Raw genomic sequence first — 55,607 nt, 5'->3', positions numbered from 1 at the left:
CGCGGGCGCCGTCCTGGCCGCGATAGTGCATGTGATAACCGCGTTCAAACGCCATGGGCAGGTCGATGCCGGTGGTCTTGAGCAGCGCCTTGGACCACGGCCCCAACGCCACCACCAACTGATCGGCGGCCAGGGCTTCCGAGCCTTGGGCCCCTAGCACCGTCCAGCCCTGGGCGTCGCGCCGGATGCCCGTGGCCGTCATTGCCTTGACCGTGCCGCCCGCTTGCCGGAACAGGTCGGCGTATGCGCTGACCACGGCCTGCGGATCGTCAACGGAATACGAACCCTGGATCCACAGCGCACGGTGAAAGATGGGTGACAGCGCGGGTTCCAACGCGGCCAGTTCAACCGGGTCCAGTGTTTGCGTGGGCACCTGGTATTGCGCGAACGTCGTGCGCGCCAACGCGCCGGCGTTCCAGGCGGCCGGGCTGCGGTACAGGAACACCCAGCCGGTGTCGCGCAAACGATGGCGGGCGCCGGCGCCATCCAGCAGCCTCAGGTGTTCGGGGGCGGACAGCCGGATGAGTTCGTCCAGCGCGCGCGTGGTTTCCTTGAACACGGACGGCCGCGCGTTCAGCAAGAAGCGTGAGGCCCAGCCCAGGTTCCGCGCCAGATAGGACGCGCGATACCGGAACTGCACGGTGTTGTTCTTCATCAGCCGGGGCAGCTGGCCCCACAGGCCGGGGTGGTTGAACGGCATCAGCGAACTGCGCGCCAGCACGCCCGCGTTGCCCATCGATGTTTCCATGCCGGGCGCCAGCCGATCGACCAGCGTCACGCGCAAGCCGCGTCGCACCAGCTCCAGCGCGCAGCACACGCCGACGATGCCGGCGCCCAGGACGATGACGTGCTTACCCATGTGTTCTTCTTCGTAGCCCGAATGACGGGCGATTGTAGGGCAGCGGCCGCGGGCGCGTGTAGCAAAATCGCGGGTCGCCTGTCAGGCGCGCATCGCCCTGTGGCAAGGGCTCGAATCAAGCGCTTGGCGGCGCTTGCCCCAGTATCCGCCCGGCCGCCACCACGCCCCACCAGGACGCTTCCTCGAAGACGGAATACCCGGACAAGTCGGCGTGCGCGAACAGCACGGGGCCGTCCACCTCGCGCAGCGCGGCCAGCCCGGCGTTGGACAGGCTGCCGCATAGCGGCGAGGCCATGGCATGGCCGCGCACGGTGATGTCCAGCCGGCGCGCATGCCGCCAGAATTCCCGGCCGTAGGCGGCGATCAGGTCGGCGGCGGCTTCTTCGCGTAGGGCTTCGGGGCTGGCCGTGCTGAGCCACCGCCGCGCCGCGTTCGGTGTCTGCGCGCTTAAGGCGTGATAGGCCGTGAAGACGGATCGCGGCGAACGCGCCACGCGCAGCAGCTGGTGCGTGGACACCACATAACCCAGCGCGCGGCCTTGATAGACGACGTTGTCCCAGGACAGCGGCTCGCCCGGCGCTTCCCGCGGATAGCCTTCCAGCAGAAAATTGGACACCAGCCAGGGCGCATGCGATGACGCATGCACGGCGGGGTCATAGCCATAGGCGCGGATGTCGGGCAACAGCCGTTGCGCCACAAACAAAGGCATGGCGCAGACGGTGCGCCGACTTTGCAACGTGTAGGCGCCCGGCGTGGGGTCCGTGGCCAAGCAGGTGGTGAGCGGGCCGGCGGGCGTGTCAACGATGCGCACCGCCGTACCCGCCATGAGCCAGCGCGCGTGCCCCAGCTTGCTGTCGATGGCCTGGCGCATGCGGTCGGCCAGCACGCCCAGCCCGCCCGGCCACGTCAGCACCGCGCCTTCACCGGCGTTGGCGGCGTGGCCGTCGCGGCTGGCAAAGTAGTGCAGGCCGGCCCAGGCCGACACCACGTCGTAGCCCGCGCCGTAGTCGTCGCGGCAGCAGTAGTTCAGGTACCAGTGCAAGGCGGGCGACGTGTAGCCTTCGCGCTCCAGCCATTGCTTGAAAGTGATCTGATCCAGCGCGCGCCACGCCGGGTCTTGCGAGGACAGCACCAGCGGGATGCTGAACACGCGCCGCCCGTCATTGCCCAGCTGCGTGTGCAGGCGTTCGACCAGCGCCAGGAAGCGATGGTGCTGCGCCACGTCGGCGTCGGGCAGGCCCGTCATGGGCAGCAGCCCGTCTTCCCAGTGCCCGTTGCGCAGCAGGCGTTCTTGCGGCGAATGCACCAGGGTGGATTCGTCATACACCGGCCGGACATCGCCCGCGCCGTGTTCGATGATGCCGAAGTCGGCCAGCATCTGGCGCACATGGGTGGATGCCATCGAGGGCAGCGGCAGGTAATGCGCGCCCAGCGGATAGTGCAGTTCGTCCTGCCGCCCGGCAGCGGCGTTGCCGCCGAATTCCGGCCCCTGCACCACGACAAAGTCGGTGAACCCTTCGCGCGCCAGCTTCCACGCACACGACAGGCCGGCCACGCCCGCGCCCAGAATGACGGCCTGGTGCCGATGGTGCGCGGTGGCGGCGGGCAGAATGGCGCCGTCGCGCAAGGCGTGGCCCGCCTGCATGCCGGGGTAGGCCACGTTTGCCGGGGTCTCGACGATGCGCTGGCGGTAGTAGCCGGCGGTGCCCGCCACCGCCGCCGTGGCCGCGCCCAGAAGAAAGCTGCGACGGCGCATCAGCGGATGACCTTGCGCCAGTCCTCGTCGAAATAGCGCACCAGCGATTGCTCGTTCAAGCGGTTGGGCGGCATCTCCAGCGCGGGCATGTCGGCCGGGAAGTGGAACAGTTCTCGCGTGGTGGCCGGGTCCAGGTAGCGCGTGGGCACGGTGATCTTGTCGGGCGGCGTGTAGTCGCGCCGCTTGCTGGCCAGGATGAAACCCCAATCGCCAAACGACGGCACGTAGGTGTGGTACGGCCAGGTGTTCAAGCCGGCTTCCTTCAGCGTGGCGTTCACGCTCCAGAACGAACGCGGCGCGAAGTAGGGCGAGGTGGACTGGATCACCATGTAGCCGTTTTCCGCCAGGTGGCGCGCCATCAGGTGATAGACGGGCACGGAATACAGGCGGCCCAGGCCGAAGTTGGACGGGTCGGGAAAGTCCACCACGATGAAGTCGTAGACCTCGGCGTGCGTTTCCAGCCAGCGGCCGGCATCGTCATTGATGACGGTGACGCGCGGATCGTTCAGCGCGCCCTGGTTCAACGCGACCAGGGGATCGGACCGCGAAAACAACCCGGTCATCGCCGGGTCCAGGTCCACCAGCGTGATGTGTTGGATATGCTTGTACTTAAGGATTTCGCGCACCGCCAAGCCATCGCCGCCGCCCAGCACCAGGACGTTGCGCGCCCAGGGCAGCGTTTGCAGCCCCGGATGCACCAGCGATTCGTGATACCGATGTTCATCACGCGACGAGAATTGCAGGTTGTTGTTGATGTACAGGCGCAGGTCGTCATGCCAGCGCGTGACCACCAGGCGCTGGTACGGCGTGGTTTCGGCGTGCACCACGTCATCGCCGTACAAGCCCTTTTCGGCCCAGGCCGTCATCGCGGTGGAATAGATGAAGCCCAGCGCCAGAAAGCCGATCACGACGCAGGCGCGGATGGCTTTTTCGCCGGGGCGGCGCACTTCGGCGCGAAACAGCCACGTGGTCCACAAGGCCACGCTGGCGTTCAGGATGCCGAACAGGAAACTGGTGCGCAGCAGGCCTAGCTTGGGCGCCAGCAGCAGCGGAAAGATCAGCGACACCGCCAGCGCGCCCAGATAATCGAACGTCAACACGCGGCTGACGATTTCGCGGAATTCGGCCTTGCGCTGGTTGAACACGCGCATCACCAGCGGGATCTCCATCCCCACCATCAAGCCGATGACGAAGACGCCCACGTACAGCGCCGCGCGAAAAGGCGCGGACAGCCACGCAAACACCAGGAACAGCACGGCGGCCGATACGCCGCCCAGCAACGCCACCAGCAGTTCGACGTCGATAAAGCGATTCAAAACGTCTTCGTCTCTTACATATTTTGACAACCACGAACCGATGCCCATGGCGAACAAATAGCAGCCGATAACGGAGGAGAACTGAAGGATCGAATCGCCCAGTAAATAGCTGGCCAGCGCGCTGCTGATGAGCTCATAGCCCAAGCCGCAGGAAGCAACGATCAATACCGATAGGATGAGAACGCGGTCGCGCATTGGGGTGTCCGGGGCGAAAAATGCGTTCGCAGTATATCGAACGCCGCGTATATACTGCGCGCAATTAGGAGGGGGGCAATGGGAGAAGCGATGCATCCGGCGGTGACCTATCTGATCTATATCGTCTCGGCGCTGGTCATGCTGGGCGTTTTCACGGCGGTCTATACCGCCGTGACCCGCTACAAGGAATTCGACCTGATCCGGGAAGGCAATATCGCCGCCGTGCTGTCCTATGGCGGTGCGTTGGTGGGCTTCAGCTTCACCTTGTGTTCCAGCATTGCCGTGCATGCCAGCTTCGTGATGTTCCTGGTGTGGGGCGTGGCCGCCATGCTGGTGCAGATCGTCGTTTACGTCGTGGTCAACAAGGCCATTGCCGGCATGAACGAGGCCATCGAACAAAACAATATCGCCATGGGCGGCCTGATCGGTTCGATCTCGCTGGCCGCCGGTATCGTGAACGCAGCCTGCCTGACCTGAAGGCCGGCGCGCAATCCCACCTGACACGGGAGGACCTATGAGTCTCGGTTCCTTTATTCGCAAGCAGTTCATCGACATCCTGCAATGGAACGAAGATCGCGACGGCGTGCTCGCCTGGCGCCATCCGATGCAGGATTTCGAAATTCAGTACGGCGCCAGCCTGACGGTGCGTGAATCGCAGATGGCCGTGTTCGTCAATGAAGGCAAGGTGGCCGATGTGTTCGGCCCCGGCATGTACAAGCTGACGACGCAGACGCTGCCGATCCTGACGTACCTGAAGAACTGGGACAAGCTGTTCGAGTCGCCCTTCAAGTCGGACGTGATCTTTTTCAGCACGCGCCTGCAATTGGGCCGGCGCTGGGGCACGGCCCAGCCGGTGACGCTGCGTGACAGCGAGTTCGGCATGGTGCGGCTGCGCGCGTTTGGCGTGTATTCGTACCAGATCTCGGACCCGGCCAAGTTCTATCGCGAAATCAGCGGCACGCGCGACGAATACACGGTGGACGACCTGGAATTGCAGCTGCGCAATATGGTGGTGGCTGCCATGACGACGGCGCTGGGCGGCTCCAAGGTGCCGTTCCTGGATATTGCCGGCAACCAGGGCTTGATGTCGCAAAGCATCAGCGAGGCGCTGGCGCCGGTGTTCGATCGCTATGGCGTCAAGCTGGACAACTTCACGGTTGAAAACGTGTCGCTGCCCGAAGAGCTGCAAAAGGCGCTGGACACGCGTATTTCCATGGGCATGGCGGGCGACCTGGGCAAGTTCACCCAGTACCAGACGGCCACGTCCATTCCGCTGGCCGCGCAGAACGAAGGCGGCATCGCCGGCATCGGCGCGGGCCTGGCGGCCGGTGCCGCGCTGGGGCAGACAATGGCGGCGGGGCTGGGCGTGGGGCAGCCCGGACAGCCCGCGCAACCCGCGCAACCCGCGCAACCCGCACAGCCGGCTCAGCCTGCGCCCGCAGCCGCCGGCGCCGACCCGGTCGCGCGCTTGCAACAGCTGAAAGACCTGCTGGATAAAGGGCTGATCACCGCCGCCGATTACGACACGGCCAAGGCCGAAGTGCTGAAGAAACTTACCAGCTAAGGTCCCATGCAGCAGGTTCTGTGTCCGCAGTGCGGCGCCCCGGTCAAGTTCACGTCCACCGCTTCCGTCATGGCAGTCTGCGGCGCATGCCGCAGCACCTTGCTCAAAGATGCCGACTCGGTCAAGCGCATCGGCGAAATGGCCGACGTGCTGGAAGACTATTCGCCACTGTGCCTGGGCGCGGCGGGCAGCGTGGACGGCAAGCGTTTCGACGTGATCGGCCGTATCCAGCTGCGCTACGACGACGGCTTCTGGAACGAGTGGTACGTGTGGTTCGACGATGGCGCCGACGGCTGGCTGTCGGACGCGTCGGGCCAGTACGCGCTGACCCGGCGGCGCGGCGTCAAGTCGGTGCAGGGCATGCCCGCGTTTGCCGACATCTCGCCGGGCGATGAGCTCAAGCTGGATGGGCAGCGGTTCATTGCCGCGGACGTGCGCCGCGCGCGCGCCGGCGGCGCGCAGGGCGAATTGCCCTTCGTGCCCGGCGATGGCTGGGACGCCAAGGTGGCCGATTTCCGCAGCCTGGACGCGTTCCTTACGCTGGATTTTTCCGACGGCCCCGAGCCCCAGCTGTACATCGGCAAGGCCTTTGACCTGTCCGCCATGCAGGCGGCCACGTTGCGCAGCAACGAACAGGTGGAAGAGACGGCCGGCCGTTATCGCGGCCAGATCAAGGCGCTGGACTGCCCCAACTGCGGGGCGCCGATCAGCTTCGTGGCGGCCATGGCAACGACTGTGGTGTGCCCGTCTTGCGCGGCAACCGTCGACTGTTCCGGGCCCACCGCCGAAGTCATCGAGAAGGCGCGCAAGGTCAAGTCCATCAAGACCACCTTGTCGCTGGGCGCGGTGGCCAAGATCGACGGCGCCAGCTACACGCTGATCGGCCTGATGAAATGCGCCGACCGCGATCCCGAAGAGCCGTCGGACTGGATCGAATACCTGCTGTTCAATCCGGCCAAGGGCTTTATCTGGCTGGTGGAAACGGACGAAGGCTGGGAACGCGTGCAGGTGTGCGACACCTGGCCCAGCCCGAATAACGCCACCAGCGTGCGCTGGCGTTCGAAGCTGTACCAGAAACTGTACGACTACACCTCGCAAGTCGAGATGCCGCTGGGTGCGTTCAACTGGCGTGTCAAGGCGGGCGACACCACGCACATCACCGACTACAAGGCGGGCACGCTCAAGCTGACGCGTGAACGGAGCGAATCGGAATTGGGCTGGTCGGCATCGTCGCCCGTGGCGCCCGCGCAATTGGCTCAGTGGTTCGACGACCCCAAGCTGGCCGCGCAGAAAGCCCGGCCGATGGGCGGCAAGAAGGGCAGCTATGGCAAATGGGCCTGGATCGCGACCATCGGCATGGTGTTCCTGAATTTGAGCAATATCCTGGGCGGCCGCTTTGTCCCGATCCTGATCGGGCTGGCATTCTTGTGGTTACCCGCCAAGATGGCGGACAAGCTTTCCGAAGGGGACGACTAGGACCATGGGCAAGTTCCTGTATGGCGTGTACGCCTTGGTGGTGGTGCTGGCGGCGACGGGATTCAATTCCCCCGGCGTGCGCATGGTGGGCGGCGGGGGCGGCGGCAGCAGCAGTTGGGGCAGCAGTTCATCCGGTAGCTCGGGCTGGTCGTCGGGCGGGTCGCACAAGTGACCGTGCATGATCCTGCGGGCCTTCATGTGCTGGCCGACTTTCGCGGGGTGCCGGCCCATCGCCTGACCGACGCCGTGGCCCTGGAAGCGCAGCTGATCGCGGCGGCGCGAGCCGCGGGCGCGCACGTGTTAAGCGCGCATTTTCATCTTTTTGGCGAAGGTTCGGGCGTGACCGGCGTCGTCATGCTGAGCGAATCGCATATCAGCATCCATTCCTGGCCCGAGCACGAGTTCGCCGCGCTGGACATCTTCATGTGCGGCGCGGCGCAGCCCGAACTGGCGCTGGCCAGTCTGCGCGACGCGCTGGCGCCCGCCTCGGTTCACGTCACGACGGTCGCGCGCGGCTGATCCCGCTTTTTTCCTGGGTTTGATCGGGCGCAGACCGCGCGTGATGGCAAATTGACGGGCGTTATATACCTCTATATATTTCGTTTCCGGTGGGGCCCTGTTTTCGACCCCCTTTCAAGGAAGACCATGTCTTGCAAACGTCCGATGCTGGCGCTGACGCTGGCGATTTCCGCGCTGTGGGGCGCAGGCGCCCAGGCCGCCGATCTGGTCGTGTCCGCCGCGGCCAGCCTGACCAACGCGTTCAAGGATGTGGCGCAGGGCTATGAAAAGCAGCACCCCGGCACCCATGTCGTGCTGAACTTCGGCGCGTCCGATGTGCTGTTGCAGCAGATTGTGAAAGGCGCGCCCGCCGATGTGTTTGCGTCGGCGGACCAGAAGGCGATGGACAAGGCGGTAGAGGAAAAGGCCGTGCGGCGCGATTCGCGCGCGGACTTCGCCGCCAACCAGATCGTGCTGATCGTGCCGGCCGACAGCAAGGCCAACATCACATCCCTGAACGACCTGACGCGCGCGGACATCAAGCGCATCGCCTACGGCAACCCGGCTTCGGTGCCGGTGGGGCGCTACACGCAGGGCGCACTGGAAGCAGCCGGCTTGTGGACCGCCGTGCAGGCCAAGAGCGTGCTGGCGCAGAACGTGCGCCAAAGCCTGGACTATGTCTCGCGCGGCGAGGTCGATGCCGGCTTCGTGTTCGCCACCGACGCCGCCATCATGCCCGACAAGGTCAAGGTGGCGCTGCGCGTGAAGTCGCAAACCCCGGTCACCTATCCCATTGCCGTGACCGCGCGCCAGGCCGCCGCCCAGGAAGCCCAGCGCTTTGTGGCTTATGTGCTGTCGCCCGCCGGCCAGGCCATCCTGGCGCGCTACGGCTTTCAACAGCCCTGAACCGGGTTGACGGCGGCCACCGATGACTGATCCCGTCTGGGTCCCGCTGCTGCTGTCGCTGAAGGTGGCGGGCTGGGCCACGCTGCTGGCCACGCTGGCCGGCACCGCCGCGGCCTATGGCCTGTCGCGCTGGCGCTGGCCCGGTGGCGATGTGCTGGACGCGCTGCTGACCCTGCCGCTGGTGCTGCCGCCTACCGTGCTGGGCTATTACCTGCTGGTCTTGCTGGGTCGTCGCGGCATCATCGGCGAAACGCTGGCCAAGTGGAATATCGAACTGGTCTTCACCTGGCAGGGCGCGGTGATCGCCGCGTCCATCGTGGCGTTTCCGCTGGTGTTCAAGTCGGCGCGGGCAGCGTTCGACAACGTGGACGCGCAGCTTGAAAACGCGGCCCGGGTGTTGGGCGTGGGCGAAATCGGCGTGTTTTTCCGCGTGACGCTTCCCCTGGCGGCGCGCAGCATCCTGGCGGGCGTGCTGCTGGCTTTCGCCCGCGCCCTGGGCGAATTCGGCGCCACGCTGATGATCGCGGGCAATCTGCCGGGCCGTACCCAGACGCTGTCGGTGGCCATCTACGAAGCGGTGCAGGCGGGCGATGATCGTACCGCCAACCTGTTGGTGCTGGTCACGTCCATCACCTGCGTGGTGGTGCTGGTGGTGGCGGGCAAGCTGGTGCCCAAGGGCGCCCGCGCCCGCGACGGAGGCGGCCGATGAGCGTCAGCATCCACGTGCAAAAACGCATGGTGTCGGGCGACCGGCACTTTGAACTGGACGCCGCGTTTACGTCGTCGTCCAAGCGCATTGCCTTGTTCGGGCCCTCGGGCGCGGGCAAGAGCCTGACGCTGCGCGCCGTGGCGGGTCTGCTGCGTCCGGACGCCGGGCGCATCCAGATCAATGGCCGCGTGCTGTTCGATGCGCAGGCGGGCGTGTGCCTGCCTGCCCGGTCACGGCGGGTGGCCTATCTGTTTCAGGACTACGCGCTTTTTCCGCATCTGACGGTGGCGCAAAATATCGCGTTCGGGCTGCGACGCGGCTGGCGCAACCCGCCCCGGCGCGAAGTGCTGCCCGAGGCGCGGCGCTGGGTGGATGCGTTCGAACTGGGCGCCATCGTGGGCAGCTATCCCGGCGAAATTTCCGGCGGGCAAAAGCAGCGCGTGGCGCTGGCCCGGGCGCTGATGCTGCAACCGGACATCCTGCTGCTGGACGAACCCTTTTCAGCGCTGGATTCGCAACTGCGCGGCCGCATGCGCCAGGAATTGAACGCCTTGCAGCGTCAGTTGGATGTGCCGATGCTGCTGATCACGCACGACCCGGCCGATGTGGACGCGCTGGCCGACGAGGTCTTCGAAGTGCGCGAGGGCAGGGTGGGGCGCCGCCGGGATGACGTGGGCGTGTAGGGAAAACGCAGGGAAAGGGCAGGGAAAGCGGACCGCTTCAGTCCAGCACGCCCAGGATCACGCTGGAAGCCTTGAAGATGGCCACGGCCGGCGCGCCTGTTTCCAGCCCGAGCTCTTGCGCGCTGTCGTTCGTCACGATGGCCACCAGCGTGGCGCCGCCTTCCATGCCAATCAGTATTTCGCTGTTGACCGCACCGGCGCGGATGGCCGTGATGTGGCCTTGCAGCTGGTTGCGGGCCGACAGCCGCAAGCCGGGTCCCGGTGCGCCCACGATGACGGTCGATGCCTTCACAAGCGCAATCGCTTCCTTGCCAGGCGCCAGGCCAAGTTCGGCGGTGCTGTCGCGCGTGATGGTGGCGGTGATGAGGTGGCCGCCCGCGATGCGCAGTTGCACTTCATCGTTCACGGCGCCGGTGCGGATATCGGTCACGGTGCCCAGGAACTTGTTGCGTGCGCTGGTCTTCAGCATGAAGCGCCTCATCAGATCGATGTCGCCGCTGGCATCCAGGCCGGCGCGCGTCAGGTTGTCCATGAACTTCTGGTGTTCGGCCTCTAGTGCGCGAAACGTCATGATCAGGCGGCGTGCGCGGTCGGTCAGTTGCGTGCCGCCGCCGCCTTTGCCGCCCGCCGCCCGCAGCACCAGGGGTTCGCCCGCCAGGTTGTTCATGGCGTCGATGGCGTCCCAGGCGCCCTTGTAGCTCATGCCCACGGCGCGCGCGGCGGCCGTGATCGAGCCCGTGGCGTCAATTTGCGCCAGCAGGTCTATGCGGTTTTTCCCGCCCCAGGTCTGGGCGCCGGAACGAAACCAGATCGAGCCGTCAAGTTCCAACATGGGTAGCGGTACGGGTCAAGGACAAGGTCAAAAACGAGCCAAGAGTGTAATGGACGAGGTCCAGGATAGGTGGCGCGACCTGGGGATCCATAAGCCGCGGCAGGGCAGAAGGCGCCACGGGATGCGAATGAGATTCTGTTGAAAGTTTACGGGCTTCGCGGCACTATGGCGTGGCCCAGTGCTCTTGGAGACATCGACATGAAAGCGATTCAAGCGGTGAAATGGTTGGCGGCGGGTTCCATGACTGGCTTGCTCGCGGCTTGCGCCTCGGGCCCCACGATCAAAGGCGATTACGATCATCAAGCCAACTTCGCGCAGTACCAGACCTTCGGTTTCATGAGCCCCCTGGGCACCGACAAAGCCGGCTACAGCAGCTTGCTGACCGAGCGCCTGAAGGCCGCCACGCGCGGCCAGATGGAAATGCGCGGTTATACCTACACCCCGTCCAATCCCGACCTTCTGGTCAACTTCAGCGCCAAGCTCCAGCAAAAAACCCAAGTCACGCCCGCGGCTCCGCCCATGGGCCCGTACTATGGCTACCGCTCCGGCTTTTACGGCGGCTGGCCCGGCTACGGCTGGGGCGACGACGTGTACCAGTACACCGAAGGCACGCTGAACATCGACCTGGTGGACTCGCGCCGCAAGCAGCTGGTGTGGGAAGGCGTGGCCGTGGGCGAGGTGCAGAGCCCCGACAGCGTCAACACCCCGCAGAGCGTGGACAAGGCCGTGGCGCAGATCTTCGCCAAGTACCCGTTCCGCGCCGGCGTGGCCGCGCCGCAGTTGCCGGACAAAAGCAAACCCTGACCCGAGGTAGCCGCATGACCGCTCGTCGCAACGCCCCATCCCAAGACACCGGCGATACGCCACCCTATGAAACCGTCGCGTTGGTGTTGCAAGGGGGCGGTGCGTTGGGGTCCTATCAGGCCGGGGTCTACCAGGGCTTGCACGAAGCGGGCATCCGGCCCAACTGGATATCGGGCATTTCCATCGGGTCGATCAACGCGGCCATCATCGCGGGCTCTCGCGAAGATGAACGGGTGGATCGCCTGCGCGGTTTCTGGGAAGCCATCTGCCGGCCCGCCGGCTTTGCCTCGGTGCCGTGGGGTGACACGCTGGCGGGCATGTTCGAAGGCATCCCCTTCGGCTTCGGGTCGCCCGCCATGAACGGCCAGCTGTCTGCCTTCCAGGCGCTGTTCTCCGGCCAGCCCGGGTTTTTCAAACCGCGTTTTCCGCCGCCTTACTGGGCCAGCGGCCGGGGCGCGGCCTCTACCAGTTTCTACGACACCACGCCCCTGGCGGCCACGCTGCGCCAGTTCGTGGATTTTGACGTGCTGAACAGTGGCGCGGTGCGCGCCAGCTTCGGCGTGGTCAACGTGCAGTCGGGCAACTTTGCTTATTTCGACAGCCTGAAAGACACCCTGCGGCCCGAGCACATCATGGCCTCCGGCGCCTTGCCGCCGGGCTTTCCGTCGGTGGAAATCGATGGCGAACATTATTGGGATGGCGGCGTGGTGTCCAACACGCCACTGGCCCAGGTGCTGACCACCGACAACATGCGCGATACGCTGGCCTTCCAGGTAGACCTGTGGCCCGCGCGCGGGCCGCTGCCGACGTCGCTGGAAGAAGTGGCCGAACGGCAGAAAGACATCCAGTATTCAAGCCGCACGCGCCTGGTCACCGACCAGCTGCGGCGCGTGCTCAAGCTGCGCCACGGCTTGCAGCGCCTGCTTGAACGCATGCCGGAGGCCGAGCGCAATGCCCCCGAACTGGCCGACATCCGCAAGTTGTCGCATACGCCCGCCACCAACATCATCAACCTAATCTACGAATCCAAGCACCGGGAACGCTATTCCAAGGACTATGAATTCGGCACCGAGGCCATGCGCGAACACTGGGAATCCGGCTTGTCCGATATCCGTCAGACACTCGCCAAGCCCGGCATTCTGGCGCGCCCGACAGAAAATAGTTGCTTCGTGACGCACGATATCCACCGCAACGGCAAGCATCCTTCATGAGCATTTGCATAGGACTGGTCTGATATTCAGGCCTAACGCGTATCAAGAGCGCGTCATCAGGCCGTAACGCCGGTAGTCTCCCAGAACAAACAGCAACCCAGTTCCGGGAGCCGGCCGCGCCGCCGTTGGCAAGGCCGCCCCGGTGGAGACATGTGATGACTGCTTTCGATGCTCTTGCCCCCCTTGGTCCGCAACCGCCGGATGCCGCCCGACTGCCCCATGCAGACGAGGCGACGTTCTTAAGCGGCGATCGGCTCGACGGTTGGTGGAGCCTGCTTTACCGGGGGTGGACGTTGTTGGCACCCAGCGGCGTGCGTATCGACCTGACCGAAATCGAACGTGCCTGCTTTTTGTGCCTGCTGCGAAATCCCAACCGCGAGCTGCTGCGCGAAGAGTTGATGGCAACGCGTGCCAGCACCAATCTGCGCACGTTGAATGTGGCAATCTGCCGACTGCGCAGCAAAGTGCTGCGCGCGGGAATCCGGTTGCCGCTGCATACCGTGCACGGCGTGGGCTATGTATTCCTGGGCAATCTCCGAGAGCTTTCCACCCTCTGAGGCTGTTGCGGAATGTCTCTCCCGCGCATCGTTTGAGCCGTTGAAAATACGTGTAATCCCCAATAACTGAGTTACATTATTGGGCTATTCACGTGCCATGACTGACGTTAGGCATTATCTGATCGCTTTGTTGGTTCGGTTCACTACGCTACGCGGGGGTTTCAATGCGGTTTTCGCCTAAACGTGTTTCAGGTCTGGCAGTTTCCGGTGGCATCCTCGCGCTGATATTGGCAGGGTGCGGCGAGAAGCCCCAGATGAACCCGGGCATGCCCCAAGTCAGCGTCATCACCGTACAGCCGGAGCGCGCGCCCATTGTCTCGGAACTGCCCGGCCGCGTGGACGCCGTGCGCGATGCCCAGATCCGCTCCCGCGTGACCGGCATCGTGCAGAAAATCACCTTCGAGCAGGGTGGCGACGTCAAGGAAAACCAGCTGCTGTTCAAGATCGATCCGGCGCCGTACAAGGCGGCCTACGATCAGGCGACGGCGCAGTTGAAGCAGGCGCAGGCGAACCTGTTCAGCGCCAAGCTGCTGGCCGACCGCTACGCGCCGCTGGTCAAGGCCAACGCCGTCAGCAAGCAGGAATACGACAACGCCGTGGCCTCGTTCCGCCAGGCCGACGCCGCGGTCGCCGCCGCCAAGGCCGCGCAGGACAACGCCAAGATCAACCTGGGTTACACCGACGTCACCTCGCCCATCACGGGCCGCATCGGCAAGCCGCTGGTGACCGAGGGCGCGCTGGTGGAATCCACGTCTGCCACGCAGATGGCCACTGTGCAGCAGCTGGACCCGGTCTACGTGGACTTCACTCAGTCCACCGCCGAACTGGCTGCGCTGCGCCGGGCATTTGCCAGCGGCCAGTTGCAGCAGGTGGGTAAAGACACCGCGCGCGCCACGGTCGTGCTGGAAGACGGCTCGGAATACCAGCACGCCGGCAAGCTGCTGTTCACCGGCATCACCGTGGACCCGTCCACGGGCCAGGTGAACCTGCGCGCCGAAGTGCCCAACCCCGACGGCATCCTGTTGCCCGGCATGTATGTGCGGGTGCGGCTGGAGCAGGGCGTGGACGACAAGGCGCTGGTGGTGCCGCAGCAGGCGCTGCAACGCACCGCCGACGGCTCGCAAAGCCTGATGCTGGTCAAGGACAACAAGATTCAGCAGTTGCCCGTCACGACCGGCGGCGCCATCAAGAACAACTGGCTGATCACCAGCGGCCTGAAGGCCGGCGACGTGGTCGTGGTTGAAGGCTTCCAGAAAATCCGTCCGGGGGCGCCGGTGCAAGTCAGCCAATGGACCAAGAACGGGGCCGCCGCCAAAGACGGCCAGGCGCCGGCGCAACCCGGCGCCAAGCCGGCCGCACCGGCGGATCCGTCCAAGCCCGCCGAGCCCGCAACGCAGGACAAGGCCGCAGGCCAGAAATCTTAAGCGGCACGCGGCGCACAGGCGCCGCGTTCCCCTTTGGTGAGCATCGCTTTCAGAGTCAGCCCACATGCCGCAATTTTTCATTGATCGACCAATTTTTGCCTGGGTAGTTGCCCTGTTCATCTTGCTGGCCGGGGTGTTGGCCATCCCGAACATGCCGGTGGCGCAGTACCCGGACGTGGCCCCGCCGGCCATCACGATTACCGCTACCTATCCGGGCGCGTCCGCCAAGGAAGTGGCGGAATCGGTCACCAGCATCATCGAAGACAAGCTCAATGGCGCCAAGGGCCTGATCTACTACGAGTCGGTCAGCGATTCCTACGGCACCGCCACCATCACGGCCACCTTCGCCCCGGGCACCAACCCCGACCTGGCGCAGGTTGACGTGCAAAACCGCGTGTCGAACGTGATCGCGCAGTTGCCGTCGGCCGTGCAGCAGCAGGGCCTGCAATACGAGCAGACCAGTACCGGCTTTCTGATGATCGTGACGCTGTCGTCCAACGACGGCTCGCTGGATCAGACGGCGCTGGCCGACTACATCACCCGCAACGTGCAAAACCCGGTGTCGCGGGTGGCCGGCGTGGGCCAGTTCCAGCTGTTCGCCGCGCCGCGCGCCATGCGCATCTGGGTGGATCCCAACAAGCTGGTGGGCTTCAACCTGAGCATGAACGACGTCAACCAGGCGATTGCCGCGCAGAACGTGCTGATCTCCGGGGGCAGCATCGGGTCGCCGCCCAACCCGGAATCGCAACGCATTACAGCCACCGTCACGGCCAACGGGCAGCTGAGCACGGTTGAAGGTTTTGGCAAGATCGTGCTGCGCGCCAACACCGATGGCTCCAAGGTGCTGTTGCGTGACGTCGCGCGCGTGGAAGTGGGCGCCGACAACTACCAGTTTGGTGCCCGCCTGAACGGCAAGCCCACGGCGGCCTTCGCCATCGTGCTGTCGCCGGACGCCAACGCGCTGGCCACCGCCCAGGGCGTGCGCCAGCAGATGGAAGAATTGTCCAAGTACTTCCCGGGCAACATCCAGTACGCCATTCCCTACGACACGGCGCCCTACGTCAAGGTGTCGATCGAGCAGGTGCTGCACACCCTGGTCGAGGCCATGGTGCTGGTGTTCCTGGTGATGTACCTGTTCCTGCAGAACGTGCGCTACACGCTGATTCCGGCACTGGTCGTTCCCGTGGCCATGCTGGGCTCGTTCGCGGTGATGCTGGGGCTGGGCTTTTCCATCAACGTATTGACCATGTTCGCGATGGTGCTTGCCATCGGGATTCTGGTGGACGACGCCATCGTGGTGGTCGAAAACGTTGAACGGATCATGGCCACCGAAGGCCTGCCGCCCAAGGAAGCCACCAAGAAGGCCATGCCGCAGATCAGCGGCGCCATCATCGGCATCACGCTGGTGCTGGTCACGGTGTTCCTGCCGCTGGCCTTCATGAGCGGGTCGGTGGGCGTGATCTACCGGCAGTTCTCGGTGGCCATGGCCGTGTCGATCTTCTTCTCGGCCTTGCTGGCGCTGACCTTCACGCCCGCCTTGTGCGCCACCATTCTCAAGCCGGTGCCCAAGGGCCACCACAACGAGAAGAAGGGCTTTTTCGGCTGGTTCAACCGCAAGTTCGACGCCACCACGCACGGCTATCAGAACTGGGTGTCGCGCATCCTGCACAAGGGCGGCCGCATGATGCTGGCCTTCCTGGTGCTGGTGTTGCTGCTGGGCTGGTTGTACCTGCGCCTGCCGTCCTCGTTCCTGCCGGAAGAAGACCAGGGCTACGTGATCAGCAACATCGAGCTGCCCACCGGCGCCAGCGCCAACCGCACGATCGAAGTGATCGAACAGGTCGAGGAATATTTCCGCAATGTCCCGGCCGTTGAAAACATCATCACCGTGCAGGGCTACAGCTTTAACGGTAACGGCCTGAACGCCGCTATCGCGTTCACCACCTTGAAAGACTTCAAGGACCGCAAGGACAAGCAGGATTCCGCGGGCGCCATCGCGTTCAATGCCTTCCAGAAGCAGTTGATGGGCATCCACGATGCGCAGGTGTTCACGTTGGTGCCGCCGGCCATTTCGTCGTTGGGTAACGCCACCGGCTTCGACCTGCGCTTGCAGGATCGTGGGTCGGGTGGGTCCGAGGCCTTGGCCGCGGCCACCGGCCAGTTGATGGGCATGGCGATGAAGAGCCCCGTGCTGTCGCAGGTGCGCATCACCGGCCTGGCGGCCGGTACGCAGCTGACGCTGAACGTTGACCGCGACAAGGCCGCGGCCTTGGGCGTGGACTTCAACGAAGCGGCGTCGTTGATCTCGACGGCGGTGGGCTCGGCTTACCTCAGCAAGTTCCCCAACATGGGCCGGATGCAGAACATCTGGGTCCAGGCGGATGCGCCGTATCGCATGCAGCTGTCCGACGTGTTGCAACTGAACGCGCGCAACGCCCAGGGCGGCATGGTGCCGTTGTCCACCTTCGTGTCGGCCGAGTGGGTGCAAGGGCCGGTGCAGGTGGTGCGCTACAACAGCTACGAATCCATGCGTATCGGCGGCAGCGCCGCGCCGGGTTACACCACCGGCCAGGCCATGGAAGAAATGCAGAACCTGGTCGCGCAGCTGCCGCAAGGCTTTGGCTACGAATGGACCGGCTTGTCTTACCAGGAACGGCAAGCGGGCAACCAGGCGCCGATCCTGATGGGCCTGTCGCTGTTGATCGTGTTCCTGGTGCTGGCCGCGCTGTATGAAAGCTGGGCCATCCCGCTGTCGGTCATGCTGGTGGTGCCGCTGGGCATGCTGGGCGCCGTGGCGCTGGTCAGCGCGCTGGGCATGTCCAACGACGTGTACTTCCAGGTGGGCATGGTGACCGTGATCGGCTTGGCGGCCAAGAACGCCATTCTGATCGTGGAGTTCGCCAAGGACCAGTACGCGCGGGGCATGGGGCTGTATGAATCCGCCGTGGAAGCGGCCCGATTGCGGTTCCGGCCCATTCTGATGACGTCGCTGGCGTTCATTCTGGGCGTGGTGCCGCTGGCCATGGCCACCGGCGCGGGCGCTGCCAGCCAGCGCGCGGTCGGCCTGGGCGTGCTGGGCGGCATGTTGGCCGCCACGCCGTTCGCCGTGATCTTCGTGCCGACCTTCTTCGTGGTGGTGCTGGGTCTGTTCAAGACCCGCCCGCGCCTGTTGGGCGCCGAACTGAAGGCTTGGGAAGAAGAACAGGCCGCCAAGAAGGCAGCCGGCGACCCGCCCGACGCAGATGCGGGATACACCCCCGTTCAACCCAATGGTGGCCCGGAGGGCAAGGCATGAAAGCCCTGATGATCAAGCAATCCGCCCTGTCCGCGTTTGTGGCGGTGGCGTTGGCCGGCTGCTCGCTGGCGCCCGACTACAAACGTCCCGATGCCCCGGTCACGGGCGCCTGGCCCGACCAGCCCAAGGTGCAATACGGCGGCTACAACAACCCCACGTCCCTGGGTACGCAGCCGGCGTCGGCCGTTGTGCCCGAAGCCGGCATCCCGGCCGCCGACCTGGGCTGGCGCGAATTCTTCCGCGACCCCCGCCTGCAAAGCCTGATTTCGCTGGCGCTGGTGAACAACCGCGACCTGCGCGTGGCCGTGCAGCGCGTGGAAGAAGCGCGTGCCCAATACGGCGTTCAACGCGGGGCGCAATGGCCCAGCATCGGCGCCGGCATCCAGGGCCAGCGCCAGCATCTGCCCGCCAACATGCGCGCGGGTGGCCCGGATTCCAGCTCGATTTCCAGTTCGTACCAGGCGGGTATCGGCCTGACGACTTTCGAAATCGATCTGTTCGGGCGTTTGCGCAACCTGTCCGAAGCGGCGTATCAGCAGTACCTGTCGACCGAGCAGGCGCAGAAAACCGTACAGATCACGCTGGTCGGCTCCGTGGCGCAGTCGTATTTCAACTATCGAGCGGCCGAAGTCCAGCTGGATTTGACGCAGCGCACGCTGGCCTCGCGCCAGGAATCCTATGACCTGGTCAAGCGCCGTTTCGACGGCGGCGTGGCTTCGGAACTGGATCTGAATCAGTCCAAGTCCTTGCTGGACACGGCTTCGTCCGACCTGGCGCAACTGGCGCGTGCCCGTGCTCAAGCCTTGAACGCCCTGGTGCTGCTGGTGGGCGCGCCGCTGCCCGATGACCTGCCGCCGGCCGCGCCGTTCGGGCGCGACCAGTTGCTGGCCACCGTGCCGTCCGGCCTGCCGTCTGACCTGCTGGAACGCCGCCCCGACATCCTGGCCGCCGAAAACCAGCTGCTATCCGCCAACGCCAACATCGGCGCGGCGCGCGCGGCGTTCTTCCCGACCATTTCGTTGACGGGGCTGTTGGGCGTTGCCAGCCCGTCGCTGGGCGATCTGTTCAAGGGCGGGCAAGGCTACTGGAGCTTCTCGCCGTCCATCACCACGCCGCTGTTCTCGGGCGGCAGCATCCGCGAAGGGCTGAACCTGGCCAAGGCGCGCGACAATATCGCCGTGGCTCAGTACGAGCAGACCATCCAGCAGGCGTTCCGGGAAGTGTCCGACGCGCTGGCGGGCGAAGCTACGTACGGTGCACAGCTTGACGCGCAGCGCGCATTGCAGGAATCGTCCTCGCGCACGCTTGAACTGTCGAATTTGCGCTATACCAATGGCATCGACAGCTACCTGCAAGTGCAGACCGCGCAGGTGGATTTCTTCAACGCCCAGCTGTCGCTGGTGCAAACCGGGTTGGCCGCGCTGATCAACCGCGTGGAGCTCTACAAGGCGTTGGGCGGCGGCTGGGAAGAAACCACGAAAGAACCGACCAAAGTGACGACGACCGCTCAATGATAGAACTTGGTGTAAATATCGATCACGTTGCCACGTTGCGGCAACAACGCCATACGGTGTACCCGGACCCGGTGGCCGCCGCGCTGCGCGCCGAAGATGCCGGCGCCGACCTCATCACGCTGCATCTGCGTGAAGACCGGCGCCATATCCAGGACGCGGACGTCTACGCCATTCGTCCGCAGCTGCGCACGCGCATGAACCTGGAATGCGCGATTACCGCTGAAATGCTGGAAATTGCCTGCGCCGTCAAACCCAACGACGTCTGCCTGGTCCCTGAAAAACGCACCGAACTGACCACCGAAGGCGGCCTGGAAGTGGCCGGCGCGATGGGCGCGGTGACGGACGCGGTGCGCTTGCTGGCCGAGGCGGGCATCCGGGTGTCCCTGTTCATCGACGCAGACCCGGCGCAGATCGCGGCGGCGGCCAAGGCCGGCGCCACGGTGATCGAACTGCACACCGGCGCCTATGCCGAAGCCGAAGGCGATGCGCGCGCGGCGGAATTGCAACGCATCCGCGTGGCGGTCACCGAAGGCTTGCGCCATGGCCTGCGCGTGAACGCCGGCCACGGCCTGCACCTGGGCAACGTCGCCCCGGTGGCGGCCATCGATGGCATTTCCGAACTGAACATCGGCCACGCCATCGTGGCGCAGGCGGTGTTCGATGGCTGGGAAAAAGCGGTGCGCGATATGAAGGCGGTGATGGTGCAGGCCCGCCTTCAGGCCCTGCGCGGCCTGTGATCGCAGGCCGGATCGCACAATCCCGCGTGACGCTTACCCAACCGCTGTTTTCGCCGTTTTTGGTTGACGCCCATGTCTGAATCCCCCCAAGCCCCGTTGCCCGCAGGCGCCATTGCCGGCATCGGCATGGACTTGTTGCGCATCGACCGCATCGAACGCGCGCTGGAACGGCATGGCGACCGCTTCGCGGAGAAAATCCTGGGCGCCGAGGAATTACTGAAATTCCACGCGCGCCGCGCCCGCGACCCGGTGCGCGGCATCCGCTTTCTGGCCACCCGCTTTGCCGCCAAGGAAGCGTTTTCCAAGGCGATCGGGCTGGGCATGCGCATGCCCATGACCTGGCGGCGGGTGCAGACCTTGAACGCGCCGGGCGGGCGCCCGGTGCTGGTCATCGCCCCTGAATTGCTGGACTGGTATGGCCAGCGCTTCGGCGCGGCGCACGTGTCCATCACCGACGAATCCGACATGGCCGCCGCCTACGTGGTGGTCGAACGCAAGCCGTAGGCGCAAGCCCGGCCCCGGCTTGCGCCGTGGCCCCGCGCCCGCCGCTTGCCACACAGATATAAGGACAGCCTCATGGCCAAGAAAAAATCCAAGGTGGTCCTGCCTCCCGGCCCCGTGATGGTCGACGTGGCGGGCACCTCGCTTACCAAAGAAGAAAAGACGCGTCTGCGCCACCCGCTGGTGGGCGGCGTGATTCTGTTCGCGCGCAACTTCGAAAGCCGCAAGCAGCTGACCCGCCTGACGCGCCAGATCCACAAGGCCCGCAAGGAACCACTGCTGATCCTGGTGGATCACGAGGGCGGCCGGGTGCAGCGTTTCCGCGAAGACGGCTTTACCGCCTTGCCCGCCATGCGCGACCTGGGCACGCTGTGGGACCGCGACCCCTTGCAGGCCATGCGCCTGGCCACCGAAGCCGGCTATGTGCTGGCCGCCGAGCTGCGCGCCTGCGGCGTGGACATGAGCTTCACCCCCGTGCTGGACCTGGACTACGGCGTCAGCAAGGTGATCGGCAACCGCGCCTTCCATTCGGACCCGCGCGTGGTCACGATGCTGTCGCGGGCCCTGATCCAGGGCCTGTCGCTGGCCGGCATGTCCGCCTGCGGCAAGCATTTCCCCGGCCATGGGTATGTGCAAGCCGATTCGCACCACGAGATCCCCGTGGACCCCCGCAAGCTGGACGACATCCTGAACGACGACGCCGCCCCGTACGCGTGGCTGGGCGACGCTGTGCTGCCGTCCGTGATGCCCGCCCACGTGATCTACCCCAAGGTTGACAAGCATCCGGCCGGATTTTCCAAAAAGTGGGTGCAGGACATCCTGCGCAAGCGCCTGGGCTATGACGGCGTGGTGTTCTCGGACGACCTGACGATGGAAGGCGCCTCGGTGGCAGGTGATATCCTGGCCCGTGCCAACGCCGCGCTCAACGCTGGTTGCGACATGGTGTTGGTGTGCAACCGCCCGGACCTGGCCGACGACCTGCTGTCGCGCCTGACGTTCGAGCATGCGCCCGAATCGGTCGAACGCATCCGCCGCCTGATGCCGCGTTTCGATGCGCCCGACTGGGATACCTTGCAGGCCGAAAGCCGTTATCAGAATGCCCGACGACTTCAATCTCAAATCGTTCCTGGCTGACCTGCCGCACTTGCCGGGTGTCTATCGACACCTGGATGCGGCCGGTGAAGTCATGTATGTCGGCAAGGCGCGCGACCTGAAAAAACGCGTCTCGTCGTATTTCCAGAAGAACCTGTCCAGCCCGCGCATCGCCCAGATGGTGGCGAAGGTGGCGCGGCTGGAGGTCACGGTGACGCGCTCGGAAGCCGAAGCGCTGATCCTGGAAAACAACCTCATCAAGAGCCTGAAGCCGCGTTACAACATCCTCTTTCGCGACGACAAGTCCTACCCGTACCTGCTGATCACCGGCCACGAATGGCCGCGCATTGCCTACTACCGGGGCGCGACGAACAAGCGCGGCCAGTACTTCGGCCCGTTTCCCAACGCCTGGGCGGTGCGCGAAACGATCCAGATCCTGCAAAAGGTGTTCCGCCTGCGCACCTGCGAAGACACCGTCTTCGCCAACCGGTCGCGGCCCTGTCTGCTGCATCAGATCGGGCGCTGTTCGGCGCCATGCGTGGGCGCGATCGAAGCCGAGGAATACCAGCGCGACGTGCAGCGCGCCGTGCGTTTTCTGAACGGCGAAGCGAAAGACGTCATGGGCGAAATCGAAACCCGCATGCAGCAGGCGGCGGGCGAATTGCGCTTTGAAGAAGCCGCCGCCTTGCGCGACCAGATGGGATCGCTGGCGCGCGTGTTGCACCAGCAGACCATGGAGAACACCAGCGGCGAAGACACCGACATCATCGCGGTGGCGGTGGCGGGCGGCAAGGTCTGCGTGAACCTGGCGATGGTGCGCGGCGGCCGCCACCTGGGCGACAAGCCGTTCTTTCCGACGCACGCCGAAGGCGAGGCGGCGCCGCAGGTGCTGGAGGCCTTCATCGCCCAGCACTACACCGACAACGCCATGCCGCCCGTGCTGGTGTGTTCGCACGCCTTGCCCGACCCGGAACTCATCAACCTGCTGATCGAGCAGGCCGGTGGGCGCCCGTCGCGGTTGTTGACTCGGCCCCAGGGGGCGCGCCGGTCCTGGCTGGAACAGGCGGGCAAGAATGCCGAGATGGCCCTGGCGCGCGCGCTGACCGAATCCGGCGCCCGCGCCGGCCGCACACTGGCGCTGGCCGAGGCGCTGGACCTGGACACGGACGAGGCCGCGCTGGATGCGCTGCGCATTGAATGTTTCGACATCAGCCATACGGCGGGTGAGGCCACCCAGGCGTCCTGCGTGGTGTTCGAACACCACGACATGCAGCCGTCGCTGTACCGCCGTTACAACATTGCCGGCATCACCCCGGGTGACGATTACGCGGCGATGCGCCAGGTGCTGACGCGCCGGTTCGCCAAGGTGGCCGACGGCGAGGCCCCGATGCCGGGGCTGGTGCTGATTGACGGTGGCAAGGGCCAGGTCGAAGTGGCACGCAAGGTGTTCGCGGAATTGGGGCTGGATATCCAGACGCTGGTGGGCGTGGCCAAGGGGGAAGGGCGCAAGGTCGGCCTGGAAACCCTGGTGTTTGCCGACGAGCGGCCCCCCGTGGCGCTGGGCGGCGAATCCGCCGCGCTGATGCTGATCGCCCAGGTGCGAGACGAGGCGCACCGCTTTGCCATTACCGGCATGCGCGCGCGCCGCGCCAAGACGCGCAACGTGTCGCGCCTGGAAGAGATCGAGGGCGTGGGCGCCCGGCGGCGGCAGCGGCTGCTGGCCCGGTTTGGCGGGTTTTCGGGGGTGGCGTCGGCCAGCATCGAGGACCTGGCGTCGGTGGACGGTATTTCGCAGGACCTGGCGGAACGCATCTACGAGGCGTTGCGTGGGTAGCCACGGCCAACCCACGGCCATTGCGCGCCGCCGATACAGCCAGCGTCACCCGGCTGATGTAGCATACGGACACTATGCCAATTAACGTACCCATTATCCTGACATGGCTGCGCATCGCCATGATTCCGCTGGTGGTCGGGCTGTTCTACCTGCCCGAGAGCTGGATGTCGGTTCCCACCCGCGACTCTTTTGCGGCGTGGGCGTTCATCATCGCGGCACTGACCGATTGGTTTGACGGCTGGCTGGCTCGGCGTTGGAACCAGACGTCGGCGTTCGGCGCCTTCCTGGACCCCGTCGCGGACAAGTTGATGGTATGCGCCGCGCTGATCGTGCTGCTGGACCTGAGCCGAGTCGACGCCTTTATCTCGTTGATCATCATCGGCCGCGAAATCACCATTTCGGCTCTGCGTGAATGGATGGCAAAAATTGGCGCCAGCGCCAGCGTCGCGGTGCACCGGCTGGGTAAATTCAAGACGGCTGCGCAGATGGTGGCCATTCCGTGCCTGCTGTACAACCAGCCCATCTACGGCATGAACACCAAGCTGCTGGGCGACGTGCTGATCATCGTCGCGGCGGTGCTGACGGTCTGGTCGATGTTGTATTACCTGCAACGCGCCTGGCCCGCCATCCGCGAAAAGGCGCTGTAGGGCGTTGTGCATGGCGGATTTGCCGGATCCGCCGTATCGCCCGTATGTGCTGTATGCGTCCGGTCCACCGGGCAGTATCCTGAATTTCAAATCGGCGGCCCGGCTCGCGACAGGACGGCCGCCGACATAATCAAAGAGCGATGGCCGGCATGATCCGGCCCGGCCCAGCCGCCGCATTCGCCATGAACACGACGTCCGGGTTCCCCGGCCGTTGCCGGAGACAACCCGCGCATGGCTTCGCCGCCTGCGCCACGCGCCGCTGCCGCGGCTTTTTGCAATGACCACCGCCGCCCATATCCTTCCATCAGACGCCGACGTTCGTCGGCGCGACTGGAAAACCATCCTGCTGATCGGCGTTGCGCACGCCGCCTCGCACTTTTTCCAACTGGTATTGCCGCTGCTTAACGTGTCGCTGGCCACGGCCTTCGGCCTGGACTTCGCGCGCGTCGGCGCGCTGGTGGCCACGTTCTACGTCGTGTCGGGCGTGGGGCAGGCGTCGTCCGGCTTCGTCGTGGACCGCATCGGCGCACGGCCCGTGCTGTGGTTCGGCTTGGCGTGCTTCGTGCTTTCGGGCGTGTTGATCGGTTCGGCTAATGGCTACCCGATGTTGATGGCGGCGGCTATTGTCGGCGGCATCGGCAATTCCGTTTTTCACCCCGCCGATTACTCCATCATCAACCACCGCATCACGGCGTCGCGCCTGGGCCACGCGTTTTCGGCGCATGGGCTGACCGGCAACCTGGGCTGGGCGCTGACCCCGGTTTTCATGACCACGATCATCCTGCTGGCCGACTGGCGCGTGGCGGCCTACAGCGCCGCCGGGTTGGTGGCGGTGGTGTTGCTGTTGACGGTGCTGGGCGGCCACTTGCTGGGCGGCCCCTTGCCGCCGAGCGCCGACGCCATGGGCGACGACACGGGCACTAGCAACACGACGACGGCCCCGGCCAAGGCCGCGGCAACGCAGGCGCCCAAACCGCAGGAAGGCGTGCTGGCCACCTTGGCCACGTTGCTGTCCAAGCCGGCGCTGTGGGGCGCGTTCCTGTTCTTCGCCTGCACATCGATTGCTCTGTCGTCGGTGCAGAACTACACGATTCCGTTGCTGGACCAGTTGTATGGCTTGTCCAACGTGGTGGCCAGTTCGGCCTTGTCCGGGTACATGGTGGCCTCGGCCGTGGGCATGGCGGCGGGCGGTTTCCTGGTGTCGGCCAACCCGCGCACCGAGCGCACCGTCATGGTTGCGCTGCTGTTGGCGGGCTTGACGCTGGTGGTGCTGGCGCTGGGCTGGGTGCCGGCCGCGCTGGCCGCGCCGGTAGTGGGCCTGGCCGGCTTCTGCTCGGGCGTGGCCGCGCCGTCCCGCGACATGCTGATCCGCCGCGTCACGCCCAAGGGCTCGACCGGTTCGGTCTATGGGCTGGTGTATTCGGGCATGGACGTCGGGTCGGCGCTGGGTCCGCTGGCCTTCGGCATTTTGCTGGATGCCGGTTTCCGCCAGGGCCCGTGGGTGGGCGCCGGCGTGGCGTTCACGGCGGCGGCGCTGCTGGCGCAATGGATCGCGGTGCAGGCGCGCCGCGCCGATCCCGTCATGACGGCGGGCGCGGTCGCCCGGTCCTGACGCGGCCGCCGCGCCGTTTTCAGGCCGTTCTTTCGCGCAGCCGCGTGGGGCTGCCGGCATCGCCGCGCGGCTTGCCCGGCCCTAGCAGCAGCAAGCCGATCAGCCCGATCCCCACGCACACGGCTACGTAGTACACGGGCACCATCAAGTCGCCCGTGCGTTGAATCAACGCGGTGTTGATGAAAGGCGCCAGCCCGCCGAACAGCATCACGGCCAGGTTGTACGACAGGGATACGCCCGTGGACCGCAGGTTCACCGGCAGGATCTCGGTCATCAGCGCGGGCGTTGGCCCCCACATCACGCCCATGCACGCCGCCGCCGCCAACTGCGCTTGCAGCAGGGTGGCGAAGGACGGCGCTTGCAGCACGCGCGCCATCATGATCCAGGTCACCACCCCAAAGGCGAACGTGGCCGGCAGCATCAGGGCGCGGCGCGACAAACGGTCCGACAGCGCGCCGGACAGCGGGCACAGCACCAGCAGCAACACCGCCGCCAAGGCGCTGCTCAGTTGCGCGTCGCCCATCGTCAGTCCCAGTTCCGTGACGGCAAACAGGGGCAGGTACAACAGCATCACGTAGTTGGACGCCGTGCCGGTGACCACAATGCAAAACGACCCGGTCAGTTCACGCGGATAGCGCGAAAACAGCGTGCGCAGCGTGGTCTGCGCAGGCTTGACGCGCTGGTCCTGAAATTGGCGGAACTCGGGCGTTTCATCTACCTGCGTACGAAGGTAATAGCCAATGGGCCCGATCAGGATGCCGAACAGGAACGGCACGCGCCAACCCCAGCTTTCCAGGTCGGCGGTCGACAGGTTGGAGGACAGCAGATACACCACGCCCGCGCCGGCCGAGAACGCCAGCGCCTGCGAGCACATCTGGAAACTGCCGTACAGGCCGCGTCGGTTGGGCGGCGCAAACTCCACCAGCATGGCGCTGGCGCTGGCATATTCGCCGCCCACGGAAAAGCCCTGGATCAAGCGCGCCACCAGCATCAGCACGCTGGCCGCCATGCCGATGGACGCGTAGGTGGGCAGCACGCCGATCATGGCCGTGCCGCCCGCCATCATCAGGATCATCAGCGACAGCGCGCGGCGGCGTCCGTGGCGGTCGGCGTACATGCCCAGCACCAGCCCGCCAATGGGCCGCACGGCAAAGGCCACGCCAAAGGTGGCCAGCCCCAGCAGCAGCGACGTCGCGTTGTCGCCCGTGGGGAAGTACAGCCGTGATATCACGGCGGCAAACATGCCGTAGATGGCGAAGTCGAACCACTCGAAGGCGTTGCCCAGCACCGAGGCAATGACCACGCGGCGGCGCATGGCGGCGGAAACTTGATAAGCGGGGGAAGACGGAGGCGTCATCACGGACTCCTGCAAGCGCCGTACAGGCGTAAGGGAACACGGGCGCGCCGCAGCGGCGCGTCCGTGAATTCAACAGCTGGGAAAAGGGCGGATCAGCCCAGGCGGTCGCGCACGATCTCAACGAAGACGGCCGCGCCCGTGGGCAGGATGTCGTCGTCGAAGTCGTATTCCGGGTGATGGCAGAAGTGGCCGTCCTGCCCAACGAAGAAGTAGGCGCCCGGGCATTCTTGCAGCAGATACGCGAAATCTTCCCCCGCCATCAGCGGGGTGATGCGGTCGTCCACCAGGTCGGCGCCGACCACGCGCGTTGCGGCGGCCGCGACGGTGGCCGCCGGGCCGGGCGCATTGATGGTCGGGGGGCAACCCATGCCGAATTCGACGTCGATGTGCGTGGCGTTGGCAACCCCAAGGCCCTCGCACATTTCGCGCACCCGGCGCAGCGCCGTTTCGCGCGCGGCAAGGCTCATGGTGCGGATCGTGCCGCGCAGCTCGATCATGTCGGGGATGACGTTGGGCGCGGTGCCGCCGTTCATCATGCCCACGCTGACCACGCCCGATTCCAGCGGGTCCAGCGCCCGGCTGACGACGGTTTGCAGCATGCCCACCAACTGGCAGGCGATGACGACCGGGTCATTGCCCTGTTGCGGCATGCCGCCATGGCAGCCCACGCCATGCACGCGGATGACAAAACCGTCACAGGCGGCCAGCAATGCGCCTTCGCGCACAGCCACGCGGCCCTTGCCGATCATGGGGTTGTTGTGCAGGCCGTAGATTTCGTCGCACGGAAAGCGCTTAAAGAGTCCATCGGCCATCATTGCCACGCCGCCGGCCAGGGTTTCCTCGGCGGGCTGGAAGATGAAGTTGATGGTGCCGGCAAAGTCCCGGTTCTGCGACAGGTGCTGCGCCACGGCCAGCAGCGTGGCGGTGTGCCCGTCATGCCCGCAGCCGTGGAACGTGCCTTCATGGGTGGAACGGTAGGGCAGCGTGGTTTTTTCCTGCATGGGCAGCGCGTCCATGTCGGCGCGCAGGCCGATGCGGCGCTTGCCCGGGCGTGCGCCCTGCAATACGGCCACTACGCCCGTGCCACCGATGCCGGCATGCACGTCCAGGCCCCATTGCCGCAGTTTGGCCGCGACGAGCTCGGCGGTGCGGTGCTCCTGGAAACTCAACTCGGGGTGCGCATGCAGGTCCTGCCTCCATTGCGCGTACTCGGGTTGACGCTCGACAAACCAATCTCGCACTTGCATTGCCGCCTCCTTGGGGGAGTGAAATGTCTAAGGTTCGGATGTGGCGGCGGGCCGGGCGGCCCGCCTGATGCCGTGCGAACCATAATCGATATCGGTGGCGGGCAGTGTGTGTGTAACCAAGCGTGAGAATTTGCGGGCGACCGCGCGCGGCATGCGGCGCGGCGCGTCCGCGTTATTGGCGAACGGTGCGCACGTCGGCCGGCGGCGCGGCCTCGAAGTTGCTGCGCCAGGGGTTGATGTCCAGCCCGCCACGGCGCGTGTAGCGCGCGTACACGGTCAGCTGTTCGGGGGCGCAGGCCTGCATGATGTCGCTGAAGATGCGCTCGACGCAGTGTTCGTGAAATTCCGCGTGCTGGCGGAAAGACACCACGTAGCGCAGCAGCGATTCCCGGTCGATGGGCGCGCCCCGGTAGCGGATCTGCACGCTGGCCCAATCGGGCTGGCCCGTCACGGGGCAGTTGGACTTCAACAGCCGCGAGGCCAGCGTTTCCTCGACCACGTCGCCCGGCCGCGTACGCAGCACTTGCGGCGCCGGCTCGTAGGTGTCGATCTCGATATCCAGCTTGTCGATATAGATGCCGTCCATCTCGCCCATCTGCAACTCGGAGAATCGCTGCGGCAGGAAGAAGTCCAGGCCCACGGGAGCGCCGGCGGCGGCGCTCAGGTCGCGTTCCAGACGCCCGCGCAGCGCGGCGGAATTGACCAGCCGGGTCTGGTTGAACGAATTCAGATAAAGCTTGAATGACTTGGATTCGATGATGTTCGGGCTGTCGGCCGGCACCGAAAACGTAGCCATTGCCACGCGCGGCTTGCCCTTGGCGTCCAGCCAGGACAGCTCGTAGGCGTTCCACAGGTCAACGCCCCTAAAGGGCAGGTTGCCGGCGGTCAGGTTCAGCGCCGCGCGGTTGTGCGAGCGCGCGATGGGAAACAGCAGCGAAGGATCGTATTGCGAGGCGTAGGCCACGCTTTGGCCCAGGGGGCCGTGCGACAGGGTCATGGCAATTCAGGAATAACGGGGGAATAGCGGCATTGTAGGCGCTTCAAAAAGGGCCATTTTTCCGCATTGTGAAATGTAAGTCCCGTGATGTGAAAGTTCCTGCTGCTGCGCAACCAAAGCGCATTTCATAGATGACAAAAGCGTTTCGTGATGTGAAATGCCGCTTTCAACCTATTGATTTTATAGGCAAATATTTTTTGTCTTCTATAAGACACGAGCCCACCTTGCTTTGCAGCAGAGGCATAGACTTTGTCCAACGATTCACGCAATGCAGAACGCGAATCTTTGAAGCCTTCTTATCACTGACCAGGAGCATCACCATGAGCACTCGCGAAACCGAAATCCGCAATTTGCAGAAAGACTGGGCCGAGAACACCCGCTGGCAGGGCATCAAGCGCGACTACAGCGCCGAGGATGTCATCCGCCTGCGCGGCTCGATCAGCGTGCAGCACACGCTGGCCGAACGTGGCGCCACCCGTCTTTGGGAACTGCTGCATAGCGAACCCTTCGTGAATTCGCTGGGCGCCCTGACCGGCAACCAGGCCATGCAACAGGTCAAGGCCGGCCTGAAGGCCATCTACCTGTCGGGCTGGCAAGTGGCCGGCGACGCCAACCTGGCCGGCGAGATGTATCCCGACCAGTCGCTGTACCCCGCCAACTCGGTGCCGCAAGTGGTTCGCCGCATCAACAATTCGTTGGCGCGCTGCGACCAGATCCAATGGATGGAAGGCAAGAACCCGGGCGACGAAGGCTACATCGATTACTTTGCGCCCATCGTGGCCGATGCCGAAGCGGGCTTTGGCGGCGTGCTTAACGCCTTTGAACTGATGAAGGCGATGATCGACGCCGGCGCGTCGGGCGTGCACTTCGAAGACCAATTGGCGTCCGTGAAGAAGTGCGGCCACATGGGCGGCAAGGTGCTGGTGCCCACCCGCGAAGCCGTGGCCAAGCTGGTGTCGGCACGCCTGGCGGCCGACACGATGGGCACGCCCACCGTGCTGCTGGCCCGCACCGACGCCGATGCCGCCGACCTGGTGACCAGCGACGTGGACGAAAACGACCGCCCGTTCATCACCGGCGAGCGCACCGTGGAAGGCTTCTTCCGCACCAAGGCCGGCATCGATCAAGCCATTTCGCGTGGCCTGGCCTACGCGCCGTATGCCGACCTGATCTGGTGCGAAACGTCCACGCCCAACCTGGAATACGCCCGCAAATTCGCGGACGCCATCCATCGCCAATTCCCGGGCAAGCTGCTGGCGTACAACTGCTCGCCCTCGTTCAACTGGAAGAAGAACCTGGACGACGGCACCATCGCCAAGTTCCAGCGTGAGCTGGGCGCCATGGGCTACAAGTTCCAGTTCATCACGCTGGCCGGCTTCCATGCGCTGAACTACGGCATGTTCGAACTGGCCCACGGCTACGCCCGCCGCCAGATGAGCGCCTTTGTGGAATTGCAGCAGAAGGAATTCGCGGCCGCCGAAATGGGCTTCACCGCCGTGAAGCACCAGCGCGAAGTGGGCACCGGCTACTTCGACGCCGTGACGCAGACGATCGAAAACGGCCAGTCCTCGACCACGGCGCTGACGGGCTCTACGGAAGAAGCCCAGTTCGAACACGGCAAGGAACAGAAGGTGGCTTGACCGCTTGACCGCTTGAACGCAGGGTGCGTCACCCGCGCAACTGTGAGCGGGTGACGCACGGATAGATTGCTTTGCAGTTGTAGGTGCTGTTGTAGGGTGGATTCAGGGTGCCTTCGGGCACCCCTTTTTTTTCCTGGACGCAGCGCCAGCGCCTTCTTGTTATTAAGCGGCCACCGCCTCGTCGGTCAACGACGCCATGTCGATGACGAAGCGGTACTTCACGTCGTTCCGGGCCAACCGCTCATAGGCCTCGTTCACGGCCTGGATCGGCACGATCTCGACATCGCTGACAATGCCGTGTTCCGCGCAGAAGTCCATCATCTCTTGCGTTTCTTCCATGCCGCCGATGGCCGAGCCCGCGATCGACTTGCGGCCCAGGATGAGGTTCGCGCCGGGGATCGGGTCCAGCGGCGTCAGGGCGCCCACCAGCGCCATCGTGCCGTTCAGCGTCAACAACGCCAGGTACGGATTCACGTCGTGGCTGACGGGCACGGTGTTCAACAGGAAATCGAATGTGCCCGCGTGCGCGGCCATCGCCTCTGCGTCGCGCGACACCAGCACCTCGTCGGCGCCCAGGCGCCGGGCGTCGCGGCCCTTGTCGGCAGACGTCGTGATCATCACCACATGCGCGCCCATCGCATGGGCAAACTTCACGCCCATGTGGCCCAGCCCGCCCAGGCCGATCACGCCCACCTTCTGGCCGGGGCCTACCTTCCAGTGGCGCAGCGGCGAATACGTGGTGATGCCGGCGCACAGCAGCGGAGCAACGGCTTTCAAGTCCAGCTTGTCAGACACCTTCACCACAAAGTGTTCCTTGACGACAATGCGGTCGGAATAGCCGCCGAACGTCAACTGATCGCTGCCGCGTTCCTTGTCGTTATAGGTCAGCGTGGCGCCTTCTTCGCAGTACTGCTCCAGGTTCAGGCGGCAGGCCTTGCAATGCAGGCAGGAATCCACCATGCAACCCACGCCCGCGTAATCGCCCGCCTTGAACTTGGTGACGTTCTTGCCTACTTGGGCAACGCGGCCCACGATCTCGTGGCCGGGCACCATCGGGAACACGGAGTTGCCCCAGTCGCCGCGCGCCTGATGCAAGTCGGAATGGCAGATACCGCTGTAAAGAATGTCGATCAGCACGTCGTCATCGCCCGGCTCGCGGCGTGTGAAGCTGAACGGAACGAGCGGGGTGTCGGTGCTGTAAGCGGCGTAGCCACAGGCTGGGATCATGGTGAACTCGAATCAATTTGTTAAGCAGACGTTCACAATATTCCTGGGAATAAGGCCGATCAAGCTAGAATTTCCGCATGTTTTGTTGAAGGAATTTGCACAATCATGCAAGCGGATAATCTGTCGCACCTGGCGGCGTTCGCCGCCGTCGCCCGGCATTGCAGCTTTCGCCGCGCGGGCGAAGAACTGGGCCTGTCCACCTCCGCCGTCAGCTACGCCATCCGCAACCTGGAAGAAAGGCTGCGCGTGAACCTGTTCAACCGCACGACGCGCAGCGTGGCGCTGACCGACGCCGGCCAGCGCCTGGCCCAACGCCTGCTTCCCGCGCTTGCCGACCTGGGCGACGCGCTGGAAGAAATGAACCACTTTCGGGGTTCGGCGTCCGGCACGTTGCGGATCAACACGTCGCGGGCGGCCTCCCACATGCTGTTGATGCCGTTCGCCGCGCGCTTCCTGGCCGCCTATCCAGACATTCAGCTTGAAATCGCGGAGGACGACAGCTTTGTCGACATCGTGGCATCGGGCTTTGACGCGGGCGTGCGCTTACTGGAGGCCGTGCCGGAAGACATGGTGGCCGTGCAGATCGGCCCGGCCTTGCGCGCTGCGGTGGTCGCCTCGCCCGCCTACCTGGCTGGGCGCGAATTGCCCCGCCATCCGCACGACCTGTTGAACCACGCGTGCGTGCGCTACCGCTTTCCCAGCGGGCGCTACTACAAATGGGAATTCGGAAAGGATGGGGAGGCGATCGAAGTGGACGTGTCCGGCCGCATTGCGCTTAGCGACGTGCACGCGGAAGTGCGCGCGGCGGCGGACGGCATCGGCATCGGCTGCGTGCCGGAATACTACGTGCGCGACCTGCTGCAAGCCGGCCAGCTGGTGCGCATGCTGGATGACTGGTGCCCGGCAATTCCCGGCTTCATGCTGTATTACCCACGGCAACGTCGCGTATCGTCGGCATTGCGCGCCTTTATTGATATGGCCAGACAGGCGGGGCCGGGCTAAGGCCGGGCGCCTTCCAGCAGTGCCTGCACCAGCCGGTTCTCTTCATCCGCCTGCCGGCACACGAACGAAATCTGACGGTACGGGGCGTGTTTGCCCAGCGGCAGCACGCGCACGGGATGCACGTCCAGCAGGTTGCGCCCGGGCTCGGGCAGCACGCACACGCCCAAACCCGCCGACACCAATGCGGTCAATGCCGCCAGCGATTGCATTTCGATGCGGCAGCGCGCGTGCGGCGCGTGCTGCGCCACATAGCGCGCGGCCAGGCGTCCGCCGATGGTGGTCTTGTCGAAGCGGATCCATTCGTAGCGCTGGAACAATTCGGCCACGCGGGTTTCCATGGAATCGGGGGGGGCGATCAGTACCAGCGTTTCCCGAAACAGCGGCGTCCAGGCCAGGCGGCTGGACCCGCCCGTTTCCGGCTGTGTGATGATCGCGGCGTCGATTTCGCCTTTTTTCAGTTTCTCGGTCAATTCGGTGGCGCGCCCACGCACCAGCCGCACGTCCAGCAGCGGATAGCGTTCGCGCAGTTTGCGCAGCAGCGGCGGCAGCAGCGTGACTTGCAGGGGTTCGATAGTGCCCAGCCGCACGCGCCCTTCCACGGCGGGCGTGCTGCGGCGGCGCAGTTCGTCCAGCCGGGCCAGCGCGTCCTGTAGCACCGCGTCCACTTCGGCGGCAAAGGCGTTCGGCCTGACCTGCAACGCCGACCGGTCGAACAGCGGCTGGCCGAAGTATTCCTCCATCTGCTTCATCTGCAAGCTGACGGCGCTGGGCGACAAGTTCATGTCCGCCGCGCCCGCCGCGAAGCTGCCGCCGCGCAGGACGGCGTTGAGCGTACGGAAAGATTCGATCTTCATCAGAAATCCTCACGTAGTGTTTTAAGAATCCTCGCTTTATATCATCAGTGGGCGGTCCTAGTATGCGAAACGACCACAACGAAAAGCGGCTGCGGGACGGGCGTGCCACGCCCGCCGGAACAGACCGACACCGAGGAGACCTACGATGAACCTGACTTTGCACACGCTGCGCGCCGCCATACCCGCGTTGGCCATGAGCCTGACGCTGGCTGTTGCCGCGGGCGCGCCCGCGACCGCCATGGCGCAGTCCGCCTCCATACCGCCCACCATCACGATGGTGGTGCCGTTTCCGCCCGGCGGCAGCAATGACGTGTTCGCCCGCGTGCTGGCCGAAAAGCTGGGGGCGCGGCTGTCGAACACGGTCATTGTTGAAAACCGCCCCGGCGCGGGCGGGGCCATTGGCGCGGAATACGTCGCGCGCGCACCCAAGGACGGCACGGTGCTGATGCTGTCTTCGTCCACGCTGACCACCAACGCGGCCGTGCAAACCAACTTGAAATACGACGTCGTGCGCAGCTTTGCGCCCGTGGCCATGCTGGCGCGCAGCCCGATGGCCTTGGTGGTGGGCAAGGATTCCCCCTACCAATCCATGGCCGACCTGTTGGCTGCCGGCCGCAAAGAGCCGGGCAAGCTGACCTATGGCAGCGCCGGGCTGGGCTCGGTCAACCAGATGGCCAGCGAAATCCTGGCCGGGGGCGAGAAGACGGCGTTCACGCATGTGCCCTACAAGGGCATGTCGCACGCGCTGAACGACCTGGCAGGCGGCCGCGTCGATTTCGTGATCGGCAGCTTCGCGTCCACGGCATCGCTGCTCAAGGGCGGCAAGCTGCGCGTGCTGGCCGTCACGTCGCCCAAGCGGTCGCAGTTCTATCCCGACCTGCCCACCATCGGTGAAGGCCAGCCCGGCTACTCGGTGGAATTGTGGTGGGGCGTGCTGGCCCCGGCCGGCACCCCCGCGCCACTGGTCGACAAGCTGAACGCCGAGATCCGCGCCATCGTCAACGACGACAAGATGCGCGCCATGTTCGCCGAGGAAAGCGCCGTGCCGGCGGCGCTGACCGTGCCGCAGTTTGCCGATCTGGTGCAGGCCGACGCCGCCAAGTGGAAGCAGGTGGCGCGCGACCGGAACATATCCATCCAATAAGCACGACCCCGATTCAACGTCCGTCACAAGAGCGCAAGCATGAGAAGCAAACTGTTCGTTCCAGGTTCCCGTCCCGAGTTATTCGCCAAGGCATTGAGCGGCCCCGCGGACGCGTTGTCGTTCGACCTGGAGGACGCCGTGGCGCCGTCGCGCAAGGCCGAGGCGCGCGAGCATCTGGCCCGCATGCTGGCCGACCCGCGGACGGCCGCGTCGGGCAAGACGCTGATCGTGCGCGTGAACGCCTTGGACAGCGGGCACTTTCATGCGGACGTGCAGGCAGTGGTGCGGCCCGGCTTGCATCTGGTGAACCTGCCCAAGGCGGAAAGCGAGGCCGACGTGGTGGCGGCGGCCAGCGCCATCGAACAGGCGCGCGCCGCCAATGGCGTGACCGAGCCGGTGGGCTTGCTGCTGAACATTGAATCGCCGCGTGCCTTGCGGCTGGCGGCCACCCTGGCGGCCGCGCATCCGTCGGTGGCCGGCTTGCAGCTGGGGCTGGGCGACCTGTTCGAACCCGCCGGCATCAGCCGCCGCCAGAACGTCGCTGTGCAGCAGGCGATGTTTGCGCTGCGCATGGCGGCGGCCGAGGCCGGCGTGTTTGCCTATGACTCGGCCTTTGCCAATATCGAAGACGAAGCGGGCTTTCGCGCCGAAGCCGAGCTGGCGCGCAGCCTGGGCTATCTGGGCAAAAGCTGCATCCATCCCCGGCAAGTGCCGCTGGTCAACGCGGCCTTCCGCCCCTCGGATGAAGAAATCGCCCACGCTACGCGCGTGGTGCAAGCCGCCCGCGAGGCAACCGAGAAGGGCGTCGCCGCGTTTGTGGTGGATGGCCGAATGATCGACGGCCCATTCCTGCGCCGCGCCGAGGCGATACTGCGTTCGGCCCAGGCCTTGGGGCTGGACGGCACGGAGCAACAGCAATGATGGCGACCGAACACACTTCTACCGGTGGCCCGCTGGCGGGCGTACGCGTGTTGGACTTAAGCGCCTATATCGCCGGGCCGTATGGCTGCACGCTGCTGGCGGATCAGGGCGCGGATGTCATCAAGGTGGAACCGCCCACCGGCGACAACCTGCGCAAGTATCCGTCCACGCTGGACAGCGAAAGCCGCGCCTTCCTGGGCGTGAACCGGGGCAAGCGCGGGCTGGTGCTGGATCTGAAGCAACCCGAGGCGTTGGCCGTGCTGCACGACCTGGCGCGCCAGGCCGACGTGCTGGTGCACAACTTCCGGCCCAGCGTGCCGGCGCGCCTGGGCATTGCCTACGAGCAGCTGGCCGAGGTGAACCCCAGGCTGATCTATTGCGCCGTCACCGGCTATGGCGAAACGGGGCCGCTCAAGGACAAGGCGGGCTACGACCAGGTGCTGCAAACCATGACGGGCATGTGCGCGTTGCAGGGCAAGGCGGAAGGCCCGCCCGAGATCCTGTACGGCTCGGTGGTGGACTACTACGCGTCGTCCATGGTGGCCGCGGGCGTGGCATCGGCGCTGTATGAACGCGAACGCAGCGGTCGCGGGCAGTTCGTGGGCGTGTCCTTGCTGCGCAGCGCGCTGGCGCTGCAATCGGCGCGGCTGGTCTGGGCCGAGGGCGAACCGCGCGAGATCGGGCGCGACATGCGTTCGGGCGGCATCACCGGCCTGCACCCCACGGGCGGCGGCTATCTGTATATCTCTGCCAACACGCCGCACTTCTGGCAGGCGCTGTGCGAGAAGACGGGGCTGGCGGACCTGGCTGCGAACCCGCGTTACGACTCGGTGCGCAAGCGTGCCGAACATCGCGACGAGATTGTGCCGCGCCTGCACGAAGCGCTGCGCGCGCGCAGCGCCCTGGAGTGGGAAGCGTGGTTTGGCGAAGAGGTGCCTTGCGCCGCCGCGCGTGGCGTTGAAGACATGTTCGATTTTCCGCAGGTACAGGCCGAGAACATGATTTCCACATTTGCGCACCCGGTCGTCGGGAGCTACCGGGGCTTCGCGCAGGCGATCAAGTTCGGCCGCAGCCAAGCGGACACGCCGCGCGCCGCGCCCGCGTTTGCCGAACACAGCGAAGAGGTGCTGGCCGAAGCGGGAATCTCCGCCGAGCTGGTGGCCGACCTGAAAAAGCGCGGCGCATTGCGATAGCTAAGATGCCCGAAATCCCGCCTTGATCCAGATCAAGGTGCCGGCCTGCGCCGCTGGTTACCATCGGCGCATGCGAGCAAAATCGATTTTCGCCGTCCCGGTGTCCCTGTCCGACGCCGACCGCCAGCAACGCCGCCACGCCTTGGTGCGCCTGTCGCTGGCGTGGCTCGCCATGATGCAGGTCATGATGTTTGCGTGGCCCGGTTACCTGCGGCATGACAGCATGCCCGCCGACGCACTGCAAACGCTGGACTGGGCCATCGTGCTGATGAATTGGGCCAGCTTCGCCCTGACCATCCCCGTGGTGCTGTATTCGGCCTGGCCCATCTGGCGCCATGCCGGCGACAACCTGCGCCATGGCCGCGCGGGCATGGACGTGCCCGTTGCGCTGGGCATCGTGGCCGCGTTCGTTCCCAGCGTCCACGCCACCTGGACCGGGCGCGGCGAAGTCTATTTCGATTCGGTCACGATGTTCGTGGCGTTTCTGCTGACCGCGCGCTACCTGGAACTGTGCGCCCGCCAGTCCTTTGGCGATGCGGCGGGTGGCCTGCGGCATCAGCGCGTGGAAACCCAACGGCTGGAATTGGGCGCGCGCGCCGATCGGCTGGCATCGCGCTTCGTGTTGGCGCAGGTGGTGCTGGCGCTGGCCGCCGCCATCGGCTGGGCGGCCATCGACCCCGCCCACAGCCTGCCCGTGATGGTGGCGCTGCTGGTCATGAGCTGCCCCTGCGCCATGTCGATGGCGGTGCCCACCGCGATGGCGTCCGCGCATTCGGCATTGGCCGCGCACCCCTCCATGTCCGACGCCGCGCTGGACGCGCTGCTGCGCCGGGCACGCGAGAAAGCCCGCCAGAACCTGTACGGCTCGTTGATCTGGCATTTGCTGATGACGCCGCTGGCGTTGCTGGGCTGGGTGCAACCCTGGCTGGCCGCCATCACGATGCTGGTGTCGTCGCTGGCCGTGGCCTATAACTCGTGGCGCCTGTGCCGCCGCGACTGGTCGGTTGGCAGCGCACCGGTCGGCGCGCTGGAAGCCGCGCCATGACCATCCTCTATCTGCTGCTGCCCTTGTCGTTGCTTTTCGTGCTGGCCATCGGCGTATCGCTATGGTGGGCCGTGTTCAACGGCCAGTACGACGATACCGACAACGCCGGCACGGCGATCCTGCGCGACGACGACAGCGGGCGCGGCTCGCGCGGCTAAGCGCAAACCCCGCCAACCCATTCCCGACACCACGGTTTTCCGGCGCCTGAGCGCCCGCGCGCGCCGCCATTGACGCCGCGCTTGAAGCCGCGCGCCTGAGTCCGTTGCGGCATTGCCGCGTTCCCCGTCTGGCCGTTGTGTGCTTGATCCATATCAACGCCGACTTGTGTGCCTAGTCCCATCATTCAAGCCTGGAGCTATTTGTTACTTTAGGGGAAGGGTGATGAACGATTGCCCCGCAATCGCAAGCAAGGCCGATACCTTCAACTACAAGATCGTGAGGCAGTTCGCGCTCATGACGGTGGTTTGGGGCATAGTCGGCATGGCTGTGGGCGTATTTATCGCCGCGCAGCTGATTTGGCCGCAGTTGAATTTCGACACCGCATGGCTCAGCTACGGCCGCCTGCGCCCGCTGCACACCAACGCGGTGATCTTCGCCTTTGGCGGCAGCGCACTGTTCACGACGTCGTACTACGTTGTCCAGCGCACCTGTCAGGCGCGCTTGTTCTGCGACAAGCTGGCCGCCTTCACGTTCTGGGGCTGGCAGATCGTCATCGTCGCCGCCGCGATCACCTTGCCGATGGGGTTCACCAGCAGCAAGGAATACGCCGAACTGGAATGGCCCATCGACATCCTGATCACCTTGGTCTGGGTGGCCTACGCCATCGTGTTCTTCGGCACCATCATCAAGCGCCGGTCCAAGCACATCTACGTGGCCAACTGGTTCTTCGGCTCGTACATCCTGACCATCGCCATCCTGCATATCTTCAACAACATCGAAATGCCGGTGTCGATGTGGAAGTCGTACTCGGCGTACGCCGGCGTGCAGGACGCCATGGTGCAGTGGTGGTACGGCCATAACGCGGTGGGCTTTTTCCTGACCACCAGCTTCCTGGGCATGATGTATTACTTCGTGCCCAAGCAGGCCGGCCGCCCGATCTATTCCTATCGCCTGTCCATCGTCCACTTCTGGGCGCTGGCGTTCACGTACATGTGGGCGGGTCCGCACCACTTGCTGTACACGTCGCTGCCTGACTGGACGCAATCGCTGGGCATGACGTTTTCGCTGATCCTGCTGGCGCCGTCATGGGGCGGGATGATCAACGGCATCATGACGCTGCAAGGCGCCTGGTACAAGCTGCGCACCGACCCGATCCTGAAGTTCATGGTCACCGCGCTGTCGTTCTACGGCATGTCCACGTTTGAAGGGTCGATGATGTCGATCCGCACCGTCAACGCGCTGTCGCACTACACGGACTGGACCATCGGCCACGTGCACTCGGGCGCGCTGGGCTGGGTGGCGATGATTTCCTTCGGCTCGCTCTACTACCTGATCCCGCGCCTGTACGGCCGCGAAAAGATGTACAGCGTGAAAGCCATCGAACTGCACTTCTGGATCGCCACCATCGGCGTGGTGCTGTACATCGCCGCGATGTGGATCGCCGGAGTGCAGCAGGGCCTGATGTGGCGCGACACGGCCTCCGACGGCACGCTGGTCTACAGCTTTGTCGAAGAGCTGAAGACGCGGGTTCCGTACTACCTGATCCGCTTGCTGGGTGGCACGTTGTTCCTGTCGGGGGTGTTCGTGATGGCCTGGAACGTGTGGAAGACGGTGCGCGGCGCGCAGCCGGTCAACCCCGCCATTCCGCTTGACGACCCCCATGCCGCTCGCCCGTCGGTCGCCGCTCCCGCCGCGCCCGCCGTGCCGGCCACTGTTTGACGAGGACATCATGGCCAACAAAAAAACTGGCTTCTTTTCTCACCAGACGCTTGAGAAGAACATCGGCTGGATGATCATCGCCAGCATCCTGGTGGTGTCCTTCGCGGGCCTGGTGCAGATCATTCCGCTGTTCTTTCAGCACAGCACGACGCAGCCGGTGGCGGGCGTTGAACCCTACAGCCCGCTGCGCCTGATGGGCCGCGACGTGTACATCCGTGAAGGCTGCGTGGGCTGCCACTCGCAACAAGTGCGCGTGCTGGCCGCCGAGGTGCAGCGCTACGGTTCGTATTCGACGGCCGCCGAATCGGTCTTCGATCACCCGTTCCTGTGGGGCTCCAAGCGTACCGGCCCCGACCTGGCGCGCGTGGGCGAACGCTACTCCGATGACTGGCACCGCATCCACTTGCGCGACCCGCGCAAGGTGGTGCCGGAATCGAACATGCCCGCGTATCCGTGGCTGCAAAAGACAGTGATCACGGGCCAGAACGTATCCGAACGCATGCTTGCCCTGCGTAAGCTGGGGGTGCCTTACACGGACGAGCAGATCGCCGGCGCGCCCAAGGCCATCGAGGGCAAGACGGAAGAAGACGCGCTGGTCGATTACCTGCAAAGCCTGGGCGTGGGCGTGCGCCGCGCCAAGCAGGCCGAAGAGGCCAAGGCGGCCGAAGCGGCCAGGAAGGCGGCCGCGCCCGCTGCGCAGCTAGCCGTGCAACCTTCCGCGCCGTCCGCCGTACAACCCGCCGCGCAAGCGGCCACGGGAGGCTGATCGTGGTGGCCTATCTGAGCGCAATCATTACCGCCATTTCCATGGCGACCTTTTTCGGCATCGTCTGGTGGGCCTGCTCGCGCGGGCGCCAGAGCGCCAACCGCGAATCGGCCCTGTTGCCGTTCGCACTGCCCGATGAATTCGGACAGGCACAACAAGATGGAGCGAATCGGTCATGAGCGATTTCGTCAATGGCTTCTGGGGCATTTTCATTTCGGTCGTTGCCGTGGGCGGCGTGGTCTGGTGCGTGTGGCTGCTGTACACGCAGCGCCGCTGGCTGGGCGCCAAGCCGGCCGCCGGGCAGGTGGAAGACACCGGCCACGTCTGGGACGGCGACCTGACCGAGCTGAACAATCCCGTTCCCACGTGGTGGACGTGGATGTACCTGCTGGCGTGCCTGTTCGCGCTGGGCTATCTGTTCTTCATGCCGGGCCTGGGTTCGTACAAGGGCCAGCTGGGCTACAGCAGCACCGAGGAAGTGGCGCGCCAGCAGGCCAAGATGGCCGAGGCCGTGCGCCCCATCTACGCGCGTTTCGAAACGATGACCGTGCCGCAGATCGCGCAGGACACGGGCGCCCGTGAAATCGGCCAGCGCCTGTTCCTGAACAACTGCGCGCAATGCCATGGCTCGGACGCCAAGGGCGGCCCCAGCTTTCCCAACCTGACTGACGGTGATTGGCTGCACGGTGGATCGCCCGAAACCATCATGAAGACCATCAAGGAAGGGCGCCATGGCGTGATGCCGCCGTGGAAGGCTGCCATCGATGCGAAGACGGCCGGCGACATCGCGCAGTACGTGCGGTCCTTGTCGGGGCTGACAGCGGACCCGGTGCGGGTGTTTCGCGGCAAGCGCGAGTTCGGCAACTTCTGCGTCGCCTGTCACGGTGTGGACGGCAAGGGCAACCAGCTGGTGGGCGCGCCCAACCTGACGGACGACGTGTGGCTGTACGGCTCGTCGGAAGCGTCCATCGTCAAGACCATCCTGGACGGCCGCGACAACCGCATGCCGGCGCACGAACACATCCTGAACCCCGAGCAGATCAAGGTGTTGACGGCGTGGGTGTGGGGCTTGTCGAACAAGCCGGAAGCGGGCGCGCAGGCGGCGGTCGATACCGCGGCGGTCGGCACCGCGGCGGTCGGCACCGCGGCGGTCGGCGGCACCACGGCGGTCAAGTAACGCGGCCGGCGGCGCATAGGTGAAGGGACGCCCGGCGGCCCTTCACGTCATTGGACTTACAGTACGGAGCAGCATATGGATGAAGGGTCAACCGCAAGCGTCGGCACGCAGCCTGGCGGCGACCCGCCGCCCTGGCGCCCGCACACGCGTCCGCCTCGTCCCGGGGCCGAAACCCTGGAGCAGACGCTGGCGGGCGTGCGCAGCAAGATCTATCCGCGATCCGTCAGCGGCAACTTTGCCCGCTGGCGCATCGCGTTTGTGTTCATCACGCAGCTGATCTTCTACGGCTTGCCCTGGCTGCAATGGAACGGGCGCCAAGCCGTGCTGTTCGATCTGGGCGCGCGCAAGTTCTATCTGTTCGGCCTGGTGTTGTGGCCGCAAGACGTCGTGTACCTGGCCGTGCTGCTGGTCATCTCGGCGCTGGCGCTGTTCCTGTTCACCGCCGTCGCGGGCCGGCTGTTCTGCGGCTATGCCTGTCCGCAAACCGTCTACACCGAAATCTTCATGTGGATCGAGCGCAAGGTCGAAGGCGACCGCATCGCGCGCATCCGCCTTGATGAAGCGCCGTGGAGCCTGCACAAGGCACGCGTGAAAATCACCAAGCACGTGCTGTGGATCGCACTGGCCTGGTGGACGGGATCGACCTTCATCGGCTATTTCGCGCCGATCCGCGAACTGGGCCACGAACTGTTCACGCTGCAACTGGGCCCCTGGCAATGGTTCTGGATGTTGTTCTATGGCTTTGCCACCTGGGGCAACGCCGGCTTCATGCGCGAATCCGTCTGCAAGTACATGTGCCCCTACGCCCGCTTCCAAAGCGTCATGGTGGACCCGGACACGTTTGTCGTCACTTACGACAAGCGCCGGGGCGACCCGCGTGGCGGGCGCTCGCGCAAGGTCGACCACAAGGCGGCCGGCCTGGGCGACTGCGTTGATTGCAGCCTGTGCGTGCAAGTGTGCCCCACCGGCATCGACATTCGCGACGGCCTGCAATACATGTGCATCGGCTGCGGCGCCTGTATCGACGCCTGCGAGCAGGTCATGGACAAGATGCAGTACGAACCCGGCCTGATCCGCTATACGTCAGACCGCGCCATGCAGGACGGTCTTAGCGCCAAAAGCGCGCGCTCGCATCTGCTGCGCCCACGCGTACTGATCTACGGCACGCTGATCCTGATACTGGCCGTGGCCTTTGTGGCGTCGCTGGCCATGCGCAACCCCTTGCGCGTGGACGTCATTCGTGACCGGGGCGCGTTGGGCCGCGAAGTGGCCGGCGGGCAGATTGAAAACGTCTACCGCCTGCAAATCATCAACACGTCGGACACCGCCATGCGGCTGCGGCTGTCGGCGGACGGCATGCCGGGCCTGCAAGTCATGGCCGGGCGCCAGGGGTCGGACATGGTTGACGTTGAGCCGGCCGCCAACAAGCTGGTGCCCATGGTGATCCGCGCGCCCGCCGGCGTAGAGCCGGGCGCCCATCCCATCACGCTGCGCGCGCGTGGCCACGACGGCGAAAACCGGTCCATCGAGACCGACGAAGCCGCCAGTTTCTACGTACCCGATTAAGCCCGATTCGCCCGCTTCAAGGACTTTCCATGACAACCGCCTTAACCCTGCCCACGCCCAAGCCCTGGTATCGCGAGCCCTGGCCGTGGATCCTGATGGCCGGCCCGTTCGCGGCCATGATCGGATGCTTCATCACCATCTACTTTGCCTACAGCAACTTCACCCACGAGCCTATCCAGGACGGCGTGGTCAAGCGCGGCCTGGTGATCGAACAGGTCGCACCCCGGGCAAGCGAGGGCGCACGCGCCGCGCAAGCCAACCCTTAAGCAGGGAGAGCACAGATGGGCCTGCGTTCATTGATGTGGATTTTGTGGCCGTCGTTCCTGGCGGCGGCGATGGGCAGCGCGTTGATCTTCGCGCTGATCGACCCGCTGGACGTGGCCATCTTCGGGCACGTGCCCACCGGCCGCGTGGGCTTTTATACAGTGTCGTTCTTCGTGCTGTGGGTGATGGCAGGGCTATCCAGCCTGCTGACCGCCTACCTGATGCCCAAGCCGGTTGAAGACGACGACCTTTGACAGAACGCTGCCCCGCGCCGTGCGCGGGGCAGTGCGACAGGCGCAACCGGACGCTAGACCTTCTTCACGAATTCCGACTTCAGGCTCATCTGGCCAAAGCCATCGATCTTGCAATCGATGTCGTGGTCGCTATCGACCAGGCGGATGCCCTTGACCTTGGTGCCCATCTTGACCACGCCGCCCGAGCCCTTGAGCTTCAGGTCCTTGATGACGGTGATGGTGTCGCCGTCTTGCAGCACGTTGCCGGCGGAATCGCGGTAGACGCGGGCTTCGTCGGCGGCGGCGGTGTCATCGCCAGCCGCAGAGGACCATTCATGCGCGCACTCCGGGCAGATGTAGTTGCCGCCGTCTTCGTAGGTGTATTCGGATTGGCATTCAGGACAGGCGGGCAGGGCGCTCACGGAGAAAACCTCGGACAAAAACGCGCGCGTGGCGCAATCGGCGATTGTACTTCCCTGGAAGGGCGGAATTCGCCTAACACGCGGGCATCATCGTTGAATATCGTGCAGCAGGTCCACAAAATGCTGGCCCGCCGCGCTTAATGGGCGGTCACGCGGGACGATGCTGCCGAACTCGGTCAGCGACTGGCGGATCTGGTAGGGCAGAATGGCCAGCAACCCGTGCGCCGCATACCGGCTGGCCACCGATTCCGGAATCACGCCCAGCATGTGCGACTTCATCGCCAGGTTGGTGGTGGTCAAAATGGACGCGGACTCGATCAGCCCAGGCGGCGTCGCCACGTTATGCGAGCGGAATTCCTGCTCGATCACGTCGCGCATCGGGCTGCCGTGCGGCTGCAAGATCCAGGGATACGCCAGCATGGCGTCAAAGGCCAGGCGCTTTTGCGCGGCCAGCGGATGATCCACCGCCGCGATCACCGACAGCGCCTCGTCGCCGATAGGCCGGAACACGTAGTTGCGGTCCGATAGGGTCAGCATGCGGCCGATCACCACATCCAGCTTGCCTTCGTTCAGCTGCGCGATCAGCAGGTCGCTGGTGCCCGTGGCAATTTCCACGGCCAGCAGCGGATAGGTCTGCTTCAGGCGCAGCAAGGCATCGGTCAGATGGCCCGGCGAGGCCGCCATGATGCTGCCGATGAAAAGCTTGCCCGCGCTGCCCAACCGCAATTCGTCCAGCTCGCGCGCTAGCGACGACATGGTGCCGCGCATGCCGCGAAAGTAACCCATCACGCATACGCCGGCGGGCGTCAGCGCCAGCCCGCGACCCACTCGTTCAAACAGAGGCTGCCCCAGCGCCAATTCCAGTTCGTGCAGCATTTTGCTGGCGGCCGACTGCGTCATGTTCAGCTGCGCCGCCGCCGCGCGCAGCGTGCCGCGTTCGTCGATAGCCAGCAGCAGAACGATCTGCCGCATCCGCAGCCGTGACAGCAGGGCGGGGACATTCAAGTTGCGTTCCATGATTGATCGCCTGAGGTGAACGGTTGGTGCAAAAGTTTCATTTTACGGAAACAGGCGTTGTTTCTAAGATGACTGCACAACAACTCGCCCATGCGGCGAAGAAACAGCAAGGAGACAACCATGAAGATCCGCCTATTGGGGGCGATGGCCGCAATGGCCGCCGGTGCGCTGTGCCTGTCGGCATCGGCGTCTGCCCAGACGCCGCGCGCCGACTGGCCGGCCAAGCCGCTGCGCCTGCTGGTGGGCTCCGCTCCCGGCGGTGGCACGGACGCCATGGCGCGCGCCGTGGCCGACCGCTTGGGGCCCATGCTGGGCCAGACCGTCGTCGTCGAAAACAAGCCCGGCGCATCCAACACGCTGGCCGCCGATCTGGCTTCCAAGTCCGCCGACAACCACACGATGGTGATGGGCGTGTCCACCGCCCACGCCATTGCCCCGCATCTGCTGAAGCTGGCCTACGACAACGACCGCGACCTGACGCCCGTGGTCTTCGTGGGCGCGGTGCCGAACGTCCTGGTGGTCAACAACCAGGTGCCGGCAGACTCGGTGCAGGCGTTGATTGCGCTGCTGAAGCGTCGCCCGGGCGAATTGAACTTTGCCAGCAGCGGCTCGGGCAGCACGCAGCACATTGCGGCCGAGCTGTTCAAGGACGCCACGGGCGTGCAGATGACGCACATTCCGTATCGCGGCAGCGGGCCGGCCATGGTGGACCTGATGGGCGGACAGGTGCAGATCGCTTTCGAAACCGCGTCGTCGGTCATCCCTCATATCAAGAGCGGCAAGGTGCGCGCGCTGGCCGTGCTGAGCGCGCGGCGCAACCCGCAGCTCCCCGACGTGCCGACGATGGCCGAAGCCGGCGTGCCCGGCGTCGAAATGAGCGCCTGGTACGGCATCTACATGCCCACCGCCACGCCGGCGGCCATCCAGACACGCATCCACGACGACGTGAACCGCATTTTGGCCATGCCCGAAACACAGGCCCGGCTGTTGGCGATTGGCGCGGACATCACCCCGATGAGCCAGGCGCAGTTCGCGCAGTTCCACAACGCCGAAAACCAGCGCTACGCCGGCATCATCAAAAAGAACCACATTTCTGTGGAGTGAGGCTTGTATGCACGCGCAGCAAAGGATCGATATGCAGCAAAAACCCGTGGTGGCCTTGACGCTGGGTGACCCGGCCGGCATCGGCGCCGAACTGATCGCGCGCTTGCTGGCGCAAGCCGAGGCCTGCCAACGCGCCAACATCGTGCTGGTGGGCGATGCCTGGTTGTGGCGCGAAGGCCTGCGCGTGGCCGGCGTGGACGTGCCCACCGAAGCGGTGACCAGCGTGGCGGCAGTGCGGACCCGCGCCGACACAAGCCGGCCCGCGTGGCTGGCCATGGACACCGTGCGCCCCGAGCAGGTGACGGTGGGGCAGGCCGGTGCGGCGGGCGGCGCGTCGGTATTGCGCGTGCTGAACGCCTGCATGGACGCGGCGCGCGACGGGCATATCGACGCCATCTGCTTTGCGCCCTTGAACAAGTTCGCCATGAAGCAGGGCGGCTTGAAGCACGACGACGAACTGCATCACTTTGCGCAGTACCTGGGCGTGACCGGCACCTTCTGTGAATTCAATACGTTGGGCGACTTGTGGACGTCGCGCGTGTCGTCGCACATTCCGTTAAAGGACGCCGCCGCCGCGTTAAGCGTGGACCGCATCAAGGCCGCAACGCGCCTGATCTACCGGTCGTTGCAGGCCAACGGCATCGCCCAGCCGCGCGTGGCGGTCGCGGCGTTCAACCCCCACGGCGGCGACGGCGGCACGTGCGGGCGCGAAGAAATCGACATCATCGAACCCGCCGTGCGGCAGCTGAACCAGGAAGGCCTGCCCATTGCCGGACCGTTTCCCGCCGACACGATTTTCCTGAAGGCGCAGGCGGGCGAGTTCCAGGCGATTGTCACGATGTACCACGACCAGGGGCAGATCGCGATCAAGCTGCTGGGATTTTCGCGCGGGGTCACCGTGCAGGGTGGCCTGCCCATTCCCATCACCACGCCCGCGCACGGCACCGCGTACGACATCGCCGGCCAGGGCCGCGCCAACGTGGACGCCACCTGGCAGGCATTTTTGATTGCGTGCCGCATGGGCGCGTCCATGGGCGCGTCGCACCGAGCTTCTCTAGTTTGAACAGGAACACACCATGAAAATCAAATCCGTCCGCGCCCGCGTTTTCGAATGGACCGGCAAGACCGTGCCGCCGCAAGGCAACTTCTGCTCTAACGCCATGGACCTGGTGCCATCGCGCGAAGAAACCATGAGCACCTTCCGCTTTCACGGCTGGACAGTGGTGGAAGTGGAAACGGACGATGGCATCGTCGGGCTGGGCAACGTGGCGCTGGCGCCGCGCGTGGCCAAGGCCATCATCGACCAGTACCTGGCGCCGCTGGTGGTGGGACAAGACCCCTGGGACTATGAATTTCTGTGGCAGCGCATGTACCGCGCCACGCACGCGTGGGGTCGCAAGGGCGTGACGATGGCGGCGATTTCGGGCGTGGACCTGGCCATCTGGGACATCCTGGGCAAGTCCGTGGGCAAGCCCGTGTTCAAGCTGCTGGGCGGGCGTACCAAGGAGAAGATTCCGGTCTATTACTCCAAGCTGTACCGCACCGATCTGAAAGCGATGCAAGACGAAGCGCAGACCTATCTGGACCAGGGGTTCACAGCCTTCAAGATGCGTTTTGGCTACGGCCCGGCGCACTTGCAAAAGGGCGTGGTTGAAAACCTGAAGTCGGTTCAAGCCATTCGTGAAGTGATTGGCTACGACACCGACCTGATGCTGGAATGCTATATGGGCTGGACGCTGGAATACGCCAAGCGCATCCTGCCCAAGCTTGAAAAATTCGAACCGCGCTGGCTGGAAGAGCCCGTCATTGCCGACGATATCGACGGCTACGCCGAACTGAATCGGCTGAGCTCAATTCCGATCTCGGGCGGTGAGCACGAATTTTCGCTGTACGGATTCAAGCAGTTGCTGGACAGGAAGGCGGTGTCGGTGGTGCAGTACGACACCAACCGCGTGGGCGGCATCACGGCGGCGCACAAGATCAATGCGCTGTGCGAAGCGTATAGCGTGCCGGTCATTCCGCACGCCGGCCAGATGCACAACTATCACCTGACGATGAGCACGCTGGCCTCGCCCATGAGCGAGTACTTCCCGATGTTTGATGTGGAAGTCGGCAATGAACTGTTCTACTACATCTTCGACGGCGAGCCCGTCGCCAAGGAAGGCTTCATCGACCTGGACGACAACAAGCCGGGCCTGGGGCTGACCTTGAAAACCGAATACCTCAACGATTTCAACATCATCGAGTAGGCCGCCATGACTCCGACATTCCAGGCGCCGCGCTATCGCGGCATCTTCCCGGTAGTCCCCACCACGTTCACGGAATCGGGTGAGCTGGACTTGCCCAGCCAGAAGCGCGCGGTGGATTTCATGATCGATTCCGGCGTGGACGGCCTGTGCATCCTGGCCAATTTCTCGGAGCAGTTCGTGTTGTCGGACGACGAACGCGAGGTGCTGACACGAACCCTGCTTGAACACGTGGCGGGCCGCGTGCCGGTGATCGTCACAACCACACACTTCGGCTCGCGCGTGTGCGCGGCGCGCAGCCGCCGGGCGCAAGAGCAGGGCGCGGCCATGCTGATGATCATGCCGCCGTATCACGGCGCCACGATCCGGGTGCCCGAGGCGCAAATCGAAGGGTTTTTCCAGCAGGTGTCCGACGCGGTGGACATACCCATCATGATCCAGGACGCGCCGGTCGCGGGCACACCGCTGTCCGCCGCGCTGCTGGCCAGGATGGCGCGGGAAATCGAACAGGTGTCGTACTTCAAGATCGAAACGGCGGGCGCGGCCTCGAAGCTGCGCGACCTGATTGCGCTGGGCGGCGCGGCGGTGGAAGGCCCCTGGGATGGCGAAGAAGCCATCACGCTGCTGCCGGACCTGGACGCGGGCGCCACGGGCTCGATGACGGGCGGCGGCTTTGCCGACGGCATCCGCCCCATCATCGAGGCGCACCGGGATGGCCGGCGGGACGAGGCCTACCGGCTGTACGAGCGCTGGCTGCCGCTGATCAACTACGAAAACCGCCAGGGCGGCATCCTGACGGCCAAGGCGCTGATGAAGGCGGGCGGGGTGATCGATTGCGACGCGCCCCGGCATCCCTTCCCACCCATGCGCGACGAAGTGCGCCAGGGCCTGCTGGAAACAGCGCGTCGGCTGGAGCCGCTGGTGTTGCGCTGGGGGCGCTAGGGCCAGGCTTGGGAAGGCGGCAGGGCCGGCCGCGCGGTCATCGCGCGCGGCGGCGGGCACTGCCCGTTGCCGCCGGCCAAACACAGCGTTCCACCACGTCGACCAAGCGGCGCGGGGGTAACGAGTAAAATCCCCGGCTATCGATCACGTTGGGGGCTCGTGTGCAGCCGGTTATATCAGTTCAAGGTTTATCCAAGCGATACGCCTCGGGATTCCAGGCGCTCAAGGGCGTCAACCTGGAAATCCAGCGCGGCGAGATCTTCGCCTTGCTCGGGCCTAACGGCGCGGGCAAGACGACGCTGATCAGCATCATCTGTGGCATCGTCAACCCGTCCGACGGGCGGGTGCTGGCCGATGGCCATGACATCGTGTCGGACTTTCGCGCCGCGCGATCCAAGATCGGGCTGGTGCCCCAGGAAATTTCCACCGACGCGTTTGAAAGCGTCTGGAACACGGTCACCTTCAGCCGGGGTCTGTTCGGCAAGCCGGCCAACCCGGCCTATATCGAAAAGGTATTGCGCGACCTGTCGCTGTGGGACAAGAAGGACAGCCGCATCATGGCCTTGTCCGGCGGCATGAAGCGCCGCGTGATGATCGCCAAGGCCTTGTCGCACGAGCCGGCCATCCTGTTCCTGGACGAGCCCACGGCGGGCGTGGACGTGGAGCTGCGCCGTGGCATGTGGGAAATGGTGCGGCGGCTGCGTGAAAGCGGCGTGACCATCATTCTGACCACGCACTACATCGAAGAAGCCCAGGAAATGGCCGACCGCATCGGCGTGATCCGCAAGGGCGAGATCATTCTGGTGGAAGAAAAGAACGCGCTGATGGCCAAGCTGGGCAAACGCCAGCTGACGCTGACGTTGACGGCGCCGCTGCCGGGCATCCCGACGGCGCTGGACGCCTATCAGCTGGACCTGTCCGCCGATGGCTATCAACTGGTCTACACCTACGACAACCAGGGCGGCGGGCAGATTTCGCAGCTGCTGCAGGACCTGAGCCGGCTCCAGATTGAATTCACCGACCTGAATTCATCGGAAAGCTCGCTTGAGGATATCTTTGTCAGCCTGGTACACGGTCAATCATGAACTTCTACGCCATTCGCGCTATCTACCTGTTTGAAATGGCCCGCGCCTGGCGCACGCTGATGCAAAGCGTGCTGTCGCCCGTGATCTCGACATCGCTGTATTTCGTGGTGTTCGGGTCGGCCATCGGTTCGCACATGGTCGAGATCGACGGGGTCAGCTACGGCGCCTTCATCGTGCCGGGCATGATCATGCTGTCGCTCTTGACGCAAAGCATCGCCAACGCGTCCTTCGGCATCTATATGCCGCGCTTTTCCGGCACCATCTACGAAATTCATTCGGCGCCCATCTCGTACGTGGAAATCGTCATGGGGTACGTGGGGGCGGCCGCCAGCAAATCCATCATCCTGGGCCTGATCATGCTGGCCACGGCGCGCCTGTTCGTGGCGTTCGACATCGCGCACCCCATCTGGATGCTGGGCTTTCTGGTGTTGACGGCAGTGACGTTCAGCCTGTTCGGCTTCATCATCGGCGTGTGGGCCGATGGGTTCGAAAAGCTGCAAATCATTCCGCTGATGATCATCACGCCGCTGACGTTCCTGGGCGGTACCTTTTATTCCATCAAGATGCTGCCGCCGTTCTGGCAGACGGCCACGTTGTTCAACCCGGTGGTCTATCTGGTCAGCGGCTTTCGCTGGGCGTTCTACGGCGTGTCCGACGTCAGCGTCGGCGTCAGCGTGGGCATGACGCTGGTGTTCCTGCTGGCCTGCCTGATCGGCGTGCGTTGGATCTTCAAGACGGGCTATCGATTGAAGACGTGATCGAATGGTCGGGGATCATCGTGGCCGGCAGATGCCGGCCCGACCGTCCCGACCGATCAGCCGGCCCGATCAGCCGGCCCGATCAGCCGGCGACGGCCGGCGCACGGCGCGCCAGGCCATCGAAGGCGTCCAGCAACCGCTCGCGCCAGGCGTACACCGGGTCATCGGCCTCCAGCAGCACCAGCGCGCTGGTGCAGCGTGCCCACATGAACATCCCGAACACCGCATAGTCGGCATAGCCGTGCTGCTCGCCGGACAGAAAAGGTTGCCGGCCCAAAGTGTGGCGCAAGGGCAGCAGCGCTGCCCGCAGCGCGCCGATCTGCCCGTCGTATCCCGCCGGCAGGTCTTCCAGACGGCCAAAGCGCTTTTCACGCGAGGCGCGGAAATAGTCCTTGTCTTTCTCGTGGATCAGCCCGTGGATGGCCGGCAGCAGCAAGCGCGCCAGCACGGGCACCAAGGTGGTGTCGGCCCAGGAATTCGCGAACAGGCTGACCGCGCGGCCGCCCGCGCCGTTGAACAGCGAGGGCCGCTCGGGGAAGGTGTCTTCCAGATAGCACGCAATGCGCCATGAATCGCTGACCACGCGGTCACCATGCACCAGCACGGGCACCAGCTTCTGGCCGGAAAAATCGATGGCTTCCTTTTCGGTGAAACGCCAGGGCACGGTCTTGGCCGTCAGCCCTTTGTGCGCCAGCGCCATGTGCGTTTTCCAGCAGTGCGGGCTGAAGCGCAGCGACTCGTCCGCGCCAGCCAGGTCATACAGGGTGATTTCCGGGGTCAAGATGCCGTGCTCCTTGCAGAGGGGGTCGAATGCAAACCGGCTGCCAGGATACTGCTTTGCGCGCGTGAAGGGACGCCCGCCGCGGGACGCGGCTGACGGTGCGCGCCAATGAAAAGCGCCACGCGCCCAGGGAACGCGTGGCGCAGGCCGGACAATCCCCGGTCCAGCCTTGCCCTACTTTGTTGGACTAGTCGGCTGCCTTACTTGGGCGCGCCTTTGCTCATGCTCATCACCCGCTGCTTGAGCTGCGGATTCTGCTGCACGGCCTGGCCGATCCCGTTGAATTCTTCCACCGTCAAGCCGTCGGCGCGTACCAGTTGCACCATCTTGGCGTCGGCTTCCTGCACGACCTTCTGCTTGGCGTCATCCGTTTTGGCGGCGTCGACCTTCGGGCGGTATTCGTCGACCACGCCCGACACCTTTTGCGATGCCGATGCAAAGCGCTGCAATTGCTGGTCGGTGGGTTGCGTAATGGCGGGGGCCATCTGCGGTTGCGCGGGCGGCTGGCTGGCGTTTTGGGCCATGGCCGCTGCACCGGACAGCGCCGTCGACAGGATGGCGGCGGATAGGAATGCGTATTTGGAACGCTGCATGAAACCTCCGTGTTCCGGTTAATGTCCGACCATGATGACGAGCGCAACCGCCATGGGACAAGTTTCGCGATGTGTTTTCCTGTGTCGGCAGGACACGAGGGCGGGCTGCCGGCCAGGAGGGCTGCCGGGGGAGCGCGCCGGAAACGTTTTGCGTGGTTTCGTAGTCGCTGCTGGCCGCGATGTTTCCGCAGGTATGCGGGCTTGGCGAACACGCCGCCGTTACATCAGCAGCATGGCCAGCATCACCAACACCAGCAACGCGATGTAGACGCGCGCATGCAGGCGGTCGGGCAAGCGCGGAATCAACGGCGCCGCCAATCGGATGCCCAGCAGCGCGCCCAGCGCCAGCACGGCGAAGGCCAGCAGGTCGACATAGCCGAGGATCCACGGCGCAAGCGGCGCGGGCAGATCGCGCGCCGCCGCCATGTAGGCCACGGTGCCGACAATGGCGACGGGTATCGTCAACGGGTTGGCCATGGCCGCCGCCTTGGCCATCGGCAGGCCGCGCCGACGCAGCAAGGGCACCGTCATCACGCTCCCGCCCACGCCCAGGAATGTGGCGACGACACCGATCACCACACCGCCGCCTACCATCACGCCCCGGCTCAACGGCACCGCGTCGGCGCCATCGGCTTGCGCCAAAAACCCCTGGCGCAACAGGCAGTCCAGAATCGTCGCCGCCAGATAGGCCACAAAGGCCCAGCGCACCAGCGTGCCGCTGGCGTGCGTGGCGGCCAGCGCACCCACCAGGGCGCCCACGGCGATATACGCCGCCAGAGGCCGGATATAGGCCCGAACGAGGTCGCCCGCGAGGTTACCCGCGCGCTGCTGGCGGCGGGTGGCGGCGATGGCGTTCACGACCATCACGCAGGTCGAGGTGGCCACTGCAATGTGCATGGCCGACGCGCCGATGGCGTCGTCCGCCCCGTGCGCGGCGGTCAACACGCCGTACAACACCGGCACCACGACAAAGCCGCCGCCAAAGCCGAACAGCACGGTGGTGACGCCGCTGGCGCAGCCAAAGAAAGCAAGGATCAGGTAGAGCATCGGACGGTCCCAAGAAGGAATGTCGTCACGATACGGAAGAGCGACGTGGCCGGCTTTCGTGCTTTGGACAATAATGTTTGCATTTCGGCCAAGCCGAGTGCCGGGGTGCACATTTCCCGGCCCGCACGGCCGCCCCGCACTTCCACCCTACGTCTCCCGCCATGCGCAATACGCACATTGATCAACACGATCACCTGGACCGCGCCGTGCTTGCCATTGGCAATGACTATCCGACCGGCCATGTGCTGCCCGCGCATTCGCACCGGCGCGCGCAACTGCTGTACGGGGCGACCGGAGTCATGCAGGTCTCTACGCGCGACGGCAACTGGGTGGTGCCGCCCCAGCGCGCGGTGTGGATCCCCGCCGGGGTGACGCATCAGGTACGCATGCTGGAGGTCAGCACGCGTAGCGCGTATATCGAGCCCGATGCGGCGCGGGCAGGGCGCAATGCCTGCGAGGTAATCGAGGTATCGCCGCTGCTGCGGCAGTTGTTGCTGGAAGCGGTGGACATGCCCGCCGCATATGCACCGGACGGGCGCGATGGCGCGCTGGCCGTCTTGCTGCTGCATGAAATCGACCGTGCGCCGGTGCTGCCGCTGCACATTCCGCTACCCCGCGACAAAAAGCTGGCGCCGCTGTGCCGCGCTTTTATCGCGGCGCCGGATGCGCGCACGCCGCCGGACGCATGGGCCGCGCGCCTGCACATGAGCCCGCGCACCTTCAGCCGCTATTTCCGCCGCCAAACGGGCATGACGTTTTCAGAATGGCGGCAACGCGCGTGCGTGGTGTTGGCGCTGGCAAGGCTGGCGGCGGGCGGCGCCGTTACCGCCATTGCACTGGACTTCGGCTACCAAAGCCCCGCGGCGTTTTCAACGATGTTCCGGCGCGTGCTGGGCCAATCGCCCACGGAATACTTGCGCGGCGGGTAGTGGCCTGCCCGTCACGCCGCGTACCAGAGCACCGCGAAGAAATGGCACACGGTGCCCGCCAGCACGAACAGATGCCAGATGAAGTGACCGTAGCGCCAACGGTTGTCGAACACGAAGAACACGACGCCGCCGGTGTACGCCAGCCCGCCC

At 65.1% G+C, this 55,607-nt stretch carries 56 protein-coding genes (2 of these 56 cut by a window edge); 41 read left to right on the top strand and 15 right to left on the bottom strand.

Features of this window, described 5'->3' with window-relative positions:
- The 3 genes from V6F88_RS08665 to V6F88_RS08655 all read right to left on the bottom strand — a co-directional run.
- Positions 1-859, bottom strand: partial view of an NAD(P)/FAD-dependent oxidoreductase gene (locus V6F88_RS08665; protein ID WP_332608874.1) — the 5' portion only. It extends 389 nt beyond the left edge of the window; the window shows 859 of its 1,248 coding nt (coding positions 1-859); the start codon lies at positions 857-859; its stop codon lies off the left edge, out of view.
- A gap of 115 nt (positions 860-974) precedes the next feature.
- The gene (locus V6F88_RS08660) at positions 975-2,615 is read right to left on the bottom strand and encodes an NAD(P)-binding protein (protein ID WP_332608873.1); all 1,641 of its coding nucleotides are present in this window, start codon (positions 2,613-2,615) and stop codon (positions 975-977) included.
- Positions 2,615-4,126 (bottom strand): polyamine aminopropyltransferase, encoded by a 1,512-nt coding sequence (locus tag V6F88_RS08655; RefSeq protein ID WP_332608872.1) that lies wholly within the window; start codon positions 4,124-4,126, stop codon positions 2,615-2,617. The genes V6F88_RS08660 and V6F88_RS08655 overlap by 1 nt, the downstream gene beginning before the upstream one ends.
- A gap of 90 nt (positions 4,127-4,216) precedes the next feature.
- On the opposite strand from V6F88_RS08655, the gene V6F88_RS08650 reads away from it, so the two are divergent.
- From V6F88_RS08650 to V6F88_RS08615, 8 genes are all read left to right on the top strand, one after another.
- The gene (locus V6F88_RS08650; protein WP_332608969.1) at positions 4,217-4,603 is read left to right on the top strand and encodes a DUF350 domain-containing protein; all 387 of its coding nucleotides are present in this window, start codon (positions 4,217-4,219) and stop codon (positions 4,601-4,603) included.
- Between the two features lie 37 nt (positions 4,604-4,640).
- The gene (locus tag V6F88_RS08645; protein ID WP_332608871.1) at positions 4,641-5,690 is read left to right on the top strand and encodes an SPFH domain-containing protein; all 1,050 of its coding nucleotides are present in this window, start codon (positions 4,641-4,643) and stop codon (positions 5,688-5,690) included.
- Between the two features lie 6 nt (positions 5,691-5,696).
- Positions 5,697-7,166, top strand: a complete 1,470-nt coding sequence (locus V6F88_RS08640) for a DUF4178 domain-containing protein (protein WP_332608870.1) — start codon at positions 5,697-5,699, stop codon at positions 7,164-7,166.
- Between the two features lie 4 nt (positions 7,167-7,170).
- The gene (locus V6F88_RS08635) at positions 7,171-7,338 is read left to right on the top strand and encodes a hypothetical protein (RefSeq protein WP_332608869.1); all 168 of its coding nucleotides are present in this window, start codon (positions 7,171-7,173) and stop codon (positions 7,336-7,338) included.
- Entirely contained in the window at positions 7,335-7,685 is a 351-nt protein-coding gene (gene speD, locus V6F88_RS08630; protein ID WP_332608868.1) for an adenosylmethionine decarboxylase, read from the top strand. Before V6F88_RS08635 ends, speD begins: the two co-directional genes overlap by 4 nt.
- 126 nt (positions 7,686-7,811) lie before the next feature.
- A complete protein-coding gene (gene modA / locus V6F88_RS08625; protein ID WP_332608867.1) occupies positions 7,812-8,570 on the top strand; it encodes a molybdate ABC transporter substrate-binding protein in 759 nt (252 codons plus the stop codon).
- 22 nt (positions 8,571-8,592) lie between these two features.
- A complete protein-coding gene (gene modB, locus V6F88_RS08620; protein ID WP_332608866.1) occupies positions 8,593-9,279 on the top strand; it encodes a molybdate ABC transporter permease subunit in 687 nt (228 codons plus the stop codon).
- Positions 9,276-9,962 (top strand): sulfate/molybdate ABC transporter ATP-binding protein, encoded by a 687-nt coding sequence (locus V6F88_RS08615; RefSeq protein ID WP_332608864.1) that lies wholly within the window; start codon positions 9,276-9,278, stop codon positions 9,960-9,962. Before modB ends, V6F88_RS08615 begins: the two co-directional genes overlap by 4 nt.
- A gap of 37 nt (positions 9,963-9,999) precedes the next feature.
- On the opposite strand, the gene V6F88_RS08610 is transcribed toward V6F88_RS08615, so the two are convergent.
- A complete protein-coding gene (locus tag V6F88_RS08610; RefSeq protein WP_332608863.1) occupies positions 10,000-10,794 on the bottom strand; it encodes a TOBE domain-containing protein in 795 nt (264 codons plus the stop codon).
- Between the two features lie 207 nt (positions 10,795-11,001).
- Here V6F88_RS08610 and V6F88_RS08605 point away from each other — a divergent pair, with 207 nt between their 5' ends.
- The 12 genes from V6F88_RS08605 to V6F88_RS08550 all read left to right on the top strand — a co-directional run bounded on the left by V6F88_RS08605 (position 11,002) and on the right by V6F88_RS08550 (position 26,022).
- Positions 11,002-11,598 (top strand): DUF4136 domain-containing protein, encoded by a 597-nt coding sequence (locus V6F88_RS08605; protein ID WP_442880257.1) that lies wholly within the window; start codon positions 11,002-11,004, stop codon positions 11,596-11,598.
- A 14-nt stretch (positions 11,599-11,612) separates the two neighbouring features.
- The gene (locus tag V6F88_RS08600; protein ID WP_332608861.1) at positions 11,613-12,809 is read left to right on the top strand and encodes a patatin-like phospholipase family protein; all 1,197 of its coding nucleotides are present in this window, start codon (positions 11,613-11,615) and stop codon (positions 12,807-12,809) included.
- Positions 12,810-12,964: 155 nt separating this feature from the next.
- A complete protein-coding gene (locus V6F88_RS08595; protein WP_332608860.1) occupies positions 12,965-13,366 on the top strand; it encodes a winged helix-turn-helix domain-containing protein in 402 nt (133 codons plus the stop codon).
- A gap of 164 nt (positions 13,367-13,530) precedes the next feature.
- Positions 13,531-14,790, top strand: coding sequence for an efflux RND transporter periplasmic adaptor subunit (locus tag V6F88_RS08590; protein WP_332608859.1), 1,260 nt, complete (start codon positions 13,531-13,533; stop codon positions 14,788-14,790).
- Between the two features lie 64 nt (positions 14,791-14,854).
- Positions 14,855-18,085, top strand: a complete 3,231-nt coding sequence (locus V6F88_RS08585; protein ID WP_332608858.1) for an efflux RND transporter permease subunit — start codon at positions 14,855-14,857, stop codon at positions 18,083-18,085.
- Positions 18,082-19,599, top strand: a complete 1,518-nt coding sequence (locus V6F88_RS08580) for an efflux transporter outer membrane subunit (protein ID WP_332608857.1) — start codon at positions 18,082-18,084, stop codon at positions 19,597-19,599. The genes V6F88_RS08585 and V6F88_RS08580 overlap by 4 nt, the downstream gene beginning before the upstream one ends.
- Positions 19,596-20,336, top strand: a complete 741-nt coding sequence (locus V6F88_RS08575) for a pyridoxine 5'-phosphate synthase (RefSeq protein WP_332608856.1) — start codon at positions 19,596-19,598, stop codon at positions 20,334-20,336. Before V6F88_RS08580 ends, V6F88_RS08575 begins: the two co-directional genes overlap by 4 nt.
- 72 nt (positions 20,337-20,408) lie before the next feature.
- Positions 20,409-20,840, top strand: a complete 432-nt coding sequence (gene acpS, locus V6F88_RS08570; protein ID WP_332608855.1) for a holo-ACP synthase — start codon at positions 20,409-20,411, stop codon at positions 20,838-20,840.
- A 72-nt stretch (positions 20,841-20,912) separates the two neighbouring features.
- Positions 20,913-21,971, top strand: a complete 1,059-nt coding sequence (nagZ, locus tag V6F88_RS08565) for a beta-N-acetylhexosaminidase (RefSeq protein ID WP_332608854.1) — start codon at positions 20,913-20,915, stop codon at positions 21,969-21,971.
- Complete coding sequence (gene uvrC / locus V6F88_RS08560; RefSeq protein WP_332608853.1) at positions 21,934-23,763, top strand: excinuclease ABC subunit UvrC; 1,830 nt, start codon at positions 21,934-21,936, stop codon at positions 23,761-23,763. The genes nagZ and uvrC overlap by 38 nt, the downstream gene beginning before the upstream one ends.
- 74 nt (positions 23,764-23,837) lie before the next feature.
- Positions 23,838-24,410 (top strand): CDP-diacylglycerol--glycerol-3-phosphate 3-phosphatidyltransferase, encoded by a 573-nt coding sequence (gene pgsA, locus V6F88_RS08555; RefSeq protein WP_046805412.1) that lies wholly within the window; start codon positions 23,838-23,840, stop codon positions 24,408-24,410.
- Between the two features lie 277 nt (positions 24,411-24,687).
- Positions 24,688-26,022 carry an MFS transporter gene (locus tag V6F88_RS08550; RefSeq protein ID WP_332608852.1) on the top strand — a complete coding sequence of 445 codons (1,335 nt, stop codon included), beginning with the start codon at positions 24,688-24,690 and terminating at the stop codon, positions 26,020-26,022.
- A 19-nt stretch (positions 26,023-26,041) separates the two neighbouring features.
- Here the strand turns inward: V6F88_RS08550 and V6F88_RS08545 are convergent, their stop codons facing one another.
- The 3 genes from V6F88_RS08545 to queF form a co-directional block, all read right to left on the bottom strand.
- On the bottom strand, positions 26,042-27,379 hold the full coding sequence (locus tag V6F88_RS08545; RefSeq protein ID WP_332608851.1) for an MFS transporter: 1,338 nt from the start codon (positions 27,377-27,379) through the stop codon (positions 26,042-26,044).
- 92 nt (positions 27,380-27,471) lie between these two features.
- Positions 27,472-28,626, bottom strand: coding sequence for a M20 aminoacylase family protein (locus V6F88_RS08540; RefSeq protein WP_332608850.1), 1,155 nt, complete (start codon positions 28,624-28,626; stop codon positions 27,472-27,474).
- A 172-nt stretch (positions 28,627-28,798) separates the two neighbouring features.
- Complete coding sequence (queF, locus tag V6F88_RS08535; protein ID WP_332608849.1) at positions 28,799-29,623, bottom strand: NADPH-dependent 7-cyano-7-deazaguanine reductase QueF; 825 nt, start codon at positions 29,621-29,623, stop codon at positions 28,799-28,801.
- A 320-nt stretch (positions 29,624-29,943) separates the two neighbouring features.
- Here queF and aceA point away from each other — a divergent pair, with 320 nt between their 5' ends.
- Positions 29,944-31,263: an isocitrate lyase gene (gene aceA, locus V6F88_RS08530; protein WP_046805409.1), complete on the top strand. Its 1,320-nt coding sequence runs from the start codon at positions 29,944-29,946 to the stop codon at positions 31,261-31,263.
- Positions 31,264-31,425: 162 nt separating this feature from the next.
- Here the strand turns inward: aceA and V6F88_RS08525 are convergent, their stop codons facing one another.
- Positions 31,426-32,490, bottom strand: coding sequence for an NAD(P)-dependent alcohol dehydrogenase (locus V6F88_RS08525; RefSeq protein ID WP_332608848.1), 1,065 nt, complete (start codon positions 32,488-32,490; stop codon positions 31,426-31,428).
- Between the two features lie 105 nt (positions 32,491-32,595).
- Between V6F88_RS08525 and V6F88_RS08520 the strand changes: the two genes are divergently transcribed.
- The gene (locus V6F88_RS08520) at positions 32,596-33,492 is read left to right on the top strand and encodes a LysR family transcriptional regulator (protein ID WP_332608847.1); all 897 of its coding nucleotides are present in this window, start codon (positions 32,596-32,598) and stop codon (positions 33,490-33,492) included.
- Here V6F88_RS08520 and V6F88_RS08515 read toward each other — a convergent pair.
- Complete coding sequence (locus V6F88_RS08515) at positions 33,489-34,346, bottom strand: LysR family transcriptional regulator (protein ID WP_332608846.1); 858 nt, start codon at positions 34,344-34,346, stop codon at positions 33,489-33,491. The genes V6F88_RS08520 and V6F88_RS08515 overlap by 4 nt on opposite strands.
- Before the next feature lie 145 nt (positions 34,347-34,491).
- Here V6F88_RS08515 and V6F88_RS08510 point away from each other — a divergent pair, with 145 nt between their 5' ends.
- From V6F88_RS08510 to V6F88_RS08455, 12 genes are all read left to right on the top strand, one after another.
- Positions 34,492-35,490, top strand: coding sequence for a tripartite tricarboxylate transporter substrate binding protein (locus V6F88_RS08510; RefSeq protein WP_332608845.1), 999 nt, complete (start codon positions 34,492-34,494; stop codon positions 35,488-35,490).
- Positions 35,491-35,529: 39 nt separating this feature from the next.
- Positions 35,530-36,411, top strand: a complete 882-nt coding sequence (locus V6F88_RS08505) for an HpcH/HpaI aldolase/citrate lyase family protein (RefSeq protein ID WP_332608844.1) — start codon at positions 35,530-35,532, stop codon at positions 36,409-36,411.
- Positions 36,408-37,604, top strand: a complete 1,197-nt coding sequence (locus V6F88_RS08500) for a CaiB/BaiF CoA transferase family protein (RefSeq protein WP_332608843.1) — start codon at positions 36,408-36,410, stop codon at positions 37,602-37,604. The genes V6F88_RS08505 and V6F88_RS08500 overlap by 4 nt, the downstream gene beginning before the upstream one ends.
- Positions 37,605-37,674: 70 nt before the next feature.
- Positions 37,675-38,649 (top strand): P-type ATPase, encoded by a 975-nt coding sequence (locus V6F88_RS08495; protein ID WP_332608842.1) that lies wholly within the window; start codon positions 37,675-37,677, stop codon positions 38,647-38,649.
- Complete coding sequence (ccoS, locus tag V6F88_RS08490) at positions 38,646-38,807, top strand: cbb3-type cytochrome oxidase assembly protein CcoS (RefSeq protein WP_046805402.1); 162 nt, start codon at positions 38,646-38,648, stop codon at positions 38,805-38,807. Before V6F88_RS08495 ends, ccoS begins: the two co-directional genes overlap by 4 nt.
- A gap of 223 nt (positions 38,808-39,030) precedes the next feature.
- A complete protein-coding gene (gene ccoN / locus V6F88_RS08485; protein ID WP_046805401.1) occupies positions 39,031-40,527 on the top strand; it encodes a cytochrome-c oxidase, cbb3-type subunit I in 1,497 nt (498 codons plus the stop codon).
- Positions 40,528-40,537: 10 nt separating this feature from the next.
- Complete coding sequence (gene ccoO / locus V6F88_RS08480; protein ID WP_332608841.1) at positions 40,538-41,293, top strand: cytochrome-c oxidase, cbb3-type subunit II; 756 nt, start codon at positions 40,538-40,540, stop codon at positions 41,291-41,293.
- 2 nt (positions 41,294-41,295) lie between these two features.
- Positions 41,296-41,472: a cbb3-type cytochrome oxidase subunit 3 gene (locus V6F88_RS08475; protein ID WP_332608840.1), complete on the top strand. Its 177-nt coding sequence runs from the start codon at positions 41,296-41,298 to the stop codon at positions 41,470-41,472.
- Positions 41,469-42,470 (top strand): cytochrome-c oxidase, cbb3-type subunit III, encoded by a 1,002-nt coding sequence (ccoP, locus tag V6F88_RS08470; protein WP_332608839.1) that lies wholly within the window; start codon positions 41,469-41,471, stop codon positions 42,468-42,470. The genes V6F88_RS08475 and ccoP overlap by 4 nt, the downstream gene beginning before the upstream one ends.
- A 75-nt stretch (positions 42,471-42,545) precedes the next feature.
- On the top strand, positions 42,546-44,036 hold the full coding sequence (gene ccoG, locus V6F88_RS08465; RefSeq protein WP_332608838.1) for a cytochrome c oxidase accessory protein CcoG: 1,491 nt from the start codon (positions 42,546-42,548) through the stop codon (positions 44,034-44,036).
- A 29-nt stretch (positions 44,037-44,065) separates the two neighbouring features.
- Complete coding sequence (locus V6F88_RS08460) at positions 44,066-44,302, top strand: FixH family protein (protein WP_332608837.1); 237 nt, start codon at positions 44,066-44,068, stop codon at positions 44,300-44,302.
- A gap of 15 nt (positions 44,303-44,317) precedes the next feature.
- The gene (locus tag V6F88_RS08455) at positions 44,318-44,554 is read left to right on the top strand and encodes a hypothetical protein (protein WP_332608836.1); all 237 of its coding nucleotides are present in this window, start codon (positions 44,318-44,320) and stop codon (positions 44,552-44,554) included.
- Between the two features lie 53 nt (positions 44,555-44,607).
- Here the strand turns inward: V6F88_RS08455 and V6F88_RS08450 are convergent, their stop codons facing one another.
- Entirely contained in the window at positions 44,608-44,955 is a 348-nt protein-coding gene (locus tag V6F88_RS08450) for a zinc ribbon domain-containing protein YjdM (RefSeq protein ID WP_332608835.1), read from the bottom strand.
- 87 nt (positions 44,956-45,042) lie between these two features.
- Positions 45,043-45,972, bottom strand: a complete 930-nt coding sequence (locus V6F88_RS08445) for a LysR family transcriptional regulator (protein WP_332608834.1) — start codon at positions 45,970-45,972, stop codon at positions 45,043-45,045.
- A gap of 120 nt (positions 45,973-46,092) precedes the next feature.
- On the opposite strand from V6F88_RS08445, the gene V6F88_RS08440 reads away from it, so the two are divergent.
- The 6 genes from V6F88_RS08440 to V6F88_RS08415 all read left to right on the top strand — a co-directional run bounded on the left by V6F88_RS08440 (position 46,093) and on the right by V6F88_RS08415 (position 52,107).
- Entirely contained in the window at positions 46,093-47,076 is a 984-nt protein-coding gene (locus V6F88_RS08440) for a Bug family tripartite tricarboxylate transporter substrate binding protein (protein ID WP_332608833.1), read from the top strand.
- A gap of 31 nt (positions 47,077-47,107) precedes the next feature.
- Positions 47,108-48,139, top strand: a complete 1,032-nt coding sequence (locus tag V6F88_RS08435; RefSeq protein WP_332608832.1) for a 4-hydroxythreonine-4-phosphate dehydrogenase PdxA — start codon at positions 47,108-47,110, stop codon at positions 48,137-48,139.
- Positions 48,140-48,152: 13 nt separating this feature from the next.
- Positions 48,153-49,325, top strand: coding sequence for an L-rhamnonate dehydratase (locus V6F88_RS08430; protein ID WP_332608831.1), 1,173 nt, complete (start codon positions 48,153-48,155; stop codon positions 49,323-49,325).
- A 6-nt stretch (positions 49,326-49,331) separates the two neighbouring features.
- Positions 49,332-50,264: a dihydrodipicolinate synthase family protein gene (locus V6F88_RS08425; RefSeq protein WP_332608830.1), complete on the top strand. Its 933-nt coding sequence runs from the start codon at positions 49,332-49,334 to the stop codon at positions 50,262-50,264.
- 161 nt (positions 50,265-50,425) lie between these two features.
- Positions 50,426-51,349 (top strand): ABC transporter ATP-binding protein, encoded by a 924-nt coding sequence (locus V6F88_RS08420; RefSeq protein ID WP_046805390.1) that lies wholly within the window; start codon positions 50,426-50,428, stop codon positions 51,347-51,349.
- The gene (locus V6F88_RS08415; RefSeq protein ID WP_332608829.1) at positions 51,346-52,107 is read left to right on the top strand and encodes an ABC transporter permease; all 762 of its coding nucleotides are present in this window, start codon (positions 51,346-51,348) and stop codon (positions 52,105-52,107) included. Before V6F88_RS08420 ends, V6F88_RS08415 begins: the two co-directional genes overlap by 4 nt.
- 82 nt (positions 52,108-52,189) lie before the next feature.
- Here the strand turns inward: V6F88_RS08415 and V6F88_RS08410 are convergent, their stop codons facing one another.
- From V6F88_RS08410 to V6F88_RS08400, 3 genes are all read right to left on the bottom strand, one after another.
- The gene (locus V6F88_RS08410) at positions 52,190-52,888 is read right to left on the bottom strand and encodes a glutathione S-transferase family protein (RefSeq protein WP_332608828.1); all 699 of its coding nucleotides are present in this window, start codon (positions 52,886-52,888) and stop codon (positions 52,190-52,192) included.
- A gap of 200 nt (positions 52,889-53,088) precedes the next feature.
- Complete coding sequence (locus tag V6F88_RS08405) at positions 53,089-53,481, bottom strand: DUF4168 domain-containing protein (RefSeq protein WP_046805387.1); 393 nt, start codon at positions 53,479-53,481, stop codon at positions 53,089-53,091.
- A 219-nt stretch (positions 53,482-53,700) separates the two neighbouring features.
- Entirely contained in the window at positions 53,701-54,528 is an 828-nt protein-coding gene (locus V6F88_RS08400) for a sulfite exporter TauE/SafE family protein (RefSeq protein ID WP_332608827.1), read from the bottom strand.
- A gap of 161 nt (positions 54,529-54,689) precedes the next feature.
- On the opposite strand from V6F88_RS08400, the gene V6F88_RS08395 reads away from it, so the two are divergent.
- Positions 54,690-55,457: an AraC family transcriptional regulator gene (locus V6F88_RS08395; protein WP_332608826.1), complete on the top strand. Its 768-nt coding sequence runs from the start codon at positions 54,690-54,692 to the stop codon at positions 55,455-55,457.
- 11 nt (positions 55,458-55,468) lie between these two features.
- Here V6F88_RS08395 and trhA read toward each other — a convergent pair whose 3' ends face one another.
- Positions 55,469-55,607: the 3' end of a PAQR family membrane homeostasis protein TrhA gene (gene trhA / locus V6F88_RS08390; protein WP_104144330.1), read on the bottom strand. It continues 506 nt past the right edge of the window; only the last 139 of its 645 coding nucleotides appear in the window; the start codon falls outside the window, past its right edge — the gene reads right to left on this strand; it ends in the stop codon at positions 55,469-55,471.

The sequence above is a fragment of the Achromobacter sp. ESBL13 genome (assembly GCF_036668755.1).
In the GTDB taxonomy this organism is placed as follows: Bacteria; Pseudomonadota; Gammaproteobacteria; order Burkholderiales; family Burkholderiaceae_B; genus Achromobacter.
This window is presented reverse-complemented; position numbering and strand designations above follow the sequence as displayed.

What these genes read in the sequence shown, in the direction of transcription:
- V6F88_RS08415 (WP_332608829.1), top strand. Translation starts at nt 51,346, where the DNA reads ATGAACTTCTACGCCATTCGCGCTATCTACCTGTTTGAAATGGCCCGC.
- modB (WP_332608866.1), top strand. Translation starts at nt 8,593, where the DNA reads ATGACTGATCCCGTCTGGGTCCCGCTGCTGCTGTCGCTGAAGGTGGCG.
- ccoO (WP_332608841.1), top strand. Translation starts at nt 40,538, where the DNA reads ATGGCCAACAAAAAAACTGGCTTCTTTTCTCACCAGACGCTTGAGAAG.
- V6F88_RS08540 (WP_332608850.1), bottom strand. Translation starts at nt 28,626, where the DNA reads ATGCAAGTGCGAGATTGGTTTGTCGAGCGTCAACCCGAGTACGCGCAA.
- V6F88_RS08585 (WP_332608858.1), top strand. Translation starts at nt 14,855, where the DNA reads ATGCCGCAATTTTTCATTGATCGACCAATTTTTGCCTGGGTAGTTGCC.
- V6F88_RS08645 (WP_332608871.1), top strand. Translation starts at nt 4,641, where the DNA reads ATGAGTCTCGGTTCCTTTATTCGCAAGCAGTTCATCGACATCCTGCAA.
- V6F88_RS08425 (WP_332608830.1), top strand. Translation starts at nt 49,332, where the DNA reads ATGACTCCGACATTCCAGGCGCCGCGCTATCGCGGCATCTTCCCGGTA.
- V6F88_RS08550 (WP_332608852.1), top strand. Translation starts at nt 24,688, where the DNA reads ATGACCACCGCCGCCCATATCCTTCCATCAGACGCCGACGTTCGTCGG.
- V6F88_RS08460 (WP_332608837.1), top strand. Translation starts at nt 44,066, where the DNA reads ATGACAACCGCCTTAACCCTGCCCACGCCCAAGCCCTGGTATCGCGAG.
- V6F88_RS08505 (WP_332608844.1), top strand. Translation starts at nt 35,530, where the DNA reads ATGAGAAGCAAACTGTTCGTTCCAGGTTCCCGTCCCGAGTTATTCGCC.
- V6F88_RS08660 (WP_332608873.1), bottom strand. Translation starts at nt 2,615, where the DNA reads ATGCGCCGTCGCAGCTTTCTTCTGGGCGCGGCCACGGCGGCGGTGGCG.
- ccoN (WP_046805401.1), top strand. Translation starts at nt 39,031, where the DNA reads ATGAACGATTGCCCCGCAATCGCAAGCAAGGCCGATACCTTCAACTAC.
- pgsA (WP_046805412.1), top strand. Translation starts at nt 23,838, where the DNA reads ATGCCAATTAACGTACCCATTATCCTGACATGGCTGCGCATCGCCATG.
- V6F88_RS08520 (WP_332608847.1), top strand. Translation starts at nt 32,596, where the DNA reads ATGCAAGCGGATAATCTGTCGCACCTGGCGGCGTTCGCCGCCGTCGCC.
- V6F88_RS08590 (WP_332608859.1), top strand. Translation starts at nt 13,531, where the DNA reads ATGCGGTTTTCGCCTAAACGTGTTTCAGGTCTGGCAGTTTCCGGTGGC.
- uvrC (WP_332608853.1), top strand. Translation starts at nt 21,934, where the DNA reads ATGCCCGACGACTTCAATCTCAAATCGTTCCTGGCTGACCTGCCGCAC.
- V6F88_RS08575 (WP_332608856.1), top strand. Translation starts at nt 19,596, where the DNA reads ATGATAGAACTTGGTGTAAATATCGATCACGTTGCCACGTTGCGGCAA.
- V6F88_RS08405 (WP_046805387.1), bottom strand. Translation starts at nt 53,481, where the DNA reads ATGCAGCGTTCCAAATACGCATTCCTATCCGCCGCCATCCTGTCGACG.
- V6F88_RS08635 (WP_332608869.1), top strand. Translation starts at nt 7,171, where the DNA reads ATGGGCAAGTTCCTGTATGGCGTGTACGCCTTGGTGGTGGTGCTGGCG.
- V6F88_RS08580 (WP_332608857.1), top strand. Translation starts at nt 18,082, where the DNA reads ATGAAAGCCCTGATGATCAAGCAATCCGCCCTGTCCGCGTTTGTGGCG.
- V6F88_RS08435 (WP_332608832.1), top strand. Translation starts at nt 47,108, where the DNA reads ATGCAGCAAAAACCCGTGGTGGCCTTGACGCTGGGTGACCCGGCCGGC.
- V6F88_RS08455 (WP_332608836.1), top strand. Translation starts at nt 44,318, where the DNA reads ATGGGCCTGCGTTCATTGATGTGGATTTTGTGGCCGTCGTTCCTGGCG.
- V6F88_RS08545 (WP_332608851.1), bottom strand. Translation starts at nt 27,379, where the DNA reads ATGACGCCTCCGTCTTCCCCCGCTTATCAAGTTTCCGCCGCCATGCGC.
- V6F88_RS08445 (WP_332608834.1), bottom strand. Translation starts at nt 45,972, where the DNA reads ATGGAACGCAACTTGAATGTCCCCGCCCTGCTGTCACGGCTGCGGATG.
- V6F88_RS08600 (WP_332608861.1), top strand. Translation starts at nt 11,613, where the DNA reads ATGACCGCTCGTCGCAACGCCCCATCCCAAGACACCGGCGATACGCCA.
- V6F88_RS08395 (WP_332608826.1), top strand. Translation starts at nt 54,690, where the DNA reads ATGCGCAATACGCACATTGATCAACACGATCACCTGGACCGCGCCGTG.
- V6F88_RS08430 (WP_332608831.1), top strand. Translation starts at nt 48,153, where the DNA reads ATGAAAATCAAATCCGTCCGCGCCCGCGTTTTCGAATGGACCGGCAAG.
- queF (WP_332608849.1), bottom strand. Translation starts at nt 29,623, where the DNA reads ATGACCCTGTCGCACGGCCCCCTGGGCCAAAGCGTGGCCTACGCCTCG.
- V6F88_RS08400 (WP_332608827.1), bottom strand. Translation starts at nt 54,528, where the DNA reads ATGCTCTACCTGATCCTTGCTTTCTTTGGCTGCGCCAGCGGCGTCACC.
- V6F88_RS08615 (WP_332608864.1), top strand. Translation starts at nt 9,276, where the DNA reads ATGAGCGTCAGCATCCACGTGCAAAAACGCATGGTGTCGGGCGACCGG.
- aceA (WP_046805409.1), top strand. Translation starts at nt 29,944, where the DNA reads ATGAGCACTCGCGAAACCGAAATCCGCAATTTGCAGAAAGACTGGGCC.
- ccoP (WP_332608839.1), top strand. Translation starts at nt 41,469, where the DNA reads ATGAGCGATTTCGTCAATGGCTTCTGGGGCATTTTCATTTCGGTCGTT.
- acpS (WP_332608855.1), top strand. Translation starts at nt 20,409, where the DNA reads ATGTCTGAATCCCCCCAAGCCCCGTTGCCCGCAGGCGCCATTGCCGGC.
- V6F88_RS08610 (WP_332608863.1), bottom strand. Translation starts at nt 10,794, where the DNA reads ATGTTGGAACTTGACGGCTCGATCTGGTTTCGTTCCGGCGCCCAGACC.
- V6F88_RS08500 (WP_332608843.1), top strand. Translation starts at nt 36,408, where the DNA reads ATGATGGCGACCGAACACACTTCTACCGGTGGCCCGCTGGCGGGCGTA.
- ccoG (WP_332608838.1), top strand. Translation starts at nt 42,546, where the DNA reads ATGGATGAAGGGTCAACCGCAAGCGTCGGCACGCAGCCTGGCGGCGAC.
- modA (WP_332608867.1), top strand. Translation starts at nt 7,812, where the DNA reads ATGTCTTGCAAACGTCCGATGCTGGCGCTGACGCTGGCGATTTCCGCG.
- V6F88_RS08640 (WP_332608870.1), top strand. Translation starts at nt 5,697, where the DNA reads ATGCAGCAGGTTCTGTGTCCGCAGTGCGGCGCCCCGGTCAAGTTCACG.
- V6F88_RS08495 (WP_332608842.1), top strand. Translation starts at nt 37,675, where the DNA reads ATGCGAGCAAAATCGATTTTCGCCGTCCCGGTGTCCCTGTCCGACGCC.
- V6F88_RS08655 (WP_332608872.1), bottom strand. Translation starts at nt 4,126, where the DNA reads ATGCGCGACCGCGTTCTCATCCTATCGGTATTGATCGTTGCTTCCTGC.
- V6F88_RS08440 (WP_332608833.1), top strand. Translation starts at nt 46,093, where the DNA reads ATGAAGATCCGCCTATTGGGGGCGATGGCCGCAATGGCCGCCGGTGCG.
- V6F88_RS08515 (WP_332608846.1), bottom strand. Translation starts at nt 34,346, where the DNA reads ATGAAGATCGAATCTTTCCGTACGCTCAACGCCGTCCTGCGCGGCGGC.
- V6F88_RS08510 (WP_332608845.1), top strand. Translation starts at nt 34,492, where the DNA reads ATGAACCTGACTTTGCACACGCTGCGCGCCGCCATACCCGCGTTGGCC.
- V6F88_RS08595 (WP_332608860.1), top strand. Translation starts at nt 12,965, where the DNA reads ATGACTGCTTTCGATGCTCTTGCCCCCCTTGGTCCGCAACCGCCGGAT.
- ccoS (WP_046805402.1), top strand. Translation starts at nt 38,646, where the DNA reads ATGACCATCCTCTATCTGCTGCTGCCCTTGTCGTTGCTTTTCGTGCTG.
- V6F88_RS08650 (WP_332608969.1), top strand. Translation starts at nt 4,217, where the DNA reads ATGCATCCGGCGGTGACCTATCTGATCTATATCGTCTCGGCGCTGGTC.
- nagZ (WP_332608854.1), top strand. Translation starts at nt 20,913, where the DNA reads ATGGCCAAGAAAAAATCCAAGGTGGTCCTGCCTCCCGGCCCCGTGATG.
- V6F88_RS08525 (WP_332608848.1), bottom strand. Translation starts at nt 32,490, where the DNA reads ATGATCCCAGCCTGTGGCTACGCCGCTTACAGCACCGACACCCCGCTC.